At 53.3% G+C, this 56,990-nt stretch carries 56 protein-coding genes and 1 riboswitch (1 of these 57 running past the window's edge); of the genes, 15 read left to right on the top strand and 41 right to left on the bottom strand.

Annotated elements, in window-relative coordinates:
* Positions 1 to 119: 119 nt before the first annotated feature.
* Both gcvH and RG807_RS15990 read right to left on the bottom strand, forming a co-directional pair.
* Positions 120 to 512 (bottom strand): glycine cleavage system protein GcvH, encoded by a 393-nt coding sequence (gene gcvH / locus RG807_RS15985; protein WP_298453262.1) that lies wholly within the window; start codon positions 510 to 512, stop codon positions 120 to 122.
* 44 nt (positions 513 to 556) lie between these two features.
* Entirely contained in the window at positions 557 to 1,447 is an 891-nt protein-coding gene (locus RG807_RS15990) for a LysR family transcriptional regulator (protein ID WP_309045787.1), read from the bottom strand.
* A gap of 122 nt (positions 1,448 to 1,569) precedes the next feature.
* On the opposite strand from RG807_RS15990, the gene metE reads away from it, so the two are divergent.
* Positions 1,570 to 3,891: a 5-methyltetrahydropteroyltriglutamate--homocysteine S-methyltransferase gene (metE, locus tag RG807_RS15995; protein WP_309045788.1), complete on the top strand. Its 2,322-nt coding sequence runs from the start codon at positions 1,570 to 1,572 to the stop codon at positions 3,889 to 3,891.
* Here the strand turns inward: metE and cpdA are convergent.
* From cpdA to thiC, 4 genes are all read right to left on the bottom strand, one after another.
* On the bottom strand, positions 3,885 to 4,691 hold the full coding sequence (gene cpdA, locus RG807_RS16000) for a 3',5'-cyclic-AMP phosphodiesterase (protein ID WP_309045789.1): 807 nt from the start codon (positions 4,689 to 4,691) through the stop codon (positions 3,885 to 3,887). The two genes, metE and cpdA, sit on opposite strands and share 7 nt — an antisense overlap.
* 232 nt (positions 4,692 to 4,923) lie before the next feature.
* A complete protein-coding gene (locus RG807_RS16005) occupies positions 4,924 to 5,409 on the bottom strand; it encodes a DUF1249 domain-containing protein (RefSeq protein WP_309045790.1) in 486 nt (161 codons plus the stop codon).
* A 2-nt stretch (positions 5,410 to 5,411) separates the two neighbouring features.
* Positions 5,412 to 6,026 carry an NUDIX domain-containing protein gene (locus RG807_RS16010; RefSeq protein ID WP_309045791.1) on the bottom strand — a complete coding sequence of 205 codons (615 nt, stop codon included), beginning with the start codon at positions 6,024 to 6,026 and terminating at the stop codon, positions 5,412 to 5,414.
* 312 nt (positions 6,027 to 6,338) lie between these two features.
* Entirely contained in the window at positions 6,339 to 8,216 is a 1,878-nt protein-coding gene (gene thiC, locus RG807_RS16015) for a phosphomethylpyrimidine synthase ThiC (RefSeq protein ID WP_309045792.1), read from the bottom strand.
* Between the two features lie 88 nt (positions 8,217 to 8,304).
* A riboswitch (TPP riboswitch) is annotated at positions 8,305 to 8,421 on the bottom strand.
* Positions 8,422 to 8,627: 206 nt separating this feature from the next.
* On the opposite strand from thiC, the gene RG807_RS16020 reads away from it, so the two are divergent.
* A complete protein-coding gene (locus tag RG807_RS16020) occupies positions 8,628 to 9,989 on the top strand; it encodes a TolC family outer membrane protein (protein ID WP_309045793.1) in 1,362 nt (453 codons plus the stop codon).
* Between the two features lie 85 nt (positions 9,990 to 10,074).
* Here RG807_RS16020 and waaA read toward each other — a convergent pair whose 3' ends face one another.
* On the bottom strand, positions 10,075 to 11,328 hold the full coding sequence (waaA, locus tag RG807_RS16025) for a lipid IV(A) 3-deoxy-D-manno-octulosonic acid transferase (RefSeq protein ID WP_309045794.1): 1,254 nt from the start codon (positions 11,326 to 11,328) through the stop codon (positions 10,075 to 10,077).
* 123 nt (positions 11,329 to 11,451) lie between these two features.
* Here waaA and lpxL point away from each other — a divergent pair, with 123 nt between their 5' ends.
* The 3 genes from lpxL to RG807_RS16040 are packed head-to-tail and all read left to right on the top strand — an operon-like array spanning position 11,452 to position 14,481.
* Positions 11,452 to 12,399 carry an LpxL/LpxP family Kdo(2)-lipid IV(A) lauroyl/palmitoleoyl acyltransferase gene (gene lpxL, locus RG807_RS16030; RefSeq protein ID WP_309045795.1) on the top strand — a complete coding sequence of 316 codons (948 nt, stop codon included), beginning with the start codon at positions 11,452 to 11,454 and terminating at the stop codon, positions 12,397 to 12,399.
* Positions 12,386 to 13,363, top strand: coding sequence for a mitochondrial fission ELM1 family protein (locus RG807_RS16035; RefSeq protein WP_309045796.1), 978 nt, complete (start codon positions 12,386 to 12,388; stop codon positions 13,361 to 13,363). The genes lpxL and RG807_RS16035 overlap by 14 nt, the downstream gene beginning before the upstream one ends.
* Entirely contained in the window at positions 13,360 to 14,481 is a 1,122-nt protein-coding gene (locus RG807_RS16040; RefSeq protein WP_309045797.1) for a glycosyltransferase family 4 protein, read from the top strand. The genes RG807_RS16035 and RG807_RS16040 overlap by 4 nt, the downstream gene beginning before the upstream one ends.
* 1 nt (position 14,482) lies before the next feature.
* On the opposite strand, the gene RG807_RS16045 is transcribed toward RG807_RS16040, so the two are convergent.
* Both RG807_RS16045 and RG807_RS16050 read right to left on the bottom strand, forming a co-directional pair.
* A complete protein-coding gene (locus RG807_RS16045) occupies positions 14,483 to 15,526 on the bottom strand; it encodes an ELM1/GtrOC1 family putative glycosyltransferase (protein ID WP_309045827.1) in 1,044 nt (347 codons plus the stop codon).
* A 2-nt stretch (positions 15,527 to 15,528) separates the two neighbouring features.
* The gene (locus tag RG807_RS16050; RefSeq protein WP_309045798.1) at positions 15,529 to 16,551 is read right to left on the bottom strand and encodes a glycosyltransferase; all 1,023 of its coding nucleotides are present in this window, start codon (positions 16,549 to 16,551) and stop codon (positions 15,529 to 15,531) included.
* Positions 16,552 to 16,715: 164 nt separating this feature from the next.
* Between RG807_RS16050 and RG807_RS16055 the strand changes: the two genes are divergently transcribed.
* The gene (locus RG807_RS16055) at positions 16,716 to 17,570 is read left to right on the top strand and encodes a glycosyltransferase family 2 protein (protein ID WP_309045799.1); all 855 of its coding nucleotides are present in this window, start codon (positions 16,716 to 16,718) and stop codon (positions 17,568 to 17,570) included.
* Complete coding sequence (locus RG807_RS16060; RefSeq protein ID WP_309045800.1) at positions 17,567 to 18,895, top strand: O-antigen ligase family protein; 1,329 nt, start codon at positions 17,567 to 17,569, stop codon at positions 18,893 to 18,895. Before RG807_RS16055 ends, RG807_RS16060 begins: the two co-directional genes overlap by 4 nt.
* Here RG807_RS16060 and RG807_RS16065 read toward each other — a convergent pair.
* The 6 genes from RG807_RS16065 to RG807_RS16090 all read right to left on the bottom strand — a co-directional run bounded on the left by RG807_RS16065 (position 18,884) and on the right by RG807_RS16090 (position 24,086).
* Positions 18,884 to 19,597: a glycosyltransferase family 32 protein gene (locus tag RG807_RS16065; RefSeq protein ID WP_309045801.1), complete on the bottom strand. Its 714-nt coding sequence runs from the start codon at positions 19,595 to 19,597 to the stop codon at positions 18,884 to 18,886. The genes RG807_RS16060 and RG807_RS16065 overlap by 12 nt on opposite strands.
* A gap of 5 nt (positions 19,598 to 19,602) precedes the next feature.
* Positions 19,603 to 20,343, bottom strand: coding sequence for a glycosyltransferase family 25 protein (locus RG807_RS16070; RefSeq protein ID WP_309045802.1), 741 nt, complete (start codon positions 20,341 to 20,343; stop codon positions 19,603 to 19,605).
* A 66-nt stretch (positions 20,344 to 20,409) separates the two neighbouring features.
* Complete coding sequence (locus RG807_RS16075; RefSeq protein ID WP_309045803.1) at positions 20,410 to 21,333, bottom strand: glycosyltransferase; 924 nt, start codon at positions 21,331 to 21,333, stop codon at positions 20,410 to 20,412.
* 74 nt (positions 21,334 to 21,407) lie between these two features.
* Entirely contained in the window at positions 21,408 to 22,229 is an 822-nt protein-coding gene (locus RG807_RS16080; RefSeq protein WP_309045804.1) for a glycosyltransferase family 25 protein, read from the bottom strand.
* Positions 22,222 to 23,199 (bottom strand): DUF6492 family protein, encoded by a 978-nt coding sequence (locus tag RG807_RS16085; RefSeq protein ID WP_309045805.1) that lies wholly within the window; start codon positions 23,197 to 23,199, stop codon positions 22,222 to 22,224. The genes RG807_RS16080 and RG807_RS16085 overlap by 8 nt, the downstream gene beginning before the upstream one ends.
* Complete coding sequence (locus RG807_RS16090; protein ID WP_309045806.1) at positions 23,196 to 24,086, bottom strand: glycosyltransferase family 2 protein; 891 nt, start codon at positions 24,084 to 24,086, stop codon at positions 23,196 to 23,198. Before RG807_RS16090 ends, RG807_RS16085 begins: the two co-directional genes overlap by 4 nt.
* Positions 24,087 to 24,290: 204 nt before the next feature.
* Between RG807_RS16090 and RG807_RS16095 the strand changes: the two genes are divergently transcribed.
* Positions 24,291 to 25,169 carry a lysophospholipid acyltransferase family protein gene (locus RG807_RS16095; protein WP_309045807.1) on the top strand — a complete coding sequence of 293 codons (879 nt, stop codon included), beginning with the start codon at positions 24,291 to 24,293 and terminating at the stop codon, positions 25,167 to 25,169.
* On the opposite strand, the gene RG807_RS16100 is transcribed toward RG807_RS16095, so the two are convergent.
* The 3 genes from RG807_RS16100 to glnE form a co-directional block, all read right to left on the bottom strand.
* Positions 25,170 to 25,835, bottom strand: a complete 666-nt coding sequence (locus RG807_RS16100) for a 3-deoxy-D-manno-octulosonic acid kinase (protein ID WP_309045808.1) — start codon at positions 25,833 to 25,835, stop codon at positions 25,170 to 25,172. It lies immediately after the preceding gene.
* A gap of 55 nt (positions 25,836 to 25,890) precedes the next feature.
* The gene (locus RG807_RS16105) at positions 25,891 to 26,814 is read right to left on the bottom strand and encodes a branched-chain amino acid transaminase (protein ID WP_309045809.1); all 924 of its coding nucleotides are present in this window, start codon (positions 26,812 to 26,814) and stop codon (positions 25,891 to 25,893) included.
* Between the two features lie 80 nt (positions 26,815 to 26,894).
* Entirely contained in the window at positions 26,895 to 29,807 is a 2,913-nt protein-coding gene (glnE, locus tag RG807_RS16110) for a bifunctional [glutamate--ammonia ligase]-adenylyl-L-tyrosine phosphorylase/[glutamate--ammonia-ligase] adenylyltransferase (protein WP_309045810.1), read from the bottom strand.
* A gap of 78 nt (positions 29,808 to 29,885) precedes the next feature.
* On the opposite strand from glnE, the gene RG807_RS16115 reads away from it, so the two are divergent.
* Both RG807_RS16115 and mgtE read left to right on the top strand, forming a co-directional pair.
* Positions 29,886 to 31,055, top strand: coding sequence for a potassium channel family protein (locus tag RG807_RS16115; RefSeq protein ID WP_309045811.1), 1,170 nt, complete (start codon positions 29,886 to 29,888; stop codon positions 31,053 to 31,055).
* A 22-nt stretch (positions 31,056 to 31,077) separates the two neighbouring features.
* Positions 31,078 to 32,421, top strand: a complete 1,344-nt coding sequence (gene mgtE / locus RG807_RS16120; protein WP_309045812.1) for a magnesium transporter — start codon at positions 31,078 to 31,080, stop codon at positions 32,419 to 32,421.
* Here the strand turns inward: mgtE and RG807_RS16125 are convergent.
* From RG807_RS16125 to typA, 5 genes are all read right to left on the bottom strand, one after another.
* Complete coding sequence (locus RG807_RS16125) at positions 32,410 to 33,297, bottom strand: CYTH domain-containing protein (RefSeq protein WP_309045813.1); 888 nt, start codon at positions 33,295 to 33,297, stop codon at positions 32,410 to 32,412. The two genes, mgtE and RG807_RS16125, sit on opposite strands and share 12 nt — an antisense overlap.
* A 93-nt stretch (positions 33,298 to 33,390) precedes the next feature.
* Positions 33,391 to 34,359 (bottom strand): porin, encoded by a 969-nt coding sequence (locus tag RG807_RS16130; RefSeq protein ID WP_309045814.1) that lies wholly within the window; start codon positions 34,357 to 34,359, stop codon positions 33,391 to 33,393.
* 383 nt (positions 34,360 to 34,742) lie between these two features.
* The gene (gene dtd, locus RG807_RS16135) at positions 34,743 to 35,189 is read right to left on the bottom strand and encodes a D-aminoacyl-tRNA deacylase (protein WP_309045815.1); all 447 of its coding nucleotides are present in this window, start codon (positions 35,187 to 35,189) and stop codon (positions 34,743 to 34,745) included.
* 96 nt (positions 35,190 to 35,285) lie between these two features.
* On the bottom strand, positions 35,286 to 36,248 hold the full coding sequence (gene pip / locus RG807_RS16140) for a prolyl aminopeptidase (protein WP_309045816.1): 963 nt from the start codon (positions 36,246 to 36,248) through the stop codon (positions 35,286 to 35,288).
* 138 nt (positions 36,249 to 36,386) lie between these two features.
* Positions 36,387 to 38,198 (bottom strand): translational GTPase TypA, encoded by a 1,812-nt coding sequence (gene typA, locus RG807_RS16145; RefSeq protein WP_309045817.1) that lies wholly within the window; start codon positions 38,196 to 38,198, stop codon positions 36,387 to 36,389.
* Positions 38,199 to 38,802: 604 nt separating this feature from the next.
* Here typA and glnA point away from each other — a divergent pair.
* From glnA to glnG, 4 genes are all read left to right on the top strand, one after another.
* Positions 38,803 to 40,206 (top strand): glutamate--ammonia ligase, encoded by a 1,404-nt coding sequence (gene glnA / locus RG807_RS16150; protein ID WP_309045818.1) that lies wholly within the window; start codon positions 38,803 to 38,805, stop codon positions 40,204 to 40,206.
* Between the two features lie 217 nt (positions 40,207 to 40,423).
* Positions 40,424 to 40,948: a DUF4124 domain-containing protein gene (locus tag RG807_RS16155; RefSeq protein ID WP_309045819.1), complete on the top strand. Its 525-nt coding sequence runs from the start codon at positions 40,424 to 40,426 to the stop codon at positions 40,946 to 40,948.
* A gap of 281 nt (positions 40,949 to 41,229) precedes the next feature.
* On the top strand, positions 41,230 to 42,327 hold the full coding sequence (gene glnL, locus RG807_RS16160; protein ID WP_309045820.1) for a nitrogen regulation protein NR(II): 1,098 nt from the start codon (positions 41,230 to 41,232) through the stop codon (positions 42,325 to 42,327).
* Positions 42,324 to 43,748: a nitrogen regulation protein NR(I) gene (gene glnG / locus RG807_RS16165; protein ID WP_309045821.1), complete on the top strand. Its 1,425-nt coding sequence runs from the start codon at positions 42,324 to 42,326 to the stop codon at positions 43,746 to 43,748. The genes glnL and glnG overlap by 4 nt, the downstream gene beginning before the upstream one ends.
* Positions 43,749 to 43,814: 66 nt before the next feature.
* Here glnG and ssb read toward each other — a convergent pair whose 3' ends face one another.
* A complete protein-coding gene (gene ssb / locus RG807_RS16170) occupies positions 43,815 to 44,366 on the bottom strand; it encodes a single-stranded DNA-binding protein (RefSeq protein ID WP_309045822.1) in 552 nt (183 codons plus the stop codon).
* Positions 44,367 to 44,423: 57 nt separating this feature from the next.
* Positions 44,424 to 45,794, bottom strand: a complete 1,371-nt coding sequence (locus tag RG807_RS16175; RefSeq protein ID WP_309045823.1) for an MFS transporter — start codon at positions 45,792 to 45,794, stop codon at positions 44,424 to 44,426.
* Positions 45,795 to 45,970: 176 nt separating this feature from the next.
* On the opposite strand from RG807_RS16175, the gene uvrA reads away from it, so the two are divergent.
* Positions 45,971 to 48,814: an excinuclease ABC subunit UvrA gene (gene uvrA, locus RG807_RS16180; protein WP_309045824.1), complete on the top strand. Its 2,844-nt coding sequence runs from the start codon at positions 45,971 to 45,973 to the stop codon at positions 48,812 to 48,814.
* A gap of 209 nt (positions 48,815 to 49,023) precedes the next feature.
* Here the strand turns inward: uvrA and rplQ are convergent, their stop codons facing one another.
* The 16 genes from rplQ to rplX all read right to left on the bottom strand — a co-directional run.
* Positions 49,024 to 49,422, bottom strand: a complete 399-nt coding sequence (gene rplQ / locus RG807_RS16185) for a 50S ribosomal protein L17 (RefSeq protein WP_200204912.1) — start codon at positions 49,420 to 49,422, stop codon at positions 49,024 to 49,026.
* Between the two features lie 33 nt (positions 49,423 to 49,455).
* Positions 49,456 to 50,460 (bottom strand): DNA-directed RNA polymerase subunit alpha, encoded by a 1,005-nt coding sequence (locus RG807_RS16190; RefSeq protein ID WP_200204913.1) that lies wholly within the window; start codon positions 50,458 to 50,460, stop codon positions 49,456 to 49,458.
* A 35-nt stretch (positions 50,461 to 50,495) separates the two neighbouring features.
* Entirely contained in the window at positions 50,496 to 51,116 is a 621-nt protein-coding gene (rpsD, locus tag RG807_RS16195) for a 30S ribosomal protein S4 (RefSeq protein ID WP_298453361.1), read from the bottom strand.
* Positions 51,117 to 51,134: 18 nt separating this feature from the next.
* Entirely contained in the window at positions 51,135 to 51,524 is a 390-nt protein-coding gene (gene rpsK / locus RG807_RS16200; protein WP_044387623.1) for a 30S ribosomal protein S11, read from the bottom strand.
* Positions 51,525 to 51,537: 13 nt separating this feature from the next.
* Positions 51,538 to 51,894 carry a 30S ribosomal protein S13 gene (rpsM, locus tag RG807_RS16205; RefSeq protein ID WP_200204915.1) on the bottom strand — a complete coding sequence of 119 codons (357 nt, stop codon included), beginning with the start codon at positions 51,892 to 51,894 and terminating at the stop codon, positions 51,538 to 51,540.
* Between the two features lie 142 nt (positions 51,895 to 52,036).
* The gene (gene rpmJ, locus RG807_RS16210) at positions 52,037 to 52,150 is read right to left on the bottom strand and encodes a 50S ribosomal protein L36 (RefSeq protein WP_008174902.1); all 114 of its coding nucleotides are present in this window, start codon (positions 52,148 to 52,150) and stop codon (positions 52,037 to 52,039) included.
* A gap of 31 nt (positions 52,151 to 52,181) precedes the next feature.
* Positions 52,182 to 53,504: a preprotein translocase subunit SecY gene (gene secY / locus RG807_RS16215; protein WP_100641179.1), complete on the bottom strand. Its 1,323-nt coding sequence runs from the start codon at positions 53,502 to 53,504 to the stop codon at positions 52,182 to 52,184.
* A gap of 17 nt (positions 53,505 to 53,521) precedes the next feature.
* A complete protein-coding gene (gene rplO / locus RG807_RS16220; RefSeq protein ID WP_309045825.1) occupies positions 53,522 to 53,956 on the bottom strand; it encodes a 50S ribosomal protein L15 in 435 nt (144 codons plus the stop codon).
* Between the two features lies 1 nt (position 53,957).
* On the bottom strand, positions 53,958 to 54,146 hold the full coding sequence (gene rpmD / locus RG807_RS16225) for a 50S ribosomal protein L30 (protein ID WP_309045826.1): 189 nt from the start codon (positions 54,144 to 54,146) through the stop codon (positions 53,958 to 53,960).
* A 4-nt stretch (positions 54,147 to 54,150) separates the two neighbouring features.
* Complete coding sequence (gene rpsE, locus RG807_RS16230) at positions 54,151 to 54,651, bottom strand: 30S ribosomal protein S5 (RefSeq protein ID WP_144780214.1); 501 nt, start codon at positions 54,649 to 54,651, stop codon at positions 54,151 to 54,153.
* A gap of 12 nt (positions 54,652 to 54,663) precedes the next feature.
* Positions 54,664 to 55,011 carry a 50S ribosomal protein L18 gene (gene rplR, locus RG807_RS16235; protein WP_100641175.1) on the bottom strand — a complete coding sequence of 116 codons (348 nt, stop codon included), beginning with the start codon at positions 55,009 to 55,011 and terminating at the stop codon, positions 54,664 to 54,666.
* 9 nt (positions 55,012 to 55,020) lie between these two features.
* A complete protein-coding gene (gene rplF, locus RG807_RS16240; protein ID WP_200204919.1) occupies positions 55,021 to 55,554 on the bottom strand; it encodes a 50S ribosomal protein L6 in 534 nt (177 codons plus the stop codon).
* A gap of 9 nt (positions 55,555 to 55,563) precedes the next feature.
* Positions 55,564 to 55,956 (bottom strand): 30S ribosomal protein S8, encoded by a 393-nt coding sequence (gene rpsH, locus RG807_RS16245; protein ID WP_200204920.1) that lies wholly within the window; start codon positions 55,954 to 55,956, stop codon positions 55,564 to 55,566.
* Positions 55,957 to 56,045: 89 nt separating this feature from the next.
* Positions 56,046 to 56,351, bottom strand: coding sequence for a 30S ribosomal protein S14 (gene rpsN, locus RG807_RS16250; protein ID WP_041341451.1), 306 nt, complete (start codon positions 56,349 to 56,351; stop codon positions 56,046 to 56,048).
* A gap of 13 nt (positions 56,352 to 56,364) precedes the next feature.
* Positions 56,365 to 56,904 (bottom strand): 50S ribosomal protein L5, encoded by a 540-nt coding sequence (rplE, locus tag RG807_RS16255; RefSeq protein WP_100641171.1) that lies wholly within the window; start codon positions 56,902 to 56,904, stop codon positions 56,365 to 56,367.
* A 15-nt stretch (positions 56,905 to 56,919) separates the two neighbouring features.
* Positions 56,920 to 56,990 carry the final stretch of a 50S ribosomal protein L24 gene (rplX, locus tag RG807_RS16260; protein ID WP_298453387.1) on the bottom strand. 250 nt of this gene lie beyond the right edge of the window, so 71 of the gene's 321 nt are visible here — the last part of the coding sequence; its start codon lies off the right edge, out of view; the stop codon is at positions 56,920 to 56,922.

The raw sequence follows: 56,990 nt of genomic DNA on the forward strand, positions 1-56,990 counted from the left end.
TGAATACGTCCATGTACGCTTGGCTCCGCCATCCATGGCTCCGCACAGTTTTGGGAGGTGCGCCCCGACTGCTTCGACACTGTAGGTGCCTATAACTGCTTTCGAACCAGTACCAATAATTACTCGGCGGCCGCTACATGCTCGGCGTAGGCATCTGCATCCATCAGTCCATCAAGCTCACCTTTATCAGCAAGCTTTACCTTGAACATCCAGCCATCGCCGTACGGATCTTCGTTGACCTTCTCTGGCTCGTCTTCGAGGCTTTCGTTAACTTCAAGAACCTCACCGGTTACCGGGCTGAACACATCGGATGCGGACTTCACAGATTCGGCCACGCCAGCTTCTTCGCCGCCGGTGACTGTTTCGCCAACTTCCGGAACACCGATATAAACCACGTCACCCAGTTGCTCCTGGGCGAAGTCGGTTATGCCAACGGTTGCAGTGCCGTCAGCGTGTACGCGCACCCACTGGTGGGTGTCGATGTATTTGAGATCAGAAGGTGTTTCACTCATAAGGGTAATTCCTGACAAAAATTTTGGGCAGTGTAACCGAAACCTTAGCGCCAGCGAACCTCTCGTGCCAGCTTCATGAAGGAATCGAGATACTGCACACCCACATCTCGCTCGCGGCAGCCCAGGAATATCTGTTTGGATATGCCTTCTTTGCCCAGTTTTACCGGAACAATGCGCAGCCGGTCGCTGTATTCCGTGACCAGCCATCGGGGTAGCGCCGCTACGCCACGGCCGGCGGCGACCATTTGCAGCATGATGTCTGTGGTCTCAATGGTTTTGTGGCGTGCGGGGCGCATGTTTGCGGGCACCAGTATGTGGTTGAACACATCCAGCCGTTCGATCGCCACGGGATAGGTAATCAGGGTTTCCGTTTCCAGATCCGCCGCATCTGCCCAGGGTTTGCCTGCGAGGCGGTGGGACGCAGCAACCACCAGCACCTGCTCGTAATCAAACACTGGCTCAAACACCAATCCGGGCCTGTGCAAGGGGTCAGGCGTAACCAGCATGTCGATATCGTGACCAAACAGCGCGCCGATGCCACCGAACTGGAACTTTTGTTTTACATCTACATCCACCGATGGCCACTGCTCAAGGTAGGGGCCAACAACTTTTAACAGCCACTGATAGCAAGGGTGGCATTCCATCCCGATACGCAGGGTGCCTGCCTGCCCTCTGGCGAACTGGCCGATGAGCATTTCGGCATGTTCGAACTGGGGCAACAGGCGATTAGCCAGTGCCAGCAGGTGGCTACCGGCCTGAGTCAGCCTGAGCTGCCGGCCTTCTCGCAACCAAAGCGGGGTTCCCAGCTGCTGCTCCAGTTTGCGAACGGAGTGGCTAAGCGCGGACTGGGTAAGGTGAAGGCGGCTTGCGGCTGCCGTCAGGGAGCCTTCAGCGTCAACAGCCCGGAGAACTTCCAGATGGTTACGTTCAATCATTCAGCGACCCATGAATAGAATTAATGGAACCCTGAAATAATACCATTATTTTTCATTGACCCGGAACGCTAATCTGGCAACTCCTATCAACAACCCAACAAACACGTATTCAGGAGTTCCGGATGACCACTACACACAACCTCGGCTACCCGCGCATCGGCGCTCGCCGGGAACTGAAATTTGCGTTGGAAGCACTTTGGAACGGCCAGTCCAGCGAACAAGCGCTGCAGGAAACCGCCGCAGAGTTACGTGCGCAAAACTGGCAAGAGCAGGCAGGCCTTGCTTTGGCACCGGTAGGCGATTTTTCGCTTTACGACCAAGTGCTGGACATGAGCGCGACACTTGGCAATTTGCCTGAGCGTGCCAGCGTCCATGCAGGCTCGCAACTGGACGAGTACTTCCGTGTAGCCCGGGGTCGCTCCCCTAGCGACAGCGCCTGCTGCAGCGTACATGCAGGCGAAATGACCAAGTGGTTCGACACCAACTATCACTACATAGTGCCTGAATTCAGTGCCGACACGGACTTCAGCCTGAATGCTGATCGCATTCTGGTGCAACTGGCGGAAGCCCGTGCCCAGGGTGTAAACACCAAGCCTGTCATCATCGGCCCGGTTACCTATCTATGGCTGGGGAAAGCCAAAGATGAATCTGACCGTTTGAAGTTACTGGACAAGCTGCTGCCGATCTACACCGAGTTACTGGCGAAGCTCGCGGATGCGGGTGCTGAATGGGTGCAGATTGATGAGCCGGCACTGGTTACCGAGCTAGATGCGAACTGGAAGCATGCTTTCATTCTCGCCTACCACGAACTGAAAACCGCTCCGGTAAAACTGCTGTTGACCACTTACTTTGGCGAGCTAAGGGAAAACCTGCAACTTGCCTGCGAACTGTCTGTGGCGGGCATTCACCTGGATGCTATCAGCGCAGCGAATGAGGTGTCCCAACTGGCCGACTGGCTTCCAGCTCACAAGGTGCTGTCACTCGGTGTTATCAACGGCCGAAACATCTGGAAAACCGACCTGAATGCCACTCTGGATCTTCTGGAGCCATTAAAAGAAAAACTGGGCGAGCGTCTTTGGCTGGCACCTTCATGCTCCCTTCTGCATGTACCGGTTGATCTGGAAAGTGAAACCACGCTGGATGACGAAGTGCGCAACTGGCTGGCTTTTGCCCGGCAGAAACTGCAGGAGTTAAACACTCTGGCGAAAGCACTTGATGAAGGTCGAGGAGCCGTAGCCAAAGAGCTGGCCGCCAATCAGAACGCCATCGAGAGTCGACGCCAGTCCTCAAGAGTACACAACCCCGCGGTTGCGGAAGCCCTGTCGGCCATCACGCCGGAGCATGGCCAGCGCAAGAGCCCGTTCAGCACGCGGTCCAAGCTGCAGCAGGAACGATTCAAGCTACCCGCTTATCCGACGACTACTATTGGCTCCTTCCCGCAAACGCCGGAAATACGCGCGGTTCGCAAGGAGTTCCGCCAAGGCAACCTGAGCCAGCAGGACTACACCGCGCGGATCCATGAAGAAATTGCTTACTGTGTTGAGCAACAGGAAGCGCTGGGCCTGGACGTGCTGGTGCACGGCGAGGCAGAGCGTAACGACATGGTGGAGTATTTTGGCGAACAGCTGGAAGGCTACGTGTTCAGCCGGTTTGGCTGGGTGCAGTCCTATGGCTCACGGTGCGTGAAACCACCCATTCTGTTTGGCGACATCACCCGCCCCAACGCCATGACCGTAGACTGGACCAAATACGCCCAGTCCCTGACCGACAAGCCCATGAAAGGCATGCTCACCGGCCCGGTTACCATTTTGAACTGGTCGTTCGTGCGGGATGACCAGCCACGCAAAGACACCTGCCTGCAGTTGGCACTGGCCGTGCGCGAAGAAGTTCAGGATCTGGAAAAGGCCGGAGTAGGGATTATCCAGATTGATGAAGCCGCCTTGCGTGAAGGCTTGCCACTGCGCCAGTCAGACTGGAATACCTATCTGGAGTGGGCGATCGAAGCCTTCCGCATCAGCGCCAATGGCGTACAGGATGACACTCAGATTCATACCCACATGTGCTACTCGGAGTTCAACGACATCATCGGGGCCATTGCCCGTATGGATGCCGACATAATCACCATCGAGACGTCACGCTCGGCCATGGAGTTGCTGGATGCTTTCAAAGGGTTTGAATATCCCAACGATATTGGCCCGGGCGTATATGACATTCACTCACCTAACATTCCACGGGTGGAGCAAATAACAGACTTGATGAACAAGGCGGCAGAGAGGATCCCCACAGAGCGTTTGTGGGTAAACCCGGACTGCGGTCTGAAAACCCGCCGTTGGGAGGAAGTCACACCTGCTCTGGAAGCAATGGTGGCAGCAGCACGAGAGCTTCGCGGGCAAAACGCAGGAAGTGACGTTGCAGAGCAGGAGCTGGCAGAAGCGGCTCAGTAACCGGTGCTGTTTTGATCCAGCTCAAACTCGAAACTCCGGGCCCGGCAGACCTCCGTAGTGAAGTCGCCGGAAGCCTGGAGCTCAAACCAACGATACCCGGGCGCCAGGTCATCTACAGAGAACTTGCGTGAGCCGGAGGTAAACTGAATGCAGGTGGACGGCGTAGCCAACAAGTGCACGCCGTTTCTTTGCTGCTCAAAGGTCTGGTGAATGTGGCCCCACAACACGATCTTTACTTGAGGAAACCGATCAATCAGTTGCCAAAACTCGTCACGATTCTGCAGGCCAATGTCTGTCATCCAGTCCGTTTCAATATCAACGGGGTGGTGGTGCAGAGATACGAGCGCAGGTACATCCGGATGCTGTTCTAGCATGTCTTCAAGGAACCCCAGCTCAGATTCAGAAAGCTCTCCGTGAACTTTTCCTGGCACCGATGAGTCCAGAAGAATGAATTGCCAGCCACCCTGCATTACATGCCGACGGTCTGCACCGTAACCTGCAGCAACGGTTTTCAAACTGGCTACCTGGTCATGATTACCCGCAATCCAGGCTGACCCGCAGTTAAACGCACCAAGGCGCTCCCCAAGAACGCGATAGGCTTCTTCCGAGCCGTCCTGAGCAAGGTCGCCGGTCACAAGGACCAGATCTGGCTGACCGTGGGTCTTGAGTACCTCAGCTATGACTGCTTCGAGGCTGTCGCGGGTATTTACACCAAGCAACGCGCCATCGGCGGCGGCCATCAAGTGCGGATCCGTTAACTGCAGTACCCGAAGTGTCGGGGAGGCTTCCGTTGAGGTCATGATGCTTATGGTCTGCTTACAGCCATCGATTAAGGAATAGGTTCAATGGCAGCTGATTTTTATTAGCTCCCACGTCATCACAATGAGTGTACGTTGTCAGCCACTGGATTGATTACTCATGACTGGAACCCGCGTCACATTCTGACTCAACGTTGACAAAATTTTGCACAATTTGCCAACCACATTCGCCCTTTCAATGCTCAGCGTGTCATCGAATGAATGAGAAACGAGCTCAACGGGTACCTTCACCTGACGTCCAGGTGGCGTGCTCCAAGGGCAAGTGTCCAAATCTCAAACAGTACTCAAGCCAATCTGCGAGAAAACCATTGACCTGAACCTTCTCATCGGGATGGTGCATGAACCGGTTTGGGTAGTCGTTAACCGGCGCGATCTGCGTGTCACGATAGCAACTGATAACTTCTGCCATAGTGGCGTCATGGTATATCCGAACCGTCATCTTCGGGTTGTTGAGCCAGCGCCCACTGTTATGGATCTGCTCCAGCAGGAGGGTTTCAGTGTATCGGGCTGTTTGCAGAACCTGGATTCGAACGCGGCCCAAATATTCATTTTCCCGATGTAACTCGATGTCGGATATAGGCTTTTCGTCTACTCTCAGTTGGCGCAGCCTGCAAAGACGCTGGTAATTGCCATCACACAAGGCACCGAGCTGGCGCAGATCCGGCACGTAACGTTTGGGTTTCATTGCCCACTCACTCATGGCTACCACCCTGCCCGCAGCCTGGCACGGTTGATCTGCAGCCACTGCATGGCGATGATTGCCGCTGCGTTATTGATGCGGCCATCACTGATCATTGCTATGGCTTCATCTGCTGAAACCACATGGGCACGAATGTCTTCACTTTCCTCTTCGAGGCCGAACAGGCCTCCCGCGGATTCGGTGCTGACTTTGCCACAGTAGAGGTAAACCATTTCTGTAGTGCCACCTGGGGACACCAGGTAATCGCAGATTTTTTCGAGTTTGCTGAAGCTGAGGCCAGCTTCTTCTTCAGCTTCTCTTTGAGCAACCTCTTCGCTGCTTTCGCCCTCTTCGTTCATTCCGGCGATCAGCTCCAGCAACCAGGGGGACTGATCGCGCCCTATTGCGCCCAGGCGGAATTGTTCAAGCAGTACAACTTCGTCTCTTTCTGGATCATAGGGGAGTACGCAGGTGGCGTCGCCGCGGATAAAGAGTTCGCGGGTAAACTCTGGCATGTTTCGGCCATCAAAGCGCGGGTGTGTCAGCCATAGTTTGTCCATGCGGAAGAAGCCCTGGAAGACGGTTTCGCGCTTTTCGACTTTGACATCGCTGGCTTTGAACTGGAACGGCTTGGTCATGCTTTACTCTGTTTTGAAATCGGTTTTGCACGATAGCCGGTTGGTGTTGTTTATTGCAAGCCTGCTTTGGGTGGGGCTGGTTGTGGCAAGGACGGCTTTCCAAAACACGCTGTAGATACATCCATGTACGCTTGGCTCCGCCATCCATGGCTCCGCACAGTTTTGGAAAGCCGTCCTTGCCACAACCGATTCAACTTTGTGCTGTCCGCTTTTAAACACAAAACGGGATCAACATCCGTAAGTTATTTTACGCTCTATTCTCCTTAGCAAATTCTGCGTTTACTCCGAACTCACATGCCTGAAAAACTATGCTCAGACTTTGTCGTAAAGCTTACTCCCGGATTCCACGAACTCCCGAGACTTCTCTTTCATTCCCGCATCCACTGCTGAAATCTCGTCAATACCATGCTCAGCCGCATAATCGCGAACTTCCTGGGAGATTTTCATGGAGCAGAATTTCGGGCCGCACATGGAGCAGAAGTGGGCTACTTTCGCGGATTCCTTGGGTAAGGTTTCGTCGTGGAAGGCTCGGGCGGTGTCTGGGTCGAGGCCGAGGTTGAACTGGTCTTCCCAGCGGAACTCAAAACGGGCTTTTGAAAGCGCGTTGTCGCGAATTTGGGCACCGGGGTGGCCTTTCGCCAGGTCGGCTGCGTGGGCGGCGATTTTGTAGGTGATGATGCCGGTTTTTACGTCGTCTTTATTTGGCAACCCCAAGTGCTCTTTCGGGGTGACGTAGCAAAGCATCGCGCAGCCAAACCAGCCGATCATGGCAGCGCCTATGCCAGAGGTTATGTGGTCGTAGCCCGGAGCAATGTCGGTGACCAGCGGCCCAAGGGTGTAGAACGGAGCTTCGTCGCAACACTCCAACTGCTTGTCCATATTTTCTTTGATCAGGTGCATGGGCACGTGGCCGGGGCCTTCGATCATGCATTGTACGTCGTGCTTCCAGGCAATTTTGGTGAGTTCGCCCAGGGTTTCCAGTTCGCCGAACTGGGCTGCATCGTTTGCATCGGCTATGGAGCCGGGGCGCAGGCCGTCTCCTAGGCTGAAGGAGACGTCGTAGGCTTTCATGATTTCGCAGATATCTTCGAAGTGCTCGTACAAAAAGCTTTCTTTGTGGTGAGCCAGACACCATTTCGCCATGATGGAGCCGCCACGGGAGACGATGCCTGTGGTGCGTTTTGCCGTCATGGGCACATGGTGCAAGCGCACTCCGGCGTGGATGGTGAAGTAGTCTACGCCCTGCTCTGCTTGCTCAATCAATGTATCCCGGAAGATTTCCCACGTGAGGTCTTCTGCTACACCGCCTACTTTTTCCAAAGCTTGATAGATAGGCACTGTGCCAACGGGAACCGGTGAGTTGCGGATCAGCCATTCGCGGGTTTCGTGAATGTTCTTGCCGGTGGAGAGATCCATGATGGTATCGGAACCCCAGCGGATGCCCCAGGTGAGTTTCTCCACTTCTTCTTCAATTGAAGAGGTAACCGCTGAGTTACCGATGTTGCCGTTGATCTTCACCAAAAAGTTGCGGCCGATGATCATCGGTTCGGATTCCGGGTGATTGATGTTGGCAGGGATAATTGCCCTGCCCCGGGCCACTTCGCTGCGCACGAACTCGGGGGTAATTTCTGCTGGAATACTGGCTCCGAAAGATTGGCCAGGGTGCTGATCATCTGCCAAGCCTTGCTCTCGAGCTTCCTGCAGCTTCATGTTTTCCCGTATGGCGATGTATTCCATCTCCGGCGTAATGATGCCTTTGCGGGCGTAGTGCATCTGGGTAACGTTTTTATCTGCCAGCGCCCTGAGAGGCTTGCGTTCGTCCATAAAACGAAGCGGGTCAAGCTGAGGGTCTTTCATTCTGCGGCGGGTGTATTCCGAGGTGTAGCCGGACAAAGGTGCGGTATCTTCACGCTCCGAAATCCAGGCAGCGCGGATGGCCGGAAGGCCTTTGCGCAGATCGATTGTGGCGTCAGGGTCTGTGTATATGCCGGAGGTGTCGTACACCACCACCGGTGGGTTTTTCTCGCCACCCATTTCTGTGGGCGTATCCTGCACGGATATTTCACGCATAGGCACCCGCAGGTCAGAACGACTACCCTGAACGTATATTTTACGTGAGCCCGGCAAGGGTTGAACCGCAGCAGAATCTACGCGCGCGGAATCACTGAGGTAAGTTGGCAGATCGGTCATCATTTGCTCCCGGAATTTTATTGGATATTCGGGTCGCGCATGACGGAGGGAGCCGACACCATAGAGTTTGCAGGTGTTCCTGGCTCTTCGATAGCTTGGTCTCAATCCCTACGCCGGTATTATCCGGATCAGGTCGCGGGTTCTGCGATGCAATCTCAGCCGGCTATCTGAACAAGTCAAACAGCCAGCACCCCGTCAAGACGCGAGTCTGTAATCTATAGCACTCAAAGTGAGTGCTGTATGCAAGTGTAGAGCTGAGCGTAATTATTGTCCATAATGGTCAAATTGTTTCAGCCGGCTTGTTTAACCATGCCATTACCGATGTTGCTCCCATGTCACCGTGGGACAATCTGGCATTCCTTTTCAGCGCCCCAGGTGGGCGTAGGCGCGCACACATACTCAGGAGTAATAATGAAGAAACGATTGCTTTCCGGACTTATCGGCCTATTGGCGGCTCAGCCGGCCCTTTCCCTAGATCTGGTTGAGACCTATGAGAAAGCACTCTCTTACGACTCCGGCATCGCGGCAGCCCAGGCCAGATTTGAATCCCAGCAGGCAGGCAGCGACATCAGCAAAAGTACTCTGCTGCCCCAAATTGGCGCCTACGCAAATGCAAACCACACGGATTTCGATGCCAAGAATGGCCAGGGGGACAGCTATAAAGCATTCAACTACGGCGTGCGCCTGACTCAGCCCGTTTTCCGTGCGGACAACTGGTTTCGGTATGACTCCAGCAAATTCCAGACGGAAGCCGCGCAAGCTCAATACAACCTGGCGCAGCAGCAACTGATTCTTGATGTCGCCACGGCGTATTTCAACGTGTTGCGGGCGCAAGACACGGTAACAACTGCCAGGGCTGGCGAGGCAGCAATTCGCCGCCAATACGAACAGGCACAAGAGCGTTTTGATGTTGGCCTGATCGCCATCACAGAAGTTTATGAAGCCCGCGCCAGCTATGACGATGCCAGAAGCATAAGGATAGCGGCGGAAAACCAGACGAATATCGCTCGGGAGCAACTGGCTCGTTTTACAGGCGAATACTCCGAAGACTTGCAGAACTTGCGTCAGAACTTTCCCTTGGGGCAGCCAGAGCCCATGGACCCGTCCGCGTGGGAAATGACGGCTCTTGAACAGAACTGGGCGATACAAGCTGCGATGTCAGTGCTGGATTCAAGCGAAGCTAATCTGGATGTCGCAAAATCCGGTCATATGCCGACGCTCGACCTGGTCGCCTCCTATGGACAAACTGAACTTGATGGCGCCAAGCAAACTCAACAGGAAGGAACCCAGGGTGTTATCGGCCTTGAGCTTAACGTACCGCTGTATATGGGTGGCGGTACTCAAGCTGGCGTTCGGCAGCAGCGTTCGCTGGTAACGGTAGCTCAGGAAGATCTGAACACAACACGCCGCGACGTAAGAGTGAGCACCCGCAGCCTGTACTTGACCGTAAACAACAACGTAGAGACCGCATCTGCGTTGAAGCAAACCATTATTTCCCGTCGCAGCGCATTGGACGCGACCCGTGCGGGGTATGACGTCGGCACCCGCAACATCGTCGAGGTACTGGATTCAGAGCGCGCCTACTACGTGGCACTGAATGATTATGCCAATGCTCGCTACGATTATGTAACAAATACCCTTCGGCTAAAGCAGGCTGCCGGCACGCTTAGCCCGAGGGACCTTATTGAGCTGAACGAGTGGCTGAGCGCCACGGCCCCCGGGATTGAGGCTCTGGCTAACGACAAAGAAACTCTGCAAGACCCGACTCGCTAAGTTACGCAGCCAGAACGAAGATCAAGACAGGGTGGGGAGTACGCCTCCCCACCCACAACGTGCAGACTCCCTACGCCAATCCGATTCAAACCCGCTCGATAATCCCATCAACGACCCGATCCAATGCGCCCCTGTTCTTGTTGACCACCGACAATGCGCGCTGGCCACTGGCTAGGCGCTCGTCAGCATTACTGAACAGTGCGCGCAGGTGGCAAAACAGCTCATCAGCATCGCTAACCATGGTTACCCCACCATCATCAAGAAGCCGTTCGTAGATGGTTTCAAAATTGAATACGTTATGTCCGGAAACAACGGGAATTCCCCAACCCGCCGGCTCCAAAGGATTGTGTCCGCCACGCTCAATCAATGAGCCACCCACAAATGCCACATCACTGGCGCCATAGAGCATCATCAGCTCACCCATGGTGTCGCCCAGATATACCTGAGCACTCGAGGGTTCATCCCCCAAAGATCGACGCGCCAGAGAGAACCCCTGCTTGCTGATCAGCTCTGCCACAGACTCAAAGCGCTCAGGGTGGCGAGGCACGACAATCAATAGTGCATCGGCCCTATGCTGCAAAAGTTGCGTGTGTGCCGCCAGCAACTGGGCATCCTCACCTTCATGGGTGCTACCGGCAATCCATACAGGACGAACAGATAGACTGCTCTTTAGTACCCGCGATGCTGCCCGCACTGAGTCAGGAATATCCACATCAAATTTTACACTGCCAGTAACAGCTACTTTGGATGACGCAACTCCTATTCGTCGAAAACGCTCCGCATCCTTTTCAGCCTGCGCAGCCACCCAACTAATACTGCGCATGATCGGCGCAACCAGGCGTTTGACGCGCTCATAACCCAGCGCAGAGCGCTCGGAAAGCCGGGCGTTGATAAGGAAGACAGGAACCCCACGGGACCGGCTCTGGCGAATCATGTTCGGCCATATCTCCGTTTCCATAATAACCAGTATTCTGGGATTAACCCGGTTCAGGAAGCGCCGAATCGCGCCGGGGGTATCATAGGGGGCATAGGCATACTGCACCTGATCGCCGAACATTTTCATGGCCTGTGCTTGGCCGGTGTCGGTCATGGCAGTCATCAGGATAGTAATATTGGGGTTGCGAGCGAGCAGTCTTCGCACCATGGGCGCAGCGGCAATGGTTTCACCTACCGACACAGCATGCACCCAAACAACCGTGCCGCTGGCTCGGGGCACAAACCCCAAGCGCTGCTGCCAATTAATGCGGAGTTCGGGTGCTTGGCGGCCCTGCCACCACAGACGCAGAAGAATAAACGGCAACGCCAGGCGTATAAGTTGTGAATAGATAAGTTGAAGCACGCAGTACCCCCTGCAAATCAGTGCGGTATCATAGCGCAAACCCTGATAATTTGCTTCCGACTGACCATGCTGGGCAACATAGCCAAAGCAGCAACTCACTGAGCTAGCAGGACAGATTTTCAAGTGAAGAAAAAACACCGCAACCAGGCGCGAAATACAGACTACTCAGCCTATCGCCACCCCCGCTGGTGGCCGACCTGGATCGGAATTGCTGTTATGTGGTGCGCGGCCCAGCTTCCCATTCGCTTCCAGTGGTGGCTTGGCAAGTGCATAGGTCTTCTCGCATGGCGTTTTGCCAAGCGGCGGCGCCATATTGCCGAGGTCAATATACGACTGTGCTTTCCTGAGCTCACGCAGGCACAACAAGGTGCGCTGGTTCGTAATAGTTTTATCGCAAATGGAATCGGCCTGATGGAGCTGGGCATAGCCTGGTTTCGGAACCCGGCAAAGCTTATGGGGATAACGGAAGTGCACGGAAAGGAGCATTTGGACAGCGCTTTGGCCAAAGGCAACGGTGTGCTCTTGCTTGGCGGCCATTACAGCACCCTGGACCTTGGAGGTAGCCTGGTTACCGAGTACATTGAAGCAGACGTAATGCAGCGAGACCACAACAACCCATTGATGAATGCCATCATGACCCGCGCAAGGGAGCGCCGGTATGGGACCGCTCTGGGTGCACGGGATCTTCGCGGCCTGTTCCGCAGCCTTAAACAAAATCGCACTGTGTGGTACGCCACAGATCAGGACTATGGCCGCAAGGATATTGTTTTCGCGCCATTCTTCGGCATACCGACTGGCACCATCACGGCCACATCTCGTATTGCTGCGCGCAGCCACTGTATGGTGGTTCCATTCAGCCACTTCCGGCGGCAGGATAAACCCGGTTACGACATTTACTTTCACCCCCCGCTGGAGCCTTTTCCGGGCGGCGATGACATGCAGGATGCGACTGAGATCAACCAGATTCTCGAGCGTGAGATTCGGCGAGCGCCCGACCAGTACCTCTGGATGCACCGCCGCTTCAAAACGCGGCCAGATATAAACGACCCAGGTTTTTATGGCGACAAATAGCACTCAAGCGGCACCTGTAATCTGGCTGCTCACAGACAATAAACCCGGGCACCGGAATCAGTTAAAGGGCCTTGGCAATCGGCTACGGGTAAAAGTTGGCGCAAGCCTGTTCTGGTTATCAGCGCCAGATATCCGTATTCCATTGTGGCGCGCACTTTTGGCGATTCCGCCTGCGCTGGACAAGTCCCTCCCCCACCCTGACTTGATCATCGCAGCCGGCACAGGCACTCACAAACTGCTGCTGTCCTTGCGGCGGCTCAGGAACACCAAAACTCTGGTCATCATGAAACCCGGGTTCCCGCGCAGCTGGATCGACGGGGCCATCATTCCTGCCCATGATGGCATTGCACCTGACGGAGACACACTGATTACAGAAGGTGCCATTAACACAGTCACTCCCCTTGCCCGAATTACCGAAAAGCCCGAAGCCTTGTTGTTACTCGGCGGCCCGTCACCCCATTACAACTGGGACGATGACGTTGTTTTCGGGCAAGTTATAAATCTGATCGGAGAATACCCCCAATGGCGATGGACGATCAGCGGTTCAAGAAGAACACCGCAAGCCCTCAGGGAGAGAGTGAGCGAGCTCGCCAGCCTCAAAATTACCGTAGCAGACCCTGACAAAACCCATGAAGACTGGCTAGCCCACAACATTGCGGCATCCCGGGCCATCTGGGTAACACCTGACAGCATGTCCATGGCGTGTGAGGCTGCCACATCCGGCGTGCCAACCGGGTTGTTCCAGCTACCTGAGCGTTCCGAAAGCCGTGTAGTCAAAGGCGTGCAACAATTGGTTGCAGCGGGCCATGTAGCACGCTGGAGCGATCATGCAACAGTGATGGGGGGCAAAACTGGCCAGGAAGAGCCTTTCTGGGAAGCAGACCGAGCGGCTCAATGGGTGATTCAGCGCTGGCTTACCCCACGTACTGAAAAGCAGAAAAGATCAAAGAGGACGATTCCTTGAGAATTCTTCAGGCATTACCGGCGCTCTACAGCGGCGGAGTAGAACGGGGAACTGTTGAGTTTGCGGCTGACCTTGTGCGGCACGGCCACGAATCCTATGTTATATCAAGTGGCGGCCCTCTGGTGGAGCGCCTTGAGGAACAGGGCTCAACCCACGTCAAAATGCCCATTCATCGCAAATCACCTGCGTCTTTTGGGCAAATTCGCCCCATGCGAAACCTGATACGGGAGTTGCAACCAGACATTATCCACGTGCGCTCGCGCATGCCGGCCTGGATCGTGCGTTTGGCATGTAAAGGGTTGCCGGCGCGCCAGCAGCCACTGATTATTTCAACCTTCCACGGCATGTACTCCGTGAATCCCTACAGCGCCATCATGGCAAAATCCGACCATGTCATCGCAGTATCAAACTGTGTGCGCAGCTACATTACCGAAAACTATAAGGTGCCAGAGCAACAGTTGACCGTGATACAGCGCGGCGTGGATGTGGAATACTTTCAACAACGAGAGCTGAACGACGCATGGCGACAAGCACTGTTTACACAATTCCCACACCTTGAGAACAAACGGATTCTCATGATGCCGGGGCGGATTTCCCGCTGGAAGGGCCAGCTGCAGTTTCTTGAAGCCATGGCAGAAATCACCCGCGAACAGGCAGACTGCCACGGCATTATTGTTGGCGGTGCAGAGCCCGGCAAAGAGCGCTTCATGCAGGAACTCGAACAGCACCGCACGAAGCTCGGGCTTACCGACAAGGTAACCTTCCTTGGGCAGCGGGACGATATGGCGGAACTCTATCTGTTCGCCGACCTGGTGTGCCACATGTCGACAAAGCCCGAGCCCTTCGGCCGCACAGTCACCGAAGCGCTATCCTCCGGCACGCCGGTAGTTGCGTTTAACCGTGGCGGTGCCGCAGAAACACTGCAGGCGTGTTTTCGGGATGGGCTTGTGACACCTGATGACACCCATGAGTTTGCCAGGGTGGCAGTAAGGCTGCTAAACAGCGAAACATCAGATATCGAAATTCCTTATCGGTTTCGGCTGCAAGCGCAGACGGAGGCGACACTGGAGGTTTACCAGAATCTCCTTAAAGCAAAAGCCAGAATCAGCCCACTCTAAATTAACGCGCACTAGATGCCAAAGAGTGTCGAAGTAAGCTGGGGATCTGCTGTTCCAGTCGTGAGAGCAAAAGATCTCGAGCATGATTATCGATATTGGCGTTGGCTGGCAAACTGGGCATGGCCGCCCCTAACGTCCACAGCTTGCAATATCCTGCCAACTCAAACCGCTCAAGCGCTTTATGATAACGCTCAGGCGGCTTTCCATCCGCAGGCTTCAGAACAGTTGTCGGCTTTTGGCTCGCGATGGCTTCACTGATCATTGTCATACTATCCGCAGTAACAAACACCGCATCTGACGCGTCCAAATAGCTATTCATTACCTTTCTCGGCGATTCACTCCACCAAACCGAATCCGCCAACAGTGAAACCGGCAGAGCCTTCTTTAGTAACTGCTCACCAGCGCAGCCAGTGCGCCGGGAAGTCGTCACAAGCCACCGGCAATTATCGCGCCTGGACAAACCTTCAACCAAGCCACCAATCTGGCTCCATGTGGTTTCATCAAAAGAATAACCGGCACCATCACCACCGACAACAAGACTATAAAGTGGCTGCCTATTCTTCAGTTGCAGCCTATCTCTTAGCGCACCCCCATTCTCTGCCGGCTCGCTCGGATTCGTTGCTGTTGGAACCAGATCCATAACGATGTTGTGCGACTGCCCCGTTGGCTCGAGCGTCAGATGCGCCGAAAACTCACTCGAATGCAGCCTGCGGCCGGAGCCCAGAAAGATATTGGGCACAGACCACTTTCGAGCCAGTGCTACATTCAAAAACGACGTATTACCACCCGCGGACACAATCAGATCCGGGCGCGTAGTCTCAGAGCCGAGCATGCCAGAGTCATAGAAAACTGTACCAATGTGCGGGCCGGCACGGTTGATTCTGAGCACATAGGGCAACAAAAGCCGAGACAGTGATCTGACACGCAATGCCACTGTTTGCTCGACGCAAACAAGCTCATAGCGCGTCGAAAGCCAATCCACCAGACCCCGCGCTTGGCTCACATGGCCAGGGACACCGTCCGATAGAATCAAAACCTTGAGCATAGTCACGTTGTGCCCATCACTTCTCTGTAAATACCAAAAGTTTCCGCAACCATGCTGTCAAACGTAAGCGCTTGCTGAGCCCATAGAAAAACCGGACGCTGGCTCTGTCTGGCAACGTCAGGGTTCTCTGCCAGCCAGGTTAATTTGCAACTAAGCGCATCGATATTATTGCATTCAACCAGATAGTCTTGGGGTAGCACTTCTTCTGCACCCGGCACCCTGGTAGACAGCACAGGCAGGCCACTTAATAAAGCTTCAGCCAGAACATAGCTGAAGCCCTCCCGGTGAGAGGCGAACACAAGAAGGTCCGCCGCTTGCATCATTCCGCGAACATCTGCCCGAAAACCAGCCAGCTTCACACATTGCTCAAGCCCCTGCCGACGAATAGTTGCCTCAAGTCTGGTTCGCTCGGGCCCCTCCCCAACAATAACCAACTGCCCATGACTGGGCCGCCATGCCAGAATCAGATTATCCAATGCCTTGACTGGCACCAGCCTGCCAACCGCCAGCGAAATTCGCATATCCGGGTCTAAACCGAAGGCTTGCGCGAGTGCCTTTCGATCCATTGAGGGGCTGGAATAAGGCATCATCCCATTGTAAACAACCCGCAAATCAGGGTGATCAACGTTCGAAACGACACCGTTGCTTACTCCAATGACCGTGTTCATATGGGAGAACATTCTGGTGGAACTCTTGCGGCTATGAATGGAACCAATCCGATACCCTGGCACCACCGCCCGAACACGTGCCAGCATCTCTACCGCTTTGTTTGCATGGGCATGGACAATGTTCGGTGCCTCCCTTCGCAAAATCAGGGCAAGCCGAGCCAGAAGAACGGGGTTACGGCGCCCAGCGCTAAGATCAAGTGAGATAAACCTTACCGGCGACTCAAAACGAGCTCGGTACTTTTCGTGGGCTATGGCAACAACATCGCAACCCAAGCCTGCCAAACCGCGGCTCAGCTCAACGAAATGATTTTCCAGACCGCCGTCCCCATCGCCGGCCATCACTTGGCATACTTTCATCTGACAACCTCGTGTGAGTATTCACGCACTTCAGTTATACCCCGGCACGCGATACACTTGCCCGGAAATTCCCGGGGTGCTGCGCTCCCTATCAAGTCGCTGGCGCACCTTGCTCAACATATGTTCGAGCCATCTTATACACATTTCGATGTGAGACAATTTACATGAAGCTATCTGTCATCATAAGCACTTACAACTCCCCCCGTTGGCTGGAAAAAGTGCTTTGGGGCTACAGCGTACAGTCTCACAAAGACTTCGAAATCATTATGGCAGACGATGGTTCGGGCGATGACACCCGCGCACTGATTGACAAGATGCGCACAGAAACCGGCATGACCATCAAGCATGTCTGGCAAACCGACAACGGTTTCCGCAAATGCCGAATTCTCAACAAAGCGGTTCTGGAAGCCAGCGCTGATTATCTGGTATTCACGGACGGTGACTGCATCCCCAGAAATGACTTTCTTGAAGTGCACGCCAGCGAAGCGGCTCCTGGCCGGTTTCTCTCGGGCGGCTACCACAAGTTGCCAATGGGCACGAGCGACGCCATTTCGAAAGATGACATTCTAACTGGCCGCTGTTTCGATCTGGCATGGCTAAAACAGCATGGCCTTAAAACAAGCTACAAAAACAGCAAACTGACTGCTAACCGCTGGCAGGCAAAAATGTACAACACTCTGACACCAACCCGGTGCCGATTTAAAGGCTCCAATGGCTCCGCCTGGAAGGCAGATGTTCTTGCAGTAAATGGCTTTGATGAGACCATGGCTTATGGCGGTGAAGACAGGGAGTTTGGTGTGAGACTGATTAACAACGGCATCAAACCGAAGCACGTTCGCTATAACGCGATCGTGATTCATCTGGATCATAAGAGAGGGTATGTTGATCCCGTTTTAGTAAAAAAGAACAAAGATTTTCGACGTGGCGTTGAAGCAAATAAGATATTGACGACCCAAAATGGCATAGAACAGCTGCCCCCTTCTGCGAATATAGAAACCGATAAAGCATCCCAACTGTGACAGCCATCCAAACCTCACCCAAAAAATTCATCCAAAAGCTTGAAGCCCCAAAGCCGTATCTTGAGCTCTTGATGCTCGCTTGCGTCGTATTGTTTATTCTTTTCAAACGATCCTATCGCGATATCGGCGATGTTGCGCTGGGGCTCCTTGTTTTGGGTACTTTGTATCACGCGTTTAAAGCCGGTCACCACATGAAAACTGATGCTTATCCGCGCCTCTTTCTGATCTCGCTGATCGTGCCAACCGCGTCGTGGCTGAACAGCACCCTGTTTATTCCTGAGCTCGCCCTGCCGACTCCCTCTCCTTTCAGCCTCTATACCTTTTTCATATTCTGGTTCCTGGCATACTGGATACAGGGCAATGAGCAGCGCATAGCATTGGTTCTGCTCGCCTACTGCTGTGGCGCTCTACTTTTATTCATAACAGCTCCCGCAGAGCTCACAGAAGAACTCAATCGTGCTGCTTCCGGTGTGAGGGTAAGTTTTGGACTACGAAACGCCCAGCACACCTCATTGATAGCGGCGTTCGGTCTTCTCGCATCCATTTTCTTGATGTTTTCAAACACTCATTTAAGCCGAAGACTGGAAATCATTAAAAAGCTGGTGTCTCTGCTATTTATAGCCATATTCATAGCGATAACAATAGCTGCACAGTCTCGCCAAGCATGGCTACCTATTGCTATATGCGTAGGGCTTGCACCTGCACTATTGAAAGCGACCGGAACTATCCAGATTCGGATAGCCCCGATGGTTATCCTGTATGCATTAATCGGTATCATCGGAGCACTTGCTACGAACCTCGACGTAGTGCAAAACCGCGCCAGTGCAGAGAGCTCAACTCTTAGTAAAATTACGCACGGCGACATTTCAGAAATACCCAATGACACAAGCATCGGGATACGAATTCATTCGTGGTTCGAAGCGAGTCACTGGATTGCAGAACGTCCAGTTTTTGGCAACGGAGAAGACATAAAGGAAGATGTAATCGTAGCGGCTGAAAGTCTTCCCGGGTGGGTCAGGTCAGAATTCAAACACCTTCACAGCTCCCACATTGAGACTCTTCTAAGCTATGGCATAGTGGGTGCGACATTAATCTATTTTATTATTATCTTCCCTGTCGCCAGGATCATCAGAGAAAAGAAAGGGGCAGAAGGGGCTAAATGGGTAATATTTTCCATCTTCACCCTTATCATCTGGCTCACTATCAATACTTTCGAGTCATTTTTCTATATGTGGGATGGGATATACGTCTTTACAGTTTTCTACGGGGTCATCTACAGCTTTTCTTTCAGCTCTGAGAAACACGAGCACTTTTCATCCTCGTAGCCTCACCTGGAAAAAATACTTTTGCCATGTATAAAACCTCCCCCAGAACCCAAGGTGCTTGGCCTTCAAGAAAACCATTTTTCGAGACCTTTTCCAGCTGTGCTGATACCAATGCACGAGATAAGCGTCAGCAGTGCACTCAAAAAAGATATCCTCACCTTGGTAAGGGTTAAAATAGTGCCGAGGGAAGATCTTCGAAGGTTCCAAATCACAAACGCTGCTGTCGATCAAAATCTCCGTGAAAATATGTGGGCCGATATATAAAGGGGATGTCCATATTCCAGCCTCGTAGAAGGAGATTAATTCCGCCAGAATTTTCGAATTTTTCTGTGCGAAAATAGCACATGTACCAATCCTCGAGTCGGCCTCATACCCCACCGCGAACATCAAATCCTGGAAAAGGGGAAAAGGGTTCCTGCGTATTGTCACGTCTAGATCGAGATACAGTCCTCCAAACTTTTGAAGAATTTTTAGTCGCAAGTAGTCAGTAACAAACGCATACAGGCCTCGACGAAAACACTCGCGTGCAAACCGGCACCCCTCTATCCATTGAAGAATTTCCGTGTCCGATTCGGTCCACAACCTGTAATTGAAACCCTGTTTTCTCCAGTCATCTACGCAAGCATGGCCAAGCGGCGACATCTTCTTACCCAGCCAAATTCCATGAATTATCTCGCTGGTGTTTTTTGCCTCTTGCTGCATTGATATCACCGCAACCGGAACTTCAGGTTATGAACCGTGCGTGCAACGGCTTCATTCAGATGCTTCGCCTTCCTATAAAGCGTTACACTGAGATCACGTTTCGATTTCTGTTTGGCGTAACCAATCATGGAGTCAAATTCTTGATCATTAGTCAGGCATGCCGGGTGCACACCATAGTTCTCCACACCATGCTTCCAGAACTCATCCATCTCCAAATCCACTGGCTGAGTCCATTCTCTTGCGTGCCGGAGAAACTTTTCAGCCCCGGTTGGGGTTAGATAATAACCTGTGGTGCTTTTGTGTCCTTTGGAGTATTTGAACACCTCGATACTGCTGATCTCAAACACTCGCTTCAGAGGTGTACTCTTCTTTCGCAAAGGAGAAAATAGCCTGACACACTCGAGGTTTTCGGGCAGCTTTTCTGTGACATTTACAAAAGTGCCAAAGCGTTCCGGGAATAACAGTGCATCATCTTCAAGAACAATTATCGGACGCCCTGACTCTACGCACTGCTCCCAAATCAGATAGTGACTGGCATAGCACCCAAGCTGTCCCGGAGACATATCGTCAGGCTCTTCTCGCCGACGCTTTATTGAGTTGTAATGTCGAAAAAGGTCATGCCCCTTGCTTCCATTAACCGCATCAAAAAAAGAAAACTCGAGATCGAGGGATTGTAATTGCTGAGAGATTTTCTCTCGGCGCTCGAGAGCCGACGCTAGGCTTATGACGACAATTTTGGGGGGCATATTTAGTAAGAACCATTAGTTTGAATGTTTATCATCCCGTTTCTCGGGCGAACTCTGGCTGGCCGATCATTTCCGTATAATCGGCAGCCATCGCTTGAGAGCAACCTCAATATTATTGAGATGCTTGAGCATGCTCAAGCCCGTAAGAGGGTTATAGGTCCACGGCTTGGCAGGCGTCTCCCCCTCACAGTCCAGAAACTGCTCGGCGATGGGGGGCACCTTCTCACTGGACGTCGCCAAAAAACGTGAAGCCTGCTCCTCTGTCCACATACGAAAGGGATAAAATCCACACCTCTTACGCTTCTCCGCAAGCTTCAAGCCTAACGTTTTACTTTTACCACGATAAGCAGGCACCTCAGGCAACCACATGGCAAATGGCGCCCAGAGATACAACATAGGGCCGAAAGACGCCTTGGCCTGACTATCGTTAGCTGGCTCAGACTGGTGAAATTCCCAACCAGCTGCGAGCAGGCGCGCAGGCTTAAACATAACCAGGTCGGAATAGTGAACCCCTGCACTTTGCCCCATATTTTTGCGCACGAAAACTGACGCATCAGGCCCCGGCTCTGGAATCAGTGGTCGCTTTAACTGATCGACACCCCGGATAAAGCATGGATGAATGAAGGCAACAGCAGGGTTCGATTCAAACAGCTTATTGAGCTCTATCACCTCATGCCCCAGTATGGGTCTTACCAACTGAGTATCGTCTTGAAGATAACAAAGAAGGTTCCGGTCTTTCAGCTTAACCAAGGCATTCTGCATGTTGTGGTACAACCCGCCATGCTTGATGCTGCCCTTTTTTTCCGGTAACACAACCTGATGGCGGTCTTTAATGCCAGCAAGGAACTCAAGAGTTTGCGGGTCGTTGCTATCGTCGTCGAATATAACAATTTCGGGCTGATCAATGGCAGCCTCAATGGAATCAATGCAGTTTTTCAGAAAGGCGCCGCGATTGAACGAGAAGATACAGAATGTGATGCTAGCTGACATAGTTATTCCTGTGAAATTGCAGTTCCCACCGCGAAGGCATAAACATTGCCGTTCTGACGCATAACCGCTCTCAGCTAACGACTGAATTCTTGGGGTCGTGCCTTTCCAGGTCTAGCTCTCAGGAAATATTGGACGTTGTGAATAATTCTGCCGACCTTCTGCCTAAGCATATATGAGCGCCAGTTGATGTAACTTCGGAGAGATCGCTTTGCCTTCTGCTCATCCCCCCAGGGCATAAAGGAATCCTGCTCCGGGTCATGTGTGAGACATGGGGGATCTATGCCATAGCATTCTACGCCATTGGCCCAAAACTGATCCATCTGGCGATCTACGGGCTCTACCCAACTCTGGCAATAAGCCACAAGCTTTTCCGCTGCTGTGGGCGTCAAATAATAACCTGTAGTACTTATGTGCCCTCGGAGATATTTTCCTAGCTGAAGGCTTCCGAGCTCCATGACGGGATAATATTGGTTATTCCGTGCTTTATTCTCAAATAACCGAACACACTCCACGCTATTCGGTAGAAGCGAAATCGACCGTAAAAACTCTTTGAAATGCGCTGGGAAAATTTGCGCATCGTCTTCAAGCACCACTATTGGCTGCTTGGAGGCTATGCACCTCTGCCAAATCAGAAAGTGGCTTGCGAAACAACCCAGCTGTCCATATGTAAGCGGCTTTCCGCCGATCGACCTGACCTTCACCGGGTCGTAGTGATCAAACAGCGCGTGACCGTCCTTTCCATCAACCGCATCGAAGAACTCAAACTCTAATTCAAGTGAGGCGAATTGAGTTTCAATGGCTGCCCTTCTCTCAGCTGCGCGCACGAGACTAACCACAAGAACCAAAGGATACTGCCCTGTCCATTCAGCATGCTGCGAACATTTAACGTCAGTCATTCAGCCCGTCCTGTGTAGTAATCAAATTCATAAGCTGGCCAGACCAATCCTCAACCGACCATAATTTCCGCCCCGTACTTTGGGAATGAATAGTCACGAATTTTATAGAGGGGTCCTTGAAGCACAAAGCCACTTCGTGAGAAAGGCGCTCTGCATCGCTGGTATCGAAAATATATCGGATATGCCCTGTATCTGCCCAAACGACATTCTGGCCATATTCCGTCTGTCTACGAGCCAGGAATGCTTTGTAGGTTGCAAACTCAGACCACCTACGCGGAGGTTGCTTAAGCAAAACACTCCACCAAGGCTCACCATGTTCCGATTCAAGCCACTCAAACAAGGCTCTCAGGGTCGGCACATGGATTATAAAAGGAGTATCAAAGTAATCATTGATGCGGCCATTATGTTCAGGCTTTGCATGGACCAAGAGACTCGCCTGATTCACCCAGTTCCGGACTTTTGAAATCAGACTTTCTGGCGAGCCCCATGTGGCATAACAGGCGATGGCACTCCCTGCAGGCAAGAGCTCCGCTGGCGTTGCATCCGGGCAGACAACCACATCAGAATCAATAACAACCGCATAGTCACATTCAGACTCCGCCGCCAGCTTGAGTTTACATATCTGCTGGGTGTGCCAGCCGGTGTAGTGCGGCCAGGACGGCACACCGATTTTTCTGGACAAGCTTCCGGCAATACGGGTGACATGGCGCCCGAACAGTCGTTCATAAGCCCGTGCCTTCAGCCGCCTTTGCTCTAGTGCTGCAGGTAGAACGTCGGCTGTACTGAGCATAGTAAGAGAACCGCCCTCAAAACCACTGAAGGCATGCCTATCCTCAGCCTGGACGACGGTTGCATGCGGAATATCCCGCAACCCAGAGCGCTCTATCGAGGCTCGTAACAGCCTGAAGTGCTCAAGATCGCCAGACCAAGTGGGCGTTATAAGGATGAATGACGGCGCTGCATCCATCATTTCGCGCTCCTGTCCCGCCGACGTGACTGCCAAACCCGCAACCAGGTTCTGAGCCGACTGCGGGTTTCACTGCCGCTATACCGCCCTTTCGCAACGTGCCGAATCCGGAATACACCCGGAATCGAAATCGGCTCCCCTGGGCTGCGCAATAACCAGCGAAATGCTCGGTCTTCATGGCATTTTGCAAAGCTCTCTACCGGCTGCTGATACAACCCAATGTTCCGGCAATAGCCGACAGCTCTGCAAACGTCACCATGGGCGATCTGCAGTGGCCCAGTTGCCTTGGATATTTGCCGTGAGGTAAACGATGAGGTGTCAATATCGAGCACTTGTGGCTCAGACGAGCCCGCCTGAAGCATGGGATTGTTCTCCGCCAGCAAGTCCGTTGTTCGTTCGATTTCCGGGAATAATAATGCGTTCTGGCGGCCTTGCAACGCTTCTGCCAAGGCATCCAGACAGTTGTCACGAAACATCAGGTCGCAATCAGTAAACCAGACCCAGTCTGCCTTTGTTGCCAGGGCGGCGCGGTTGCGACCAATACCGCGACGAAAAAGCTGCTGTTTTGGAATTGGTTGCCAGTTCCAGCTAACACCCGGAACCACCTGTTGACCAAAAAAATCCAACAGTGCTTTTGTTTTAGCATCTTCCGGGCTGTAAAAAACGGTCATCGTCACATCAAGCTTCTCAGGCGGAAAAAGCACCACAGAGCTAAGCTGATAAACAAGGAAATGTGAGTAGTTCCAGCAGTGGCTGACAACTTCAACACTCAGATGCCCCGTGCGGGCAGCGCGATCCTTTTCTGGCGGTAGATTGGGTTCAAACCATGCGGCCGGTATCCAGCCACCTGCCGCAAACCGATAAAAAGCCAGTACGATCAAATTCCACATAATTGCTGCCCGAGTCGCGCCTGATTCTTGCGCCCGACTGAAGGGGTGGATTTCCTCCGGGCGTCATTCCTTAAAGCGGCAAATTCTAACATGGCGCGGTCTCAAATACAGGAAACCATCTGTTAACCAAACAGCCCCCAACTTGTACGGACCAGATGACAGTGGTACTTTTCCGATCTGCATCCCGCTGATTGGATTTTTCTTGTGTCCGGCAAACTCATCGCTCTGGCTTTTCGCTTACTTTCCTTACTCAGCCTCCGCTGGGCTCAAAACATTGGCCGTTTTCTGGGCGGCCTGGTTTGGAGATTGGGCGGTCGTTCTGTAGAAACCACCCGCAAAAACTTGCTTGCCTGTTATCCAAATCTTACAGATGCGGAACGGGAACTCCTGGGCCGCCAGAGCCTTCGCGAAACCGGTGCCACAGCGATGGAGATTCCTTTAATGTGGGAGTGGCCGGTTGAACGCTGTTTGGGTCTGATAAAGGAAATTGAAGGCGAAGAACTGCTTGATGGCTACAAGGCAGACGGCAAAGGCTTACTCCTGCTTGCGCCACACTTGGGCAACTGGGAACTTGCAGGTTTGTTCTTTGCTTCCCGCTATAAAATGGCAGCCCTTTACAGCCCGCCTAACCGCCAAGAGTTTGAAACCTACATCAAGAATGTCAGAAGTCGCAGCGGTTCTGAACTGGTCGCGACGGATCGGCGAGGCATCATTCGCCTCTTTACCATTTTGCGGGAAGGTGGTGTCGTAGGCATATTGCCAGATCAAACCCCAAGACTGGAAGGCGGTGAGTTCGCACCATTTTATGGCATCCCCACAGCCACAATGACACTCTCTTCAAAACTGATTCATAAAACGGGCGCGCAGCCGCTGATCACCTTTGCCCAGAGACTACCCAACGGCGAAGGGTTCAAGATTGTCATCAAGAAAGCGGACGAAGGTATGACGTCGAAAGATATGCCCGAATCGCTTGCCGCGCTGAACCGTTCAGTGGAGCAATGTATTGAAATGGCGCCGGAACAGTATCAGTGGGAGTACAAGCGCTTTCGCCGAACGGCCCCAGGAGAAACGCCGGTTTACTGATCAGCCCTCCCGGTAACCCCTCATAAATCTCTGCCAGAACTGCTCTCGCAGTTTGTCATCGAGTTGCCCGAGGCACTTCTTTGTAGACCGCTCAAGGCGACTGATGTTGCTTTCTTTCCACCCATCTCCAGCCTGTTCTGGCATGATGCGCCCCCGGTCAAAATCAATCAGGTAGACTTGATCCGCAACCAGAATGTTCATGCAGTTCAAATCCGCATGGTTCACGCTGGCGTTGTGAAACCGGCGCACACAGGCACCTGCCGCCTGCCAGATTTCTCCGCTCGACGAGTCAATATACTCAGAGATTGGCTTTGCACCGGGAATCCGACGAATAATCAGTGATGCACTATAGAATAGAGGCCCATGCAACCGGTAGCCTGCAGCAATAGGCTCAGGTACGGGCAAACCTTCATCGAGAAGCTGATTCAACAAGCGGAATTCGGCGAACGATCGAACGGCATCTTCGCTGGTGAATACATAACTTCGTCGAATAAAACGACCCGGCAAGCCTCCGCGACAAAAGTGTCGCAATACACCCTCGCCAAACGGCCCTTCAACAAACCAGGCAGCGCCTCGGCCACCTTGGGTGATCAAAACTGCGTTCCCACCCCAGAAATCCGGGTCGAACCACTCTTCCCGGAAACTCTCTTTAACGGCTGAAGACACCAGATAACCTCCAGTGCCTCCAATATGCTTGACGCAGCTCGCCCCCACAGGGGAATTACCCTGCGTGCGTCAGCCAGTCGCTATGCTGCGGCAGTTTTCCTTTCACCGCATCAAAATACATAGCCTGCAATTTCTCGGTTACCGGTCCGCGCTTGCCAGCGCCAATAGCACGACCGTCCAGCTCACGAATTGGCAGCACTTCAGCTGCGGTACCAGTAAAGAACGCTTCGTCGGCAACATACACTTCATCGCGAGTAATACGACGCTCTTTCACCGGAATGTTCAACTCGGCGGCAAAATCCAGAATGGTTTGGCGGGTAATGCCTTCCAGGCAAGAAGTCAGCTCTGGTGTGTGCAGAATCCCATTGCGCATGATAAAGATGTTTTCGCCCGAACCCTCAGCCACATAACCTTCGTTATCGAGCAGCAGCGCTTCTTCACAGCCACTGGCAATAGCTTCGTTCAACGCCAGCATGGAGTTGATGTAGTTGCCGTTTGCCTTCGCCTTACACATGGTGATGTTAACGTGGTGGCGAGTGTATGAAGAGGTGCGCACCTTGATGCCAACTTCCTTGGCTTCTGGCGACATGTACGAAGGCCAACTCCAGGCCGCAACCATTACATGAACCTTCAGGTTATCCGCACGCAGACCCATGCCTTCAGAGCCCAAAAACACCATCGGGCGCAGGTAGGCTTCATCAAGGTTATTCTCACGAACCGCTGCAAGTTGAGCTGCGTTCAGCTCTTCTTTGCTGAACGGCATCTTCATGTTCAGAATATGGGCAGAGCGGAATAGACGATCGGTATGGTCCTGCAGGCGAAAAATAGCCGGGCCATTCGCAGTGTTGTAAGCGCGCACCCCTTCAAAACAGCCCAGGCCGTAGTGCAGAGTGTGGGTCAGGACGTGGGTTTTGGCTTCACGCCAGGGGACCATTTCACCATCCAGCCAGATAACGCCATCGCGATCAGCCATCGTCATGCTTCGTTGCTCCTAAAAAAGCGGTTTTTGGAAACCTAGTGTAGCTTGGCATTCTATCAGGAAATTTTGGCGGAACGACACTAGGCTGGCGACACCAACATGATTTTCTTCCAGACGGACTGAATGTATCGCCGCTCGCCTGTGAACGCATCACTCGCCACCTGGCTATTAAGATTTTGCAGGGCTCGTCGGTGAATGCTGGACCGTAAGGCGATATAAGCCTCACGCAGCTTCTCCGCATCGCCCACAGGCAACACCCCAGCCCGACCCAACTCCTCCATTTGCCGGATGTTGTCAGACCACTGGGTCAGCTCCGGGTGCGCCTCACTCCAGGCCAGCATCAGGTACTGCACCATGAATTCCATATCCACAATGCCGCCCGCATCGTGCTTTATGTGAAAGGTCTCTTCCCGCTGGCTTTCAGGCGTACCCAGATTGCTGCGCATTTTCTCGCGCATCTCCAGCACCTCCTGCCGCAGGGAATCCTTGTCACGTTTCTGGCAAAGTATGTCGTGTCGAACCGTCTCAAACGCTGCAATTGTTTGCTTGCTCCCTGCAACGCCTCGGGCCCGAGCCAAGGCTTGATGTTCCCACGTCCAGGCGTCGTTGCGCTGGTACTTTTCAAATGCACTCAGGGTACTCACCAACAACCCCGAATTACCCGATGGTCGCAGCCGCATATCGACCTCATACAACTGGCCGGAAGGGGTTTGCGCATTCAGGATATGAACAATGCGCTGGCCAAGGCGCGTATAGAACACCACGTTATCAATGGGTTTATCACCATCCGTTGCTAACTCTGGGTCTGCAGTGTGAACAAACACCAAGTCAAGATCCGAAGTGTAGCCCAGCTCGATGCCACCGAGTTTTCCGTAGCCAATCACCGCAAAGTCCGTGCCGCCGCTCGCCCCTTCAGCTTGCCCGGGATACCCATGGCGGGCGACCAGATTGGCGAAAGCAACGTCGACCACATGATCAAGCACCACCTCTGCAATCCAGGTGAGATAGTCACTTACCTTCATGAGAGGCAAGGTGCCCTTTAGCTCGGAGGCCGCAACGCGGAGGGTGTGGGCCTTTTTAAAGTGGCGCAGCGACTCCATCTGGTTTTCCAGATCATCATATGAAATCCGCAGCATTTGCTGACGCAGGTCATCCTGCAACTCTTCTCGCGCCGGCGGGCTGTATAGACTTTCAGCGTTAAGCAACTCATCCAACAGCAAAGGGGTTTCAGCCAACTGCCGTGCAATCCAAGGGCTGTCGCTACACAGGCTTACCAGTTGCGAGCGGGCTCCGGGGTTTTCCAGCAATAAAACCATGTAGGCCGTTCGGCGCAAAATCGCTTCAACCAAAAGCAAAACACGGGACAAGGTTTCTGAGGGTTTCTCCACTTCGGATAACGCTTCCAGAAGCACCGGCATAAACTGGTTCAGTCGCTTACGCCCCTGCGTCTGCATAGTCTGAACAGTGCGACTGTCACGCAAACTGGCGAGTAGACCAAGACTGCCCGCTGGATCTTCGTAGCCGTGTTGGTCCAGCCACTCGATATCTGAAGCCTCATCAACTTCCGCCAGCCAAAGTTCACACCAGCCTTCATCCAGGGTTGTCTGGGCACTGTCTTCGCCTTCCTCTGCGGCAATAATGTTAGCAAAATGGGTTGCTACATTTTCTCGGTGCAGTGCCAAAGCATGCTGGCAGCATGGCCAATCGTCGAAGCCCATAATCAGTGCGATGCGCGCTCTTGAAATCTCATCCTCGGGCAGCAGCTGGGTTTGTTTGTCCTCCATGCCCTGCAGGGCATGCTCAAGGTTGCGAAGAAAAACATAGGCTTCGCGAAGCTCGTTGACTACCCGCGAAGGCAAGAGCTCCAACTCCTCGAGCTCTTTCAGAATAACCAACAATTCACGCTGTTGAAGCTCTCTGTCGCGGCCGCCACGGATGAGCTGGAACGCCTGAACCACAAATTCGATTTCACGAATACCGCCACTGCCAAGCTTGATATTATTCTCAAGACCTTGCCTGCGGACTTCGCGACCAATCATCGCCTTCATACTGCGCAGTGACTCAAACGCGCTGAAATCGATGTAGCGGCGATACACAAAGGGCCGGAGGCTTTCCATCAGAACTTCCCCAGCCTTTCGATCACCCGCTACCACACGTGACTTGACCATGGCGTAACGCTCCCAGTCTCGCCCCTGATCCTGATAGTAGGTTTCCAGTGCGGCGAAACTCAGTGCAAGCGCACCACTTTGCCCATAAGGGCGCAGGCGCATATCCACACGGAACACAAAGCCATCAGCGGTGATCTGGTCCAGCGCCTGAATCAAACGCTGCCCAAGCCGGATGAAAAATTGCTGGTTGTCCAATGAGCGCCGGCCACCCCGAGTTTCGCCTTTGCTGGGAAAGGCAAAAATCAGATCTATATCTGAAGACACATTTAACTCACGGCCGCCCAGCTTGCCCATGCCGATAACAATCAAGGATTGGGGCGCTTCCGCACCTGTCACCGGATCTACTCCCCAAGGGGTGCCATACTGCTCACAAGCGGCTTCGTTCAGCCAGTCCAGCGCACCCTGAACGCACACCTCAGCAAATGCACTGGTCGCCGCCATGGTCTCCGCCAGATCAGCCCAACGCAGCAAATCCCGCCAGATAATGCGGAACTGCGCCTCCCGGCGAAAACGGCGCAAAGCCACATGCAGGCCGGGCTCATCCGTTACTTCCGAAAGGTACTCACTACAGCGTGCCTGAAGATACTCTGGCGTGGTGGGCTCGCTCAGCAATCGCGACTCCAACAGAGTGCGCACCTGCTTTGGATGCCGCTCAAGGGTTTGCCGCAAAAACAGACTCCGCGCCATGGCTTGGGCAACAATATCTTCCGACACGTTGGCATCCGCCAGCAGCCAGCCTGGCAAACCTCCCGGAAAAACCGATGCCCAACTGGCAGAAACATCATCCGCCAACGGCAAAGGAAGGCAATTCCATGGCTCGGACATAATGCAAACCCCTGTCTCTCTGTTATATTTCCGTTACTGTATAACGAACTTACCCGAGACTGAACAGGCCAACACCGGATGCTGAGAAACCGCTTCCCCCTCAACGCGGAACATGAAAAAAGCAAAATCCCTATGGGCGGGCTTATCCGGAGGCGGGCAAAAAACCTGTTCATGGTTCTGATCGCGTTGCTGTCCACCCACATACTGATTATCTGGGCGGTGGAGGAATTAACGCTGTTCGAGTCGCTTTGGATGACCATGACCACCATCGCAACTGTAGGCTATGGCGACTTCGCACCCGTCACCTACATTGGCAGAATCAGCACCATTTTATTCATATTCGTGGGCGCTATTACATTAATGACGCTGATTGTCAGCGATTTTATCGAGTACCGGTTCTACCGCCGGGAACGCATTCTCACCGGACGCTGGATCTATAAAATGAACAACCACATTGTTATTATCAATACCCCGAGACATGGCGGCACCACGTACTTCATGCGCTTTGCAACGCAAATCCGGGCCGTGCAGGGCTATGAGAGCATTCCCATCATGCTACTTACCCGGGAATTCCCCAGCGGTTTGCCAGCCGAGCTGTCCGATTTGGGGATCGTTCATTACCATGGCTCCGGGTTCGATCCCGAAGCATTGAAGGCCGTGCACGCGGGCAGCGCCAAGCACATTGTTGTTCTGGCTGCTGACGAATCCGACCCACATTCAGACAGCCTCACTTTCGACATATCCCACCGCCTTGGCGAGCTCAATCTGGGCCAGAAAACAACCGTAGAGTGCGTTACAGACACCAACCGCAGCCGTTACAAAGAACTTGGAGTTCGGGCCGTTATTCGCCCGGTTCGCACCTACCCTGAAATCATGGTGCGCTCTGTAGTGGCTCCCGGGTCGGAAAAAGTTCTGGAAGACATGTTCAACTACGAGCAAGACCACCCACACCGCTACGACCTGGAACTGGATGATCTTAACTGGGCCGATATTGTCAGCGCATTGATTCGCCATGGCATTGGTACCGCGCTGGCCTATATCAATCATGACGACGAGGTTATCTGTCACCCGGCCATAACCGAAGAGATTGAGGGCAAAGGCCTTATCGTGCTGGTCAAATCCAGCGACACGCCGGATCTGGAGGTGGTTAAAGAGGCTCTGGAGCGCTATCGCAAGTTTATGGAAAAATGGAGAAACATGCAGGAAGATGCGACCATAACCAATACTTCAAACCCTACTACTCACTGAGCAATTTTCCCAGGCATCGTCTATGGAGTCCGTCCTTTTCCAGCCGCTGGTAGATGCGCTTGCATCCGGTCAGCCTACGGCCGTTGTTGACGCCGCGAATCTATTCAACGCTGCCGACCTTGCCGAATTTATCGAGCAAAATATTGAGGGAGAAACAGGCCGCGCTCTGTTTCAGGGCCTCCCTATTGCTCTACGAGCGAAAGTTCTGGGCTATACCAACCCGGACACCCAGCTGCTACTAACCGAAACAACACCTCTGGCTGAACTGGCATTACTTACCACAGAAATGCCATCGGACGACCGGGTTGATTTTTTCAACCTGCTTGAAGAGCCTCGTCAGAAACAGCTAATCAAAAAGCTTGATCAGGAAGATCAGGAAGACCTTACCGCGCTTCTGGCATACCCAGAGGGCACGGCTGGCGCTTTGATGAGCACGGATTACGCGGTGTTTGAGTCCGGCATCACCGCGAATAAAGCCATAGACATCCTGCGCAAAACAGCAGAAAACAAAGAAACCATCTACCAGTCCTACGTGATTAATGAGGACCAAGTGCTGATCGGCGTGGTGTCCCTGCGCCGACTGATTATTGCCAAGCCCGACACCGTTATCGACTCCCTGCTCGCCACGGGCCTGGTGACCACGCACACGAACACGTCGCAGGACGATGTAGCCAGGCTGATTGCCAAGTACGACCTCCTGGCACTACCCGTTGTAGACGACCACAACCGCCTTGCGGGCATCATCACCTACGATGACGCCATGGACGTTATCGAGGCAGAGGCCACGGAAGACATTCACAAAGGCGGGACGGTCAGCAATCTCGATTCAGGCATTACTCTGGCCTCACCTTTTTCACTCTACCGATCCCGCATCCAGTGGTTAGTTATTCTGGTGTTTGCCAACATCTTCACTGGTGCCGGCATCGCGCATTTTGAAGAGATCATAGGCGCTCATCTGGCCTTGCTGTTCTTCATGCCACTCCTGGTTGCCAGCGCTGGCAACGCAGGGGCACAATCCGCCACACTGGTTGTAAGGGGCATCGCAACGGGAGATGTGGTAAACCGCGATTGGCTTCGCCTGTTTAATAAAGAGCTACTCGTGGCAACCGCCCTCGGCCTGAGCATGGCGCTGACGGTGTGGGTTGTAGGCATATTTCGCACGGAGATGGTTATAGCCACAATTGTAGCCATCACCATGATTGCGGTTGTGCTTGCCGGCGGGCTAATAGGCATCCTGCTGCCACTGCTGCTCAATCGAATGGGCATTGACCCTGCTGCAGCCAGCATTCCGCTTATCACAACCATTGCCGACGTAAGCGGTGTACTGATCTATTTCAGTATCGCCACATTGATTTTAGGGGCCTAGCGAGCGCCTTGCTCGATTCGCCAGCAAGCCAAGCTGACATTGACCAAGTTCTGGCTTGTCCAGCAAATCCTCCAAAGACTGCCCCTTGGCCAAGGCCTCAACTACTGTGGCAAAGGACTGCCCCAGCCCGGAAGCTTCCGCCTTCACAGCCAGCGCCTGAACATCCAGTCCATCAAGCGATACGCTCCCCTGCACAAGCCAGGCATGACTAAGCCGGTGTAAAAGGCGATCAAGGTCATCATGCGTGTCGACCTGTACGTCGTTATCTTCGGCCGTAACATGTATTCCCGCAAGGTAGTAACCCTGCTCAGCCTTACTGATCAGATTCAGAAACACCGGGAATTGCCGGGCGAGCGTTTCTGCCCATACAAGCAGCCTGGATGGATCGCCCGAGACAAGCTCAAACTCCACTTCGTGCAGCGGCTTTTCCTGTCCGCCAGCGGCGATGACGCCCTCATCTACAGCACATTCAATCACCGCCTTACCATCGTCCAGCATAATCACTTGGCGGGTAAAATTGGTTTCAAACACCGGCGCTAGCCGCGCCAAATACCCATAATCGCCCAACGAGGTCTCCGCCAGCAGCCTCAACGAAAGAGAAGGGCCCGAAACTGGCCACTCCCATTCATCGCGGCGGTGCGCGCCGTTCACGAACTCGCCGCGGGTTTTTAGTGTCTGTATGTACTGACTACCCGCTTGGCGCACACGAAGAGCGGCTTGCCGACGATTAAGCTCGGCATCAGGGGTGTCGTAATAGCAGTTTGCAAGGGATTTTTTACTGCCTGCTCGTGCTTCCGGCTGGGCTTGCAGCCATGCTAGAGCTTCAACTATTACACCCCTGTTGAGGGTGAGCTTAACTTCCAACTCCTGAGCCATAACAAAATCGCCATCCGTTTTTAACTATAAAAAAACCGGCGACCTTTCGGTCGCCGGTTTTTTTCAAACTGCTTCTAGCTGACGGAAGTCAGATCAGAAGTAGTAAGTCGCACCAACTGCCAAAGCTGAGGCATCGGTATCTGTCACACCGGTATCAACGTTTGCCAACTGACCTTCAACATAAACATACATGTTGCTAGACAGGTTGTGCAGGGCTTGCGCACTGATAGTAGAACCTTCGGTTCCCGAGTCAGCGTCAACAAAGCCGTAACCCAGTGCAAAACGATTTGCACCCATGGTGTAGGTAGCCAACAGGCCAAACGCATCAGCTACATCTTTACGGGTCTGGAAAGAACCGGTCAGGCTCAGATCACCGGCAGCGTATGTTGCACGCAGACCGTAGGTGTTTTCGTTGTTAACACTTGGACCTGTGCTGCTGTATGAGTTGCCACCGTCGTTGGAGTCCATAGCAACCGCCAGCTCCAGCGAGTCTACAGAGTAAGTCGCTGCCAACTGGTACGGGTAGGACTTCTTGTTCGAGCGCGCATCGCCGTCACCGTTGATCTGCACGGCACCGCTCAGCGTCAAGCCGCCAAAGCTAGGGGAGCTGTACTGAACCAGATCGCCTTCGCCTGTATCGTGGCCGGTGTTAGTGCCAGATCCAATAGCTTCCCAGTAGTTGCTGATCTTACTAATCGCGTCTTCGTAGCGGGAATCGTCGGAACCAACCCAAATCTGGCCGAAGCTATCACCCTTGATACCAATGTAGGCCTCATCAAGAGAGCTGATGCCATTGCTGGCTGCCTTGTCGTCAGCACCAATTCCTTCCAGCTCAAGCTTGAAAAAGCCGGTAATGCCTGGAGCGACTTCGTGGTTATGGGTCACACCAAGGGTAGAACCGTTGTCCAAGTGCTCAATGCTGGAGTTGCCGCCGTCCACATCTTGGTACATGACTGCGTACTGAATATTACCGTAAACCGATGGCAGGTTGCTTTCCTGAGCCATAGCGGTGCCGGAAAAAGCGACGGCAGCAATAGCTGATGCAATGAGAGTCTTCTTCATGTTGTATGTCCTTTTGCGAGTTATTTCAGGTTTTAACAACGGGTTAATCCCGATTTCTATAAGCTGCCCCAGAAAACCGGATGGCTCTTATTTTAGGTTTGCAACATGTCAAATCTATGACAAAGAAGCAACTTTTCTTATCATAAAGATCTACGACCAGTCAGCTCTTTATGCTTCAGTCACTTATGGCACACTCTTAATGCGCCGCATGATGACTCACTTTTAATACATGAACGCTTACTTTGCAAACATTTCATGTCATTTTTTTAACTCATTTAATGCCAAAAATGCAAATCCTTATTCCATTACAACTTTGGCCTGGGCTCTTCCGCGCTTCGCGTGCGGGTAAATTAACGTTTGCCTAAACAAGTTTGCAACAACACTCAGCGGGTTGAAAGCATAAAAGTTACCGGCCCGTCATTAATCAGACTTACCTTCATATCTGCACCGAACAAACCTTCTCCAACCCTTGCTGCGCCAAGCTCCGCCCGTGCCAGATCAAGGAAGCTGGCATACTGAATTTCTGCCAAATCAGGGGCAGCAGCACATGAAAATCCAGGACGTGTACCTGAGGAGGTATCTGCAGCAAGTGTAAACTGGGGTACGACAAGCAAGGCGCCACCTGCATCTAACACACTAAGGTTCATGCGCCCCGCTTCATCAGGAAAGATGCGGTAGGTAAGTATTTTCCGAAGCAACTGTTGTGTTTCATTTTGCCCATCTCCCCGCTCCACACCTAGCAACACTAAAATACCGGTATCTATGCGCGAAATTTCACGACCGTCGACCTCGACGCTGGCGTTTAACACCCGCTGGACAAGTCCTTTCATCCGGTTTTTTTATTAACTCCGGTCAAATGAGAATTACAAACAGGCAAGAGTGTAGCCATGCTTGCGAATTCTCGCAACCCCGACTAACGGCTAGCATCAGCCGGTATTTTTATCCGCTCTTGCAATCACCTCATCAACACTCCGCAGAAGCGCATCCACAATGGCAGGCTCGGATGCTGAATGCCCGGCTTCGCGGATGATTCGCAGCTCCGCTTCGGGCCACGCATTGCTGAGGGCAAGCGCATTATCCAACGGGCACACCATGTCATAGCGGCCATGGACAATAATGGCGGGTATATCCCGAAGCTTGTGCGCATTTCTTACAATCTGGTTATCTTCCAGAAACGCAGCATTCATGAAATAGTGACACTCGATTCGCGCCAGTGCGATGGCAACATGCGGATGGCCAAAATGCTCAACAACCCGCGGATTCGGGTGTAACGTAGCGCAGCGGCCTTCCCACAAAGACCAAGCCTTCGCAGCCTGCATCTGCTCCAATTCGTTAGTGCTGGTCAGCCTACGGTAATATGCACTTACCATATCGCTGCGCTCTTCCTCAGGTATTGGGGCCTCAAATTCCTGCCAGTAGTCCGGAAACACACGGCTTGCACCGTCCTGATAGAACCAGGAAATATCCCGTGGGCGGCACAGAAAAACACCCCGGAGCACAAGCCCTATAACCCGATCAGCATGGGCTTGGGCGTACACAAGGCTGAGAGTCGAACCCCAACTCCCTCCAAACAACAGCCAGCGCTCAATCCCCAGGAATTCGCGAATGGTTTCCATATCTTGAACCAGCTTGTCGGTGCTGTTCCCCTCAAGTTCCGCCAGGGGTGTGGAGCGACCAGCTCCGCGCTGATCCACAAGAATGACCCGAAAACGCTCTGCATCAAAGAATCTGCGGTGGTAATCCTCGCACCCTCCTCCAGGGCCGCCATGAACAAAGAGAACGGGAATCCCCTCCGGATTGCCACTTTCCTCAACATACAGCTCATGGGGCTCTTCCACCGCCAGCCGGTGCTTCGCGTATGGTTTGATGTCCGGGTACAGGGTAAGCATGGGGAGCTCCGCTGATCAGTTTAGGGTCGAAGATAGTGTAGCCGAGATAAGCGGGCACCGGTTGACTTTGCATATTCCGGAGGCCAAAAAAAGGCCGGGGCTGTGTTACCAGCGCCGGCCTGATTCAGAACGTAAGCCTTACTTCTTATTCGCGCGCTTGCGCTCGTTTTCGGTAAGGTGCTTCTTACGCAGACGAATAGATTTTGGCGTTACTTCAACCAACTCATCGTCATCAATAAATTCCAGCGCCTGTTCGAGGGTAAACTTGATCGGCGGCACCAAGCCAATGACTTCGTCCTTGCCGGAGGCACGCATGTTGTCCAGCTTCTTACCCTTGGTGGGGTTAATCACCAAGTCGTTCTCGCGGCTATGTATCCCGCAAAGCTGTCCTTCATAGATATCCTGACCCGGGTCGAGGAAAAGCTTGCCACGGCTCTGGAGAGTCTCCAACGAGTAAGTCAGCGCTGTACCTGTAGCCATAGACACCAACACACCGTTCTGGCGACTTGTAACGTCACCGCTCTTGATCGGCCCGTAATGGCTGAAGGTTGAGGTAAGAATACCCGTACCGGAGGTCATGGTCAGGAAGCTGTTACGGAAGCCGATAAGCCCACGGGCAGGAATGGTGTACTCAAGGCGCATGCGGCCCTTGCCATCCGGCACCATATTGGTGAGATCGCCCTTACGCAGACCCATTTGCTCCATCAAAGAGCCCTGATGCTGCTCTTCGATATCAACAATAACATTCTCGTACGGCTCTTGCTTCTCGCCATCCACTTCCTTGATGACCACTTCCGGGCGACCCACGGCCAGCTCAAAGTTTTCGCGGCGCATGTTTTCAATCAGAACCGAAAGATGCAGTTCACCACGCCCGGATACCTTGAACTTATCTGCCGAGTCGCCTTCTTCTACACGCAGGGCAACGTTGTGCAGCAATTCCTTCTCAAGGCGATCCTTGATGTTCCGACTGGTCACAAACTTGCCTTCCTTACCGCAGAAGGGCGAGTCGTTAACCTGGAATGTCATGGATACAGTAGGCTCATCTACGGTCAACGGAGGCAGCGCCTCAACGTTGTTCATGTCACACAAGGTGTCTGAGATGTAAAGCTGATCCAGGCCACTTACGCACACAATGTCGCCAGCCTGGGCTTCTTGTACTTCCACTCGCTGCAAACCGGAATGCCCCATAATCTTGAGGATACGGCCCTGGCGCTTCTTGCCATCAGCACCAATCGCAACGACTGGCGAGTTGGTTGTAATCTTTCCACGTGCAATACGACCAATACCGATCACACCAAGAAAGCTGCTGTAATCGAGCTGGGATATCTGCATCTGAAAGGGACCTTCCGGATCAACAGACGGCGCGGGCACGTGATCAACAATTGCCTGGAATACGGCATCCATATTGTCTGCCAGATCCTCATGGTCCAGGCCGGCTACACCGTTCAGGGCGCTGGCATAAACAATCGGGAAATCCAGCTGCTCATCGGTTGCACCGAGGCTGTCAAACAGATCGAAAACCTGGTCTACAACCCAATCCGGGCGCGCGCCCGGGCGGTCAACCTTGTTCACAACCACAATTGGGCGAAGCCCGGCTGCAAAAGCCTTTTGGGTTACAAAGCGGGTCTGGGGCATGGGGCCGTCGATGGAATCTACCACCAGCAGCACGCAATCAACCATGCTCATCACTCGTTCCACTTCGCCGCCAAAATCCGCGTGCCCAGGGGTGTCAACAATATTGATGTCGTAGCCATTCCACTTAAGGGCGGTGTTTTTGGCAAGAATAGTAATGCCCCGCTCTTTTTCCTGGTCGTTGGAATCCATGACGCGCTCGTTCTCGAGCTCTTTGCGATCCAGGGTGCCGGACAGACGCAGCAGTTTGTCTACAAGCGTGGTCTTACCATGGTCAACGTGGGCGATAATGGCGATATTACGAAGTTTTTCAATCACAAATTTATTCCTGAGAAATGCACTCAATGATCCAAGAAAGCCATTCAGGGACAACCCCGCACACGCCATCTCAAATCTGTAAAATGGATTCATCCACTGCAACCTGGCGGCCCAGCGCCCTGCATGTCGTGCCCGAGCTGATAGCCTGGACCCACGCAGAGAAAATGAAGCGGCGCGCAGTATATCGAAAACACTGCACCGTTTATATGCAGAAGAACGCCTATTTCTTAATCAATTTCACGAAGCGATCCCATCGCACCAACTTGGTGCAGAATGGCGAGCCAGCCTCGCCATGCGCACCATTATGGCGCACATCATGCCCGTTAAGCCAATCGCTCCCGTCGCCGCCATCTCCGAGTACCGCCCAAAGACGCCATAAATGTTCAGATCCTGGACAACCACTCAAAACTGGCAAGAGCCTTGCTTTAATCCACCTATCAGGTTTTTTAAACCTTCTGCTCAGCGCAAATGTGAAGGTAAGAACCAACAGCTTTTGTTAAGCTGCGCAGACCTGTATACCAGACCGGAGTTAAGCCCCACAGAGCGATCCGGAACAAAGATCACGAATACGCCCGCGGTGCGGGAATACATACGGAGCACGCACATGTCCAAGACAGTTGATTTGATCAAAGAGCACGAAGTGAAGTGGGTTGATATGCGCTTCACCGACAGCCGCGGTAAAGAGCAGCACGTCACCATACCTGCAACTGAAGTCAACGAAGACTTCTTCGCCGAAGGCAAGATATTTGACGGCTCCTCCATTGCCGGCTGGAAAGGCATCAACGAATCCGACATGATCCTGATGCCGGATGACAGCAGCTCCGTACTTGACCCCTTCACCGAAGAAAGCACCGTCAACATCACCTGCGACATTGTTGAGCCTTCTACCATGCAAGGCTATGAGCGGGACCCACGCTCTGTTGCCCGCCGGGCAGAGGAATACCTGAAATCCACAGGCATCGCAGACGGCGCGCTGTTTGGCCCGGAGCCGGAATTTTTCGTTTTCGATTCGGCCAAGTGGAAAACCGATATGCAGGGCTCCATGTATTCGCTTCACTCTGAAGAAGCGGCCTGGGTTTCCGGCGACGACTTTAATGGCAACAACATCGGCCACCGCCCTGGTGTGAAAGGCGGTTATTTCCCCGTACCACCCGTCGACAGTCTGCACGACCTGCGGGGCGCAATGTGCGCAGCTATGGAATCCATGGGCCTGGTTATTGAAGTACACCACCATGAAGTGGGAACAGCTGGCCAGTGTGAAATCGGTGTTGGCCCAAACACACTGACCAAAAAAGCAGACGAAGTTCAAATTCTTAAGTACTGCGTACACAACGTTGCCCACGCCTACGGCAAAACTGCGACCTTCATGCCCAAGCCGGTAGTCGGTGATAACGGCTCAGGCATGCACGTCCACATGAGCTTGAACAAAGACGGCAAAAACCTGTTTGCAGGCGACAGCTATGCGGGCCTGAGTGAAATGGCGCTGTTCTACGTTGGCGGGATCATCAAACACGCCAAAGCCTTGAACGCGTTCACCAACCCGGCCACAAACAGCTATAAGCGCCTGGTTCCCCATTACGAAGCGCCAGTCATGCTGGCTTATTCTGCGCGCAACCGCTCTGCATCCATCCGTATTCCGTATGTCACCAGCCCGAAAGCACGCCGTGTGGAAGTGCGCTTCCCTGATCCGGCTGCCAACCCATACCTGGCGTTTGCTGCGCTGATGATGGCCGGCCTTGATGGTATCCAGAACAAGATTCACCCTGGCGACGCCATGGACAAGGATCTGTACGACCTGCCGAAAGAAGAGGCGCTAAGCATCCCCAAAGTGGCAGAGACACTGCAGGAAGCCCTGGACGCCTTGAAAGCAGACCATGAGTTCCTGACCCGTGGTGGAGTATTTACAGAAGATATGATTCAGGGCTACATTGACCTGAAGCGCGGTGAAGTTGAGCGTATCAACATGACTACTCACCCGGTTGAGTTCGAACTCTACTATTCGTGCTAAAAGTCTAACCGCAGCCCACTAAAAGCTGCACTGGCACTGAATAGTCCTAGCAAAAGCCCCGCTCTCACAAGCGGGGCTTTTTTGTAGCGAGATTTTGTGATCCTCGACACAACACCGCAGCTCTTAACGATATGTAATCATCATCTCCCCACCGCCGCATTGAAAAGGCCCGCCCGGCCATTGATAATCAGACTACATATTACTGCAGGCTGCACTTATGAAATCAACGCTTGGAATCACCGCGGGGCTGATGCTCCTGATCTCAGGGCAGGTCACCGCAGAGGTGTACCGCAACGTGGATGCGCAAGGCAATGTCACTTTCTCCGATGAGCCCTCGAAAGGTGCTGAAAAGGTCAAGGTGAAGCCAGTGACAACCATCACCCTCCCAAAACCGCAGAATGTTCAGGAAACCGACAAGCTGCGAGAAGAAGTGAAGCGGGAAGGCTCCATATACGAGAGCGTTTCTTTCACATACCCTGAAAACGACCAGGCATTCCACTCTGGCAACGGCGACGTGCAGTTCGAAATGAGCAGCTCACCCGGGCTTGCATCTGGCCACAAATATGAAGTAACTCTGGATGGTCAGCCCGTTGGCCAGAGCGCGTCTGGCTCTGTCACCGTTCGCAACGTGTTTCGCGGCACACATGAGGCCGGGATTCATATTGTGGACAGAAACGGCGTTCAGATTAAAACCGGCAGCCCTATACGCTTTACCATTCACCGCCCCTCTCTTCAGAACTGACGCGAACGCACCATTTTGGTGCGCCCGCGCAGCAATAGTGCAACAATAACGCGGATAGCAGAGACGTAATACGTCGACCTGTCCGCTCCTCTGTTGCTTTGGCCACCCCCACTCACAGGCCGCCACAGCGCCTTGGGACGCAGGTTTAAACACTCAGTCATCAACTTATCGAAATTGGTTCGATTTTTGCTGCACTCTGTTATTGCGGCCAGAAAGGGCCCAGGGAGTTACTGGCCAAGCGCCACCCCAACCTATCTTGCCTTAGCCAACAGGACGCACCCATGGAACACCTGCCAGCATCTGCAAACCAGTTCAAAAACATGCTGGACAACCTCTCCACAGCAGTCATTGTGCTGGAGCGCAATCTGACAATACGCTACCTGAACCCTGCCGCCGAAAACCTGTTTGAAACCAGCCTGACTCGTAGCGCGGGCCTTGCACTCAGTGACATCCTGCTAGGTTCGGATGAGGCCTTTAAGACCCTGCGCAAAGCAGCGATGACCAACCAATCTTACACTCGCCGGGAAACCGAATTCCTTATGGCCAGCGGCTCTCTGCGAATGGTGGACTACTCTGTATCGCCTCTGGAGCAAACACCCGCAGTATTACTGGTAGAAATTCAGCCCAGGGATCGCCTGCTGCGTATAAGTCGAGAAGAAGATCTAATCGCCCAGCAGGAAACCACTCGCATCCTGGTGCGGGGCATGGCCCATGAAATAAAGAACCCTCTTGGAGGGATTCGCGGCGCTGCACAACTGCTTGACCGGGAATTGGGCAGCGAAGACCTCCGGGAATATACCCGGGTAATCATTGATGAGGCCGACCGCTTACGCAGCTTGGTTGATCGCATGCTTGGCCCCAACAAAGCCCTGAAGCTGGCACCAATCAACATCCATGAAATCCTTGAGCGTGTACGCACTCTGCTGGAAGCTGAGAGCAAAGGCGGAGTAGTATTCCAACGAGATTACGACCCTAGCCTGCCCGAACTTTCCGGGGACAAAGAGCTGCTGATTCAGGCGTTTCTCAACATTGCCCGCAATGCCATGGAAGCGGTATTTGAAAGCCCTGCCAAACACTTTGGCGATGACAAAACTCCCACCATTACGTTTCGCACGCGCGCCCTTAGACAGGTGTCCATTGGCCCCAACCGCCACCGCCTTGCGTGCCGGGTAGACATCATCGACAACGGACCGGGGATTGCGCCCGAGCTGCGCCAGAATATTTTCTATCCGATGATCAGCGGTCGCGCCAATGGCACTGGGCTCGGGCTATCCATTACACAAAGTATTATCGGCCAACACCATGGGCTGGTTGAGTGCGAGAGTGAGCCGGGCCAGACTGACTTCATTATCTTCCTGCCTCTGGAGAGCACCACATGAACCAGAAATCCGCCAAGGTCTGGATCGTCGATGACGATCGGAGCATTCGCTGGGTGCTGGAGCGCGCCCTCGTCCAAGCTGGATTGCAGCCCACCGTTTTCGAGAGCGGCGAGACCATCATGAAGCGGCTGGAGCAGGAGCAGCCCGACGCCATTATCAGCGACATCCGCATGCCCGGCATAGACGGCATCGCGCTGCTGTTACGAATTACGGAAGCTTATCCGGACATACCCGTTATCATCATGACGGCTCACTCTGACCTGGAAAGCGCGGTCACCAGCTATCAGACCGGGGCTTTCGAGTACCTCCCAAAGCCCTTTGACGTGGACGATGCCGTTGCACTGGCAATGCGAGCTGTGGCTCACAGCCATGAACGGCGAGCGGACTCAAAACCAAAAACAGAAGCCCTTCAACACAGCACAGAAATCATCGGTGAAGCCCCTGCCATGCAGGAAGTTTTTCGTGCTATAGGTCGGCTCTCACACTCCAACATCACTGTTCTGATCAATGGTGAAAGCGGAACAGGCAAAGAGCTGGTTGCTCAAGCCCTGCACAACCACAGCCCAAGGGCACAGCTTCCTTTCATTGCCCTGAATATGGCGGCGATTCCCAGAGACCTTATAGAATCTGAACTCTTCGGCCATGAGAAAGGCGCCTTCACCGGCGCCTCGGCTATACGTCAAGGGCGATTCGAGCAGGCTAACGGCGGCACACTGTTTCTTGATGAAATTGGCGATATGCCTGGCGACACGCAAACCCGCCTACTACGAGTTCTGGCTGACGGCGAGTTTTATCGGGTTGGGGGTACCACACCCGTCAAGGTAGATGTGCGCATCATCGCCGCCACCCACCAGAATCTGGAGAAACTCGTAGAGTCGGGGGAATTCCGGGAAGACCTCTTCCATCGACTGAACGTTATTCGCGTGCACCTACCGAAACTGGCCGAGCGCCGCGAAGATATCCACCGGCTTATGCAGCATTTTTTGCAGCGGGCCGCTAATGAACTGAAGGTTGAACCAAAAATTCTGCGGCCAGAAACACAGAGTTACCTCACCACCTTGCCTTGGCCCGGTAACGTACGACAGCTTGAGAATGTTTGCCGGTGGCTAACGGTGATGGCCAGTGGGCGCGAGGTGCATATTAATGATCTGCCTCCCGAACTGCGCCACCAGGGCGAGCAGCCCATGGCTGGTGCTACTTGGCAGGAAGGACTAAAGAACTGGGCTCATCAGGAACTGAGACGAGGAGAAACAGCCATTCTCGAATCCGCCATGCCGGAATTTGAAAAAATCATGATCGAGACAGCGCTGGAATACACAGGCGGAAAGCGTCGGGACGCCTCGGTCCTCCTTGGCTGGGGACGAAATACCCTGACTCGTAAAATCAATGAGCTGGGCATGGATCGCACCGAAGAAGACTAGACTTACAAAAACTAAAAACGGCTACCTGAGTAGCCGTTTCTCTTTACAAAGCAAAACTACTGGAAGCTAGAACGGGATATCATCGTCAAAATCATCTACCGGCTCTGGCATACTGCTGCCCTGTGCTGGCTGGCCCTGGTTTTGACCCTGATTATAACCTTGGTTATAGGCACCGGACTGCGGGGGGGTATTCTGGGCCTGCGCAGCAGGTGCTGATTGCTGCTGAGGGCGCCCGGCAGGTGCCCCTTGGCTCATACCACCTTCGCCACCACTACGACTATCCAGCATCTGCATCTGACCATTAATGTCGACGACCACCTCAGTGGTGTAAACATCCTGGCCTTCCTTGTTCTGCCATTTGCGCGTCTGCAGCTTGCCTTCGATATAGACTTTGGAGCCTTTCCGCAGGTACTGCCCGGCAATTTCGGCAATTTTTCCAAACATGACAATGCGGTGCCATTCGGTTTTTGGGACCATCTGACCTGTCTGGCGATCCTTGTAGCTCTCATCCGTCGCAAGAGTCAGGTTCACCACGGCGTTGCCGTTCGGGGTGTAACGAGTATCCGGATCCTGCCCGAGATTCCCGATAAGAATAACTTTGTTTACGCCTCTTGCCATGTTCTGCTCCTGATTCTGTTTTCAGCGACACTCGCACTCCTTGCGAGCCTCCGGATTTCAAGAATTATTACCCTGCCGGACGAATGGAAAATCCGCAAGTAATGTCTCATCAAAGTGCTGTCGGTCCACCTTAAGATAGGCCGTGGCAGCATTCTCAATAATGACCACATCCTGCACACCGGGTAGGCGGCGCAGACTGCCATCAACAACGTCGTACTGGTCGCCGACCATATCCCGCAACTGTACCACGAAACCTGAGGTGTGACCCGGCGCAGGCATGGTCAAAGCGACCAGTAACCATAGCCCCAAAATGGCCACCATAAACCAGACAACCCCTTCAATTCCAACCTGCTGCAGCAGGTAGCCACCAAAGGCTCCACCCATGAAGGCGCCCAAAAACTGAGAGGTAGAATACACGCCCATAGCCGTTCCCTTGCTGGCCGCCGGCGCTTCTTTACTGATCAGCGAAGGTAGGCTTGCCTCCAACAAATTAAAGGCCATAAAAAAGAAAAACATCACAACCCAGGCGAAGACAAGGCCAGCAGACACTTTGGAAAGCCCCGCCGTCGCCACGACAAGGAGCGCAATAGCGCCACAGAGCACAGGCTTCATCATGCGCTTTTTCTCGCCAATAATGATAAAGGGCACCATGGCAAAAAATGAGGTGATCATCACACTCAGGTAAAACCACCAATGTGAGCCGCTGGCAAGCCCAAGCTGATTCTGCAACACCGAAGGAAAAACCAAAAACAACGAAGTAAGCACCAGGTGCAGAGCGAAAATACCGAAATCGAGCCGTAGAAGGCGCTTATCAGACAAAACCCGCCCCAACATGGCTTTCGCGGGATGAGTATCAGCACTGACCTTGTGTTGATGGGGTGTAGGCACCACGCGACTCACAATAAGCAGAGCTACCATGGCCAACGCAGCGGTGGCGTAGAAAATTCCCGACAGCCCCCAAACGGAACCCAGCAAGGGGCCAACTACTAGAGAAACAGAAAATGACAGGCCAATTGAGATGCCAACCGTGGCCATGGCTTTGGTTCGTTGCTCTTCTCGGGTAAGGTCACTGAGCAGTGCCATGAGAACACTGGCAATAGCCCCGGCGCCCTGAAGAATCCGCCCAGCAATAACAACGTATATTGAATCTGCGGAACCTGCCAGTATGCTGCCAGCCGCGAACAGAAGCAGTCCGATATAGATCATGCGCTTGCGGCCCACACGATCTGAAAGCAGACCAAATGGAATCTGCAGCAGGGCCTGGCTCAGCCCATAAGCGCCGATGGCAAAGCCTAACAGTGCAGGAGTGGCGCCCTCCAGGCCGTCACCCAGCAACATAAACACGGGCATGATCATGAACAACCCGAGCATGCGCACGGCATACACTGACGCCAGCGCAAATACGGAGCGTTTTTCCAGCGAATTCATGGCAGTAGGCTCCCCCCTCTGGGCTTCAAGCATAATCATGCAAAAGAACATATTTTTCGCAGGCGGCGCATTGTAACAGAAGGTTCCCCAGCGAGGCACAGCTACCACTTACCGACACTTTCGCCGCAGCCGGCGTAACACGGTATAATTCCCGTTTTTTCTCTACGAGAGGTGTTATGGATCATATCCAGATCAAAGGGGCACGTACCCACAACCTGAAGAACATCGACCTGGATATCCCGAGGGACAAACTGATCGTCATCACCGGGCTGTCAGGCTCAGGCAAGTCGTCCCTGGCATTCGATACGCTGTACGCTGAAGGGCAGCGACGCTATGTGGAATCCTTGTCCACCTACGCTCGCCAATTTTTGTCGATGATGGAGAAACCCGATGTAGACCACATCGAAGGGCTTTCACCTGCCATCTCTATCGAGCAGAAGTCCACATCCCACAACCCTCGCTCGACAGTCGGCACAATTACTGAAATCTACGACTACCTGCGGCTGATGTTCGCCCGCGCGGGCGAACCCCGATGCCCGGAGCACGGGCAAGCCCTCGAAGCCCAGACCGTCAGCCAGATGGTGGATCAAGTGCTGGCGATGCCCGAGGACAGCAAGCTCATGATCCTTGCGCCGGTGATCCGCGATCGTAAAGGTGAACACCTGCAGGTTGTTGAGACCATGCGCAGCCAGGGATTTATCCGATTGCGAGTCGATGGAATCGTTTACGACATTGATGATGTGCCGGCACTCGACAAAAAACGTAAACACCAGATTGACGTGGTAGTCGACCGCTTCAAGGTAAAGCCCGGACAGGAACAGCGACTGGCTGAGAGTTTTGAAACGGCGCTGGGTCTTGCCGATGGCATCGCGCTGGTTGCACCAATGGATGCCGACACAGGCAGCGAAGGAGAGGAACAGACCTTCTCAGCGAAATACGCCTGCACACAGTGCGGTTACGCGCTAAGCGAACTCGAACCCAAGCTGTTTTCCTTCAACAACCCGGCGGGAGCTTGCCCTACCTGCGACGGACTGGGCGTTAAACAGTTTTTTGATGCCGAAAAAATCGTACAGCACCCGGAATCCACGCTTGCAGCCGGCGCTATCAAAGGCTGGGATCGACGGGCGGTCTATTACTTCCAGATGCTGGGTAACATAGCAGAGCACTACAGGATAGATCTTGAAACACCCTGGGAGGAACTCCCTGAAGACTTCAGAACGATGCTTTTGTTTGGATCAGGCACTGACGAAATTCCATTTCGTTATGTAAATTCCCGCGGCCAGATCATGGAGCGCGCCCATTCCTTCGAGGGCATTATTCCAAACCTCGAACGCCGTTACCGGGAAACGGATTCCCAAAGTGTGCGCGAGGAACTGGCAAGGCACCTCAGCACCCAGCCTTGCAAGGAATGCGGCGGCTCACGACTTAGGCGCAGCGCTCGCCACGTATTTATTGAAAATCACAACATATCCGACCTCACACGCCTTCCTATCGGCGAAGCCTATACCTATTTCGACGGGCTCGCCCTACCCGGCCGCAAAGGCGAGATCGCCGAAAAAATTACCAAGGAAGTACGCCAGCGCCTGCAGTTTTTGGTAAACGTGGGACTTGAATATCTGACACTGGAGCGCAGCGCAGACACCCTGTCTGGCGGCGAGGCCCAACGAATCAGGCTCGCGAGCCAGATCGGCGCCGGCCTCGTAGGGGTCATGTACATATTGGATGAACCCTCCATCGGGCTTCATCAGCGGGACAATGATCGGCTGTTGAGCACCCTTACCCACCTTCGCGACCTGGGCAACACCGTCATCGTTGTCGAACATGATGAAGACGCGATTCGGGCTGCTGACCATGTTATCGACATCGGGCCTGGCGCCGGAGTTCATGGGGGCCAGATAATCGCCCAAGGCACCCCTGCTGACATTCTTGCCAATCCGGACTCGCTGACCGGCCAATACCTCAGCGGAGTCAAAGAAATAGCCATACCGGCTATCCGACACAGGGGTAATGGTGAAACTCTCACACTGACAGGCGCCACTGGCAACAACCTGCAAGATGTCACGCTGGCACTACCCTTGGGCATCATGACCTGTATAACCGGCGTCTCAGGCTCCGGAAAATCAACTTTGATAAACAGCACGCTCTACCCGGTCGCCGCCGCCAAGCTGAACAAAGCAACCAGCCTGAGCGCCGCGCCATACAGAGGGCTAACCGGCCTCGACCAGTTGGACAAAGTGATCGACATAGATCAAAGCCCAATCGGCCGAACGCCTCGCTCCAACCCGGCTACCTACACCGGCCTGTTCACCCCAATCCGCGAACTCTTCGCTGGAACCCAGGAAGCTCGTTCACGGGGTTACAAACCGGGGCGTTTCTCGTTCAACGTCAAAGGTGGCCGCTGCGAAGCTTGCCAAGGCGACGGCATGATCAAGGTAGAAATGCACTTCCTACCAGACGTGTACGTTCCCTGCGACGTATGCAAAGCCAAACGCTATAACCGAGAGACTCTCGAAGTTCGCTACAAAGGCAAGAACATCAATGAAGTGTTAAGCATGACGGTAGAAGAAGGACGGGAGTTTTTCGATGCCGTACCTTTCCTGGCCAGAAAGCTGCAAACGCTCATCGATGTAGGCCTCTCCTACATCCGCCTTGGGCAGAGCGCAGTCACCCTATCTGGTGGCGAGGCCCAACGCGTAAAGCTTGCCAAAGAGCTCTCAAAGCGTGACACAGGCAAAACCCTGTACATACTCGACGAACCAACTACGGGATTGCATTTCTACGACATCCAGCAACTGCTACACGTACTCCAACGCCTGCGTGATCACGGCAACACCATAGTGGTTATCGAGCACAACCTGGATGTAATAAAAACCGCAGACTGGGTTATCGATCTGGGCCCGGAAGGCGGTTCCGGAGGCGGTCAAATCATTGCAGAAGGTACGCCTGAGGAGGTTGCGGAAAACCCTGCGTCCCATACCGGTCGCTACCTGAAACCAATGCTGGGCCAAAAAGGAAACTAGCACAAAGTATGTTCGGCCTGGGGTGGCGGGTTCATTTTCTGCCGGAAAAAGATGTCTGAGCGAGGCAAGTTATTTTTCCAAAGAAAATGAACCCACCACCCCAGGCCAGCCCCCTACGCAGGAAACACCGAATCAACCACCAAATTTTAGACACAAAAAAACCGGGAACCTTACGGCACCCGGCTTTTTTCGTGGGCTAGCGAACGATATTACTCGTCGCCTTCGTCCACTTCTTCTGCTTCGATGTCCAACGGACGACCTACCAGCTCAACGAATGCCATAGGGGCATTGTCGCCAGCACGGAAGCCACACTTCAGAATACGAAGGTAACCACCCGGACGCTCGTTGTAACGGGGACCAAGCTCATTAAACAGCTTGGCTACCGCCGCGTCGTCGCGCAGGCGAGAAAACGCCAGACGACGATTCGCTACCGAATCTACTTTGGCGAGCGTGATCAAAGGCTCGGCTACACGACGAAGCTCTTTGGCTTTCGGCAGCGTTGTTTTAATCAGCTCATGACCAACCAGTGACGCAGTCATGTTACGAAACATGGCCTTGCGATGCGCACTGGTCCTGCTGAACTTACGACCACTCTTACGATGACGCATTGCTCTGATTCCTTACCTTAAACTAATCGGCAATCAACCGCCCAGAACCCGGTCGTCGCCACGAAGGCTAGCCGGTGGCCAGTTATCAAGACGCATTCCCAGAGACAAACCACGGGACGCCAAAACGTCCTTGATCTCGGTGAGCGACTTCTTACCAAGGTTAGGCGTCTTCAACAGCTCAACTTCTGTGCGCTGGATCAGATCACCGATGTAGTAAATATTTTCAGCCTTCAAGCAGTTAGCCGAACGTACCGTCAATTCAAGATCATCAACCGGACGCAGCAGAATCGGATCAATTTCTTCCTCTTCCTCTACACGCTCAGGCTCTTTTTCATGATCAAAATCGACAAATACTGCCAGTTGCTGCTGGAGAATGGTCGCTGCCCGGCGAATTGCTTCTTCCGGATCGATGGTTCCATTGGTCTCCAAATCAATAACCAGCTTGTCCAGATCGGTACGCTGCTCTACCCGTGCACTTTCCACTGAGTAGGCTACACGGCGAACCGGACTGAAGGTTGCATCCAGCTGCAGACGGCCGATGGCGCGGGTTTCATCTTCGTCGAGACCACGCTGATCAGCCGGCTCATAGCCGCGACCGCGAGCAACACGCAGACGCATGTTCACTTCACCCTTTTCACTCAGGTGACAGATCACATGATCCGGGTTGGAAATCTCAACGTCGTGATCCAGCTTGATATCACCAGCTGTAACGACGCCCGGGCCTTTCTTGCTGAGGGTTAGCTCAGTGTCGTCCCGACCGTTCATTTTGACAGCAACGCCTTTGAGATTCAGAAGAATCTCAATGACGTCTTCCTGGACACCTTCAATCGCGCTGTACTCGTGCAAGACACCGTCGATCTGCGCTTCAGTAACAGCGCAGCCCGGCATCGAAGACAAGAGAATGCGGCGCAGCGCACTTCCCAAAGTATGTCCAAAACCTCTTTCAAGAGGCTCCAGAGTAACTTTGGCGCGCATCGCACTGGATTCCTTCACGTCAATGGTACGAGGTGTCAATAACTCTTGTACTGAACGCTGCATAGACGCCCCTATCTACTATCGTTGCTTATCAGGCTTTACTTGGAGTAAAGCTCGACGATGAGGTTCTCGTTGATGTCGGCCGGCAATTCAGTACGCTCAGGCACTGACTTGTAAACGCCGGACATCTTAGTGGCGTCGACCTCTACCCAGCTCACCGGTGCACGGCTTGCAGAAAGTTCCAGAGCGCCTTTAACACGCAACTGGTTTCTGGCTTTCTCACGCACGCTCACAACATCGCCTGGCTTGACTTTGTAGGAAGGAATATTCACTACCTTGTCGTTAACCAGAATCGCCTTGTGAGAGACGAGCTGTCGGGATTCAGCACGGGTAGAACCAAAACCCATGCGGTATGCAACGTTGTCAAGACGCGTCTCAAGAAGTTGCAGCAGGTTCTCACCCGTTGCACCCTTCAAACGAGCCGCCTCTTTGTAATAGTTGCGGAATTGCTTTTCCAGTACACCGTAAATACGACGAACCTTCTGCTTTTCACGAAGCTGAACGCCATATTCAGACAGACGGCTGCGACGTGCGCCGTGCATACCTGGTGGAGTCTCGATGTTGCACTTGGAATCCAGCGCGCGAACACCGCTCTTCAGAAAAAGATCTGTCCCTTCACGACGAGACAGTTTGCACTTCGGGCCTATATAACGAGCCATAATTCACTGTCTCCTGTGTTAGACGCGGCGCTTTTTAGGCGGACGACAGCCGTTATGGGGAATCGGCGTCACATCTGTGATGTTAGTGATCTTGTAGCCGCACGAATTCAATGCACGAACTGCAGACTCACGTCCGGGCCCGGGACCCTTAACCTCTACGTCCAGGTTTTTAAGGCCGTATTCAGCAGCCGCGTTACCGGCTCTTTCAGCTGCTACCTGCGCAGCAAAAGGTGTGCTCTTACGTGACCCACGAAAACCAGAACCACCAGAGGTGGCCCAGGACAGGACGTTGCCCTGACGGTCAGAAATGGTCACGATCGTGTTGTTGAAGGACGCGTGTATGTGCGCGACGCCATCAACAACGGTCTTTTTCACCTTTTTACGGGTACGTGTACCTGGCTTTGCCATGTTTGCCTACCTGTTACTTACGAATAGGTTTGCGAGGACCTTTACGGGTGCGTGCGTTGGTCTTGGTGCGCTGACCACGGACTGGAAGTCCATGACGGTGGCGCAGACCACGGTGACATCCGAGATCCTTCAAACGCTTAATGTTCATCTGTACTTCACGACGCAGATCGCCTTCAACGATTACCTTACCCACTTCAGTACGAAGTGTCTCAAGTTGCTCGTCGGACAGGTCTTTGACCTTGACGTCCGGCTTAACACCGGTTGCATCGCAAAGCTTCTGGGCTGTTGTCTTGCCAACACCAAAGATGTAGGTCAGCGAGATAACAGCATGTTTGTGATCGGGTATATTGACACCGGCTATACGTGCCATCCAAATTACTCCGCGTTCAAAGCTTTGCTGTGTGAATTTTCCGCCACAAAAATGGGGCGCGAAATAATAGCGCCTGACTCGGCATCGAGTCAAGCGCCATCATTACGAACCTCTTTTGCAACCAGGTTAGTTCCCGAAGGAATTAGCCCTGACGCTGCTTGTGGCGAGGCTCCGAGCAAATGACTCTTACTGAGCCATTGCGACGAATTACTTTGCAGTTACGGCAAATTTTCTTTACCGAAGCGCGTACTTTCATTGTCGACTCCAGTTTTCAAGGGGAACGGGTGTTACCCGTTCCGTCCATAGCCCTTGAGATTGGACTTCTTCATCAGCGATTCATACTGATGCGACATCAGGTGCGACTGAACCTGCGCCATGAAATCCATCACCACGACTACAACAATCAGCAGTGAGGTGCCGCCCAGATAGAACGGAACATTCCCGGCCACCATCAGAAACTGAGGGAACAGAGAAACTGCTGCAATGTACATTGCACCGAACAGGGTCAGACGAGTCAGAACGCCATCAATATATTTGGCTGTCTGATCGCCCGGACGAATGCCCGGTATAAATGCGCCAGAGCGCTTGAGATTATCCGCAACTTCTTTCGGGTTATACATCAAGGCTGTATAGAAGAAGCAGAAGAATACCACCGCTGCTGCAAACAGAATAATGTATAACGGTTGGCTTGGCGCCAATGCCTGGGAAATATCACTGAGCCACTCCATGCCTTCGCCCTGACCAAACCACTGCCCGAGGGAAGCCGGGAACAGCAGAATGGACGAAGCAAAGATGGGCGGGATAACCCCGGCCATATTCACTTTCAAAGGCAAATGACTGGATTGCTGGGCAAATACCCGGCGGCCTTGCTGCCGTTTTGCATAGTTGATAGTCAAACGCCGCTGACCACGCTCCATGAAGACCACGAAGCCCACTACTGCAATAGCAAGAATGCCGATACCCAGAACCACCAACAGGCTCATTTCACCGTTACGAGCCTGCTCCAGAGTCTGGCCTATTGCGCCGGGAAGCCCAGCAACAATACCTGCAAAAATCAGCAGGGAGATGCCGTTACCGACACCACGCTCAGTAATCTGCTCACCTAGCCACATCATGAAGACTGCACCACTGACAAAAGACACAACCGCCACAAAGTGAAAGCTGAAACTATCGTTAAAGGTGACGCCTTGAGAGGCAAGACCAACAGAAATACCAAAACCCTGAACCAGAGCCAGGAGAACCGTACCGTACCGCGTATACTGGCTTATCTTACGACGTCCAGCCTCACCCTCTTTTTTCAGCTGCTCAAGCTGCGGACTTACCGCAGTCATGAGCTGCATGATAATCGAGGCGGAGATATACGGCATGATACCGAGAGCGAAGATACTCATGCGCTCGAGCGCACCACCTGAGAACATGTTGAACATACTCAGGATCGTGCCCTGATTCTGTTCGAACAGTGCCGCCAAACGGTCGGGGTTTATTCCTGGCACCGGGATGTGGGCACCGATCCGGTACACCAGCAATGCCAGGAAGACAAACCAGAGCCTGGATTTCAGCTCAGCAAGTCCTTTTCCCGCGCCCGCAGGCAATGATGCGTTCTTCGCCATTTAGTCCTCGACTCGCCTTAGTCTTCGACTTTGCCACCCGCGGCAGAAATTGCCTCGCGCGCGCCTTTGGTTACACGAAGTCCCTTTACAGTTACTGCGCGGTCAAGTTCGCCGGACAGAATAACCTTAGCTTCGCGAATTTCTTCGCGGATGATGTCAGCCTTCTTAAGCGCTGCAAGATCCACAATATCGCCTTCAACCTTGGCCAACTCGTTCAATCGAATCTCGGCAACATAGCGCTGTTGACGCGATGTAAAGCCAAACTTCGGCAGACGACGAGCCAAAGGCTGCTGACCACCCTCGAAACCAGGGGCAACACTGCCACCGGAACGGGATTTCAGACCCTTGTGACCGCGACCGCCGGTTTTACCGAAGCCGCTACCGATACCACGACCAACACGCTTGGCGGCGGGACGTGAACCGGGTTCTGGACTAAGCTCGTTCAGACGCATCTTAGTTCTCCTCAACCCGAACCAGGTAATCTACCCGGTTGATCATGCCGCGAATAGAAGGAGTATCTTCTACTTCAACGGTGTGACCGATTTTACGAAGACCCAGGCCCTTCACACAAAGCTTGTGCTTAGGCTGGCAGCTGATTGGGCTGCGGGTCAGAGTTACTTTGATCGTATTTGCGTTCGCCATGACTTCAACCCAGAATTTCTTCGACGGATTTACCGCGCTTGGCTGCAATATCCTCAGGCGCCTGTGTCGCCTGAAGACCCTTGATGGTGGAACGTACCACGTTCACCGGGTTGGTAGACCCGTAACACTTGGACAGTACGTTCTGAACCCCTGCAACCTCCAACACAGCACGCATTGCACCACCGGCAATGATTCCTGTACCTTCAGACGCTGGCTGCATGTACACCTTGGAGCCACCATGTTGGGCCCGCACTGCGTACTGCAGGGTAGTACCGTCAAGCGGAATATCTACCATGTTCTTACGTGCAGCTTCCATCGCCTTCTGAATCGCTACAGGCACCTCACGTGCCTTACCGCGACCAAAGCCAACGCGTCCTTTTCCGTCACCGACAACGCTCAGCGCGGTGAACGCAAAAACGCGACCGCCCTTGACCACTTTAGCAACGCGATTCACCTGAACCAGCTTTTCCTGGAGCTCAGGCGCCTTCTGATCGTTAACGCTCATCTTCTCCACCTCTTAGAATTGCAAGCCAGCTTCACGGGCCGCATCGGCCAAAGCCTGTACGCGTCCATGATAACGGTAACCGGAGCGGTCAAATGCTACCTGCTCCACACCTGCCGCCTTGGCACGCTCAGCGATAAGCTGACCAACCTTCTTGGCGGCATCCACGTTACCGGTTGCACCCTGGCGCAATTCCTTATCCAACGTGGAGGCAGTGGCTAAAACCTGACTGCCATCTGCTGTCGTAACCTGGGCGTACATGTGACGCGGAGTGCGGTGAACGCACAAACGTGTCGTACCCAGCTCACGGATCTTCATGCGCACTTTGCGTGCGCGACGCAATCTTTCGTTATTCGCGCTCATAGTCCCGCCTTATTTCTTCTTGGCTTCTTTGCGTCTTACCTGCTCATCCGCATACCGAACACCTTTGCCCTTATAAGGCTCGGGCGGACGGAACGCGCGGATTTCCGCAGCGACGTGGCCAACCTGTTGCTTGTCGATACCGCGAATAACTACTTCCGTATTGGACGGAGTTTCAACGGTAATCCCCTCGGGCAGCTCATAGGAAACCGGGTGAGAAAAACCCAGAGTCAAATTGAGCTTCGTACCTTGCGCTTGGGCCCGATAACCAACACCGACGAGCTGGAGCTTACGCTCGAAGCCTGCGGATACACCGGTCACCATATTGTTGACCAGCGCGCGGGTTGTACCAGCAAGAGCGCGGGACTTTTGGGCACCATCGCGAGCAGCAAAACGCAGAAGATTCTCTTCCTGTTTTACTTCAACCGCTTGGTGAATCGAAAATTCAAGAGCTCCTTTGGAGCCCTTAACACTAATTTCCTGGCCGTTCAGCTTAACCTCAACACCGGAAGGCAGCACGACAGGATTATTGGCAACCCTGGACATGTGATTCTCCTAGAATACGGTGCAGATGACTTCGCCACCCACGCCAGCAGCTCGTGCGGCGCGGTCAGTCATAACGCCCTTGGACGTAGAGACTATCGCGACTCCTAAACCACCGGATACCTTCGGCAGTTCCCCAGCGCCTTTGTACTGACGCAGACTTGGGCGGCTAACCCGCTTGATCTGTTCAATAACCGGCTTACCACCGAAATACTTGAGCGTGATAGTCAACTCAGGCTTAACATCGGCTGTAACGGAAAAATCTGCAACATAGCCTTCGTCTTTGAGAACCTGGGCTACTGAGATCTTCATCTTTGAAGACGGCATCGTAACGTCTGCTTTCGATGCCATCTGTGCGTTGCGAATACGGGTTACCATATCCGCAAGCGTGTCTTGCATGCTCATTGGTATGAGGCTCCTGATCTTTTTAGTTGTGCAGCGGCGCGCCGCACCGCTTACCAACAGACATCCTGACCTAAGCCAGGATACCTATCTTACCAGCTTGCCTTGGTCAGGCCCGGAACGTCGCCACGCATGCCGTACTCACGGAGTTTAATCCGTGAAAGTTCGAACTTGCGCAGAACGCCATGGGGACGACCAGTCACCTGGCAACGATTACGAAGACGCGATGGAGAAGCATCACGAGGAAGCTGCTGGAGCTTCATCTGTGCATCCCAACGGTCATCATCGCTGGTATTTGGGTTCTTGATAATCGCCTTGAGCTCAGCGCGCTTCGCTGCAAACTTCGCAACGGTTTGTTCGCGCTTCAGCTCACGGTTTTTCATTGAAACCTTAGCCATTACTCTCGTTCCTTTATTTCTTGAACGGGAAGCCGAAAGCTTTCAGCAGCTCGCGACCTTCGTCGTCGGTACGGGCACTGGTGGTAATGGTGATATCCAGCCCGCGGATCTTGTCGACTTTGTCGTACTCGATCTCTGGAAAGATGATCTGCTCACGCACACCCATGCTGTAGTTACCGCGCCCGTCAAAGGACTTGGGATTAAGACCACGGAAGTCACGAATACGGGGAACCGCAATGTGAACCAGGCGATCAAAGAAATCCCACATACGCTCACCGCGCAGGGTAACTTTACAACCGATCGGCCATCCTTCACGGATTTTGAAACCCGCAACGGACTTACGCGCTGTAGTAACAACAACTTTTTGACCTGCCAGGCGCTCTAGATCTGCCACAGCATTCTCAATCAGCTTTTTGTCACCAACCGCTTCGCCGACACCCATGTTCAGGGTAATTTTCTCGATACGCGGCACCTGCATGACGTTCTTGAAACCGAACTCTTTCTGCAGGGCAGGTACCACTTCCTTGCTGTACTGCTCTTTCATGTTAAGCATCGTAACCACCACCGCTTACTGGTTATCGACAGCTTCTTTCGTAGCTTTGAAGATCCGCGTCTTCGTCCCGTCTTCCTTAATCTGGA

The sequence above is a fragment of the Marinobacter sediminicola genome, assembly GCF_031157525.1.
Lineage (GTDB): Bacteria > Pseudomonadota > Gammaproteobacteria > Pseudomonadales > Oleiphilaceae > Marinobacter > Marinobacter sediminicola.

Bases quoted from the DNA above. Each gene is read 5' to 3' on its own strand.
- rpsK (WP_044387623.1), bottom strand. From the start codon at position 51,524: ATGGCAAAGCCAGGTACACGTACCCGTAAAAAGGTGAAAAAGACCGTT.
- RG807_RS16125 (WP_309045813.1), bottom strand. From the start codon at position 33,297: ATGGCTCAGGAGTTGGAAGTTAAGCTCACCCTCAACAGGGGTGTAATA.
- rpsM (WP_200204915.1), bottom strand. From the start codon at position 51,894: ATGGCACGTATAGCCGGTGTCAATATACCCGATCACAAACATGCTGTT.
- glnG (WP_309045821.1), top strand. From the start codon at position 42,324: ATGAACCAGAAATCCGCCAAGGTCTGGATCGTCGATGACGATCGGAGC.
- glnL (WP_309045820.1), top strand. From the start codon at position 41,230: ATGGAACACCTGCCAGCATCTGCAAACCAGTTCAAAAACATGCTGGAC.
- RG807_RS16050 (WP_309045798.1), bottom strand. From the start codon at position 16,551: ATGAAAGTATGCCAAGTGATGGCCGGCGATGGGGACGGCGGTCTGGAA.
- rpsN (WP_041341451.1), bottom strand. From the start codon at position 56,351: ATGGCTAAGGTTTCAATGAAAAACCGTGAGCTGAAGCGCGAACAAACC.
- RG807_RS16055 (WP_309045799.1), top strand. From the start codon at position 16,716: ATGAAGCTATCTGTCATCATAAGCACTTACAACTCCCCCCGTTGGCTG.
- rplR (WP_100641175.1), bottom strand. From the start codon at position 55,011: ATGAGCGCGAATAACGAAAGATTGCGTCGCGCACGCAAAGTGCGCATG.
- RG807_RS16005 (WP_309045790.1), bottom strand. From the start codon at position 5,409: ATGAGTGAGTGGGCAATGAAACCCAAACGTTACGTGCCGGATCTGCGC.
- rpmJ (WP_008174902.1), bottom strand. From the start codon at position 52,150: ATGAAAGTACGCGCTTCGGTAAAGAAAATTTGCCGTAACTGCAAAGTA.
- metE (WP_309045788.1), top strand. From the start codon at position 1,570: ATGACCACTACACACAACCTCGGCTACCCGCGCATCGGCGCTCGCCGG.
- rpmD (WP_309045826.1), bottom strand. From the start codon at position 54,146: ATGGCGAACGCAAATACGATCAAAGTAACTCTGACCCGCAGCCCAATC.
- rplE (WP_100641171.1), bottom strand. From the start codon at position 56,904: ATGCTTAACATGAAAGAGCAGTACAGCAAGGAAGTGGTACCTGCCCTG.
- rplQ (WP_200204912.1), bottom strand. From the start codon at position 49,422: ATGCGTCATCGTAAGAGTGGTCGTAAGTTCAGCAGGACCAGTGCGCAT.
- RG807_RS16090 (WP_309045806.1), bottom strand. From the start codon at position 24,086: ATGTGGAATTTGATCGTACTGGCTTTTTATCGGTTTGCGGCAGGTGGC.
- RG807_RS16070 (WP_309045802.1), bottom strand. From the start codon at position 20,343: ATGCCCCCCAAAATTGTCGTCATAAGCCTAGCGTCGGCTCTCGAGCGC.
- RG807_RS15990 (WP_309045787.1), bottom strand. From the start codon at position 1,447: ATGATTGAACGTAACCATCTGGAAGTTCTCCGGGCTGTTGACGCTGAA.
- glnE (WP_309045810.1), bottom strand. From the start codon at position 29,807: ATGTCCGAGCCATGGAATTGCCTTCCTTTGCCGTTGGCGGATGATGTT.
- RG807_RS16065 (WP_309045801.1), bottom strand. From the start codon at position 19,597: ATGCAGCAAGAGGCAAAAAACACCAGCGAGATAATTCATGGAATTTGG.
- RG807_RS16105 (WP_309045809.1), bottom strand. From the start codon at position 26,814: ATGACGATGGCTGATCGCGATGGCGTTATCTGGCTGGATGGTGAAATG.
- gcvH (WP_298453262.1), bottom strand. From the start codon at position 512: ATGAGTGAAACACCTTCTGATCTCAAATACATCGACACCCACCAGTGG.
- RG807_RS16035 (WP_309045796.1), top strand. From the start codon at position 12,386: ATGGCGACAAATAGCACTCAAGCGGCACCTGTAATCTGGCTGCTCACA.
- rpsD (WP_298453361.1), bottom strand. From the start codon at position 51,116: ATGGCTCGTTATATAGGCCCGAAGTGCAAACTGTCTCGTCGTGAAGGG.
- RG807_RS16175 (WP_309045823.1), bottom strand. From the start codon at position 45,794: ATGAATTCGCTGGAAAAACGCTCCGTATTTGCGCTGGCGTCAGTGTAT.
- RG807_RS16080 (WP_309045804.1), bottom strand. From the start codon at position 22,229: ATGACTGACGTTAAATGTTCGCAGCATGCTGAATGGACAGGGCAGTAT.
- dtd (WP_309045815.1), bottom strand. From the start codon at position 35,189: ATGAAAGGACTTGTCCAGCGGGTGTTAAACGCCAGCGTCGAGGTCGAC.
- RG807_RS16155 (WP_309045819.1), top strand. From the start codon at position 40,424: ATGAAATCAACGCTTGGAATCACCGCGGGGCTGATGCTCCTGATCTCA.
- mgtE (WP_309045812.1), top strand. From the start codon at position 31,078: ATGGAGTCCGTCCTTTTCCAGCCGCTGGTAGATGCGCTTGCATCCGGT.
- RG807_RS16130 (WP_309045814.1), bottom strand. From the start codon at position 34,359: ATGAAGAAGACTCTCATTGCATCAGCTATTGCTGCCGTCGCTTTTTCC.
- RG807_RS16020 (WP_309045793.1), top strand. From the start codon at position 8,628: ATGAAGAAACGATTGCTTTCCGGACTTATCGGCCTATTGGCGGCTCAG.
- cpdA (WP_309045789.1), bottom strand. From the start codon at position 4,691: ATGACCTCAACGGAAGCCTCCCCGACACTTCGGGTACTGCAGTTAACG.
- RG807_RS16190 (WP_200204913.1), bottom strand. From the start codon at position 50,460: ATGCAGCGTTCAGTACAAGAGTTATTGACACCTCGTACCATTGACGTG.
- uvrA (WP_309045824.1), top strand. From the start codon at position 45,971: ATGGATCATATCCAGATCAAAGGGGCACGTACCCACAACCTGAAGAAC.
- rpsH (WP_200204920.1), bottom strand. From the start codon at position 55,956: ATGAGCATGCAAGACACGCTTGCGGATATGGTAACCCGTATTCGCAAC.
- RG807_RS16085 (WP_309045805.1), bottom strand. From the start codon at position 23,199: ATGATGGATGCAGCGCCGTCATTCATCCTTATAACGCCCACTTGGTCT.
- thiC (WP_309045792.1), bottom strand. From the start codon at position 8,216: ATGACCGATCTGCCAACTTACCTCAGTGATTCCGCGCGCGTAGATTCT.
- glnA (WP_309045818.1), top strand. From the start codon at position 38,803: ATGTCCAAGACAGTTGATTTGATCAAAGAGCACGAAGTGAAGTGGGTT.
- rplF (WP_200204919.1), bottom strand. From the start codon at position 55,554: ATGTCCAGGGTTGCCAATAATCCTGTCGTGCTGCCTTCCGGTGTTGAG.
- rpsE (WP_144780214.1), bottom strand. From the start codon at position 54,651: ATGAGCGTTAACGATCAGAAGGCGCCTGAGCTCCAGGAAAAGCTGGTT.
- ssb (WP_309045822.1), bottom strand. From the start codon at position 44,366: ATGGCAAGAGGCGTAAACAAAGTTATTCTTATCGGGAATCTCGGGCAG.
- RG807_RS16115 (WP_309045811.1), top strand. From the start codon at position 29,886: ATGCTGAGAAACCGCTTCCCCCTCAACGCGGAACATGAAAAAAGCAAA.
- secY (WP_100641179.1), bottom strand. From the start codon at position 53,504: ATGGCGAAGAACGCATCATTGCCTGCGGGCGCGGGAAAAGGACTTGCT.
- pip (WP_309045816.1), bottom strand. From the start codon at position 36,248: ATGCTTACCCTGTACCCGGACATCAAACCATACGCGAAGCACCGGCTG.
- RG807_RS16075 (WP_309045803.1), bottom strand. From the start codon at position 21,333: ATGTCAGCTAGCATCACATTCTGTATCTTCTCGTTCAATCGCGGCGCC.
- rplO (WP_309045825.1), bottom strand. From the start codon at position 53,956: ATGCGTCTGAACGAGCTTAGTCCAGAACCCGGTTCACGTCCCGCCGCC.
- RG807_RS16010 (WP_309045791.1), bottom strand. From the start codon at position 6,026: ATGACCAAGCCGTTCCAGTTCAAAGCCAGCGATGTCAAAGTCGAAAAG.
- RG807_RS16045 (WP_309045827.1), bottom strand. From the start codon at position 15,526: ATGCTCAAGGTTTTGATTCTATCGGACGGTGTCCCTGGCCATGTGAGC.